The 57,671-nt window shown below is 66.9% G+C and carries 51 protein-coding genes and 2 tRNA genes (1 of these 53 cut by a window edge); 22 read left to right on the forward strand and 31 right to left on the reverse strand.

The features are described from left to right. From A4X17_RS02215 to pknB, 3 genes are all read left to right on the forward strand, one after another. Window positions 1-1,033 carry the 3' portion of a penicillin-binding protein 2 gene (locus tag A4X17_RS02215; RefSeq protein WP_064294022.1) on the forward strand. Its footprint begins 443 nt before the window's first position, so 1,033 of the gene's 1,476 nt are visible here — the last part of the coding sequence; the start codon falls outside the window, past its left edge; it ends in the stop codon at window positions 1,031-1,033. Beyond that, window positions 1,030-2,781, forward strand: a complete 1,752-nt coding sequence (locus A4X17_RS02220; RefSeq protein ID WP_064294023.1) for a serine/threonine-protein kinase — start codon at window positions 1,030-1,032, stop codon at window positions 2,779-2,781. Before A4X17_RS02215 ends, A4X17_RS02220 begins: the two co-directional genes overlap by 4 nt. 102 nt (window positions 2,782-2,883) lie before the next feature. After that, window positions 2,884-4,575 carry a Stk1 family PASTA domain-containing Ser/Thr kinase gene (gene pknB / locus A4X17_RS02225; RefSeq protein WP_064294024.1) on the forward strand — a complete coding sequence of 564 codons (1,692 nt, stop codon included), beginning with the start codon at window positions 2,884-2,886 and terminating at the stop codon, window positions 4,573-4,575. 48 nt (window positions 4,576-4,623) lie between these two features. Here pknB and A4X17_RS02230 read toward each other — a convergent pair whose 3' ends face one another. The 3 genes from A4X17_RS02230 to A4X17_RS02235 are packed head-to-tail and all read right to left on the reverse strand — an operon-like array spanning window position 4,624 to window position 6,226. Beyond that, window positions 4,624-5,259, reverse strand: coding sequence for an aminodeoxychorismate/anthranilate synthase component II (locus A4X17_RS02230; RefSeq protein ID WP_064294025.1), 636 nt, complete (start codon window positions 5,257-5,259; stop codon window positions 4,624-4,626). Next, the gene (locus tag A4X17_RS19380; protein WP_162852296.1) at window positions 5,256-5,417 is read right to left on the reverse strand and encodes a hypothetical protein; all 162 of its coding nucleotides are present in this window, start codon (window positions 5,415-5,417) and stop codon (window positions 5,256-5,258) included. The genes A4X17_RS02230 and A4X17_RS19380 overlap by 4 nt, the downstream gene beginning before the upstream one ends. Window positions 5,418-5,419: 2 nt before the next feature. Beyond that, window positions 5,420-6,226 carry a class E sortase gene (locus tag A4X17_RS02235; protein WP_139205471.1) on the reverse strand — a complete coding sequence of 269 codons (807 nt, stop codon included), beginning with the start codon at window positions 6,224-6,226 and terminating at the stop codon, window positions 5,420-5,422. A gap of 77 nt (window positions 6,227-6,303) precedes the next feature. On the opposite strand from A4X17_RS02235, the gene A4X17_RS02240 reads away from it, so the two are divergent. Further along, complete coding sequence (locus A4X17_RS02240; protein ID WP_064294026.1) at window positions 6,304-6,549, forward strand: cell division protein CrgA; 246 nt, start codon at window positions 6,304-6,306, stop codon at window positions 6,547-6,549. Window positions 6,550-6,929: 380 nt separating this feature from the next. Here A4X17_RS02240 and A4X17_RS02245 read toward each other — a convergent pair whose 3' ends face one another. Together A4X17_RS02245 and A4X17_RS02250 are read right to left on the reverse strand one after the other, a co-directional pair. Further along, window positions 6,930-7,622, reverse strand: coding sequence for a rhomboid family intramembrane serine protease (locus tag A4X17_RS02245; protein ID WP_231884268.1), 693 nt, complete (start codon window positions 7,620-7,622; stop codon window positions 6,930-6,932). A 165-nt stretch (window positions 7,623-7,787) separates the two neighbouring features. After that, window positions 7,788-8,345 carry a peptidylprolyl isomerase gene (locus tag A4X17_RS02250; RefSeq protein ID WP_064294028.1) on the reverse strand — a complete coding sequence of 186 codons (558 nt, stop codon included), beginning with the start codon at window positions 8,343-8,345 and terminating at the stop codon, window positions 7,788-7,790. Window positions 8,346-8,449: 104 nt separating this feature from the next. On the opposite strand from A4X17_RS02250, the gene A4X17_RS02255 reads away from it, so the two are divergent. After that, a complete protein-coding gene (locus A4X17_RS02255; protein WP_064294029.1) occupies window positions 8,450-8,974 on the forward strand; it encodes a hypothetical protein in 525 nt (174 codons plus the stop codon). A gap of 70 nt (window positions 8,975-9,044) precedes the next feature. Here A4X17_RS02255 and A4X17_RS02260 read toward each other — a convergent pair whose 3' ends face one another. From A4X17_RS02260 to dnaA, 13 genes are all read right to left on the reverse strand, one after another. Continuing rightward, complete coding sequence (locus tag A4X17_RS02260) at window positions 9,045-9,467, reverse strand: NUDIX hydrolase (RefSeq protein ID WP_064294030.1); 423 nt, start codon at window positions 9,465-9,467, stop codon at window positions 9,045-9,047. A gap of 182 nt (window positions 9,468-9,649) precedes the next feature. After that, window positions 9,650-10,285 carry a DUF4276 family protein gene (locus tag A4X17_RS02265; protein WP_064294031.1) on the reverse strand — a complete coding sequence of 212 codons (636 nt, stop codon included), beginning with the start codon at window positions 10,283-10,285 and terminating at the stop codon, window positions 9,650-9,652. A gap of 6 nt (window positions 10,286-10,291) precedes the next feature. Next, window positions 10,292-11,587: an AAA family ATPase gene (locus tag A4X17_RS02270; RefSeq protein ID WP_082915863.1), complete on the reverse strand. Its 1,296-nt coding sequence runs from the start codon at window positions 11,585-11,587 to the stop codon at window positions 10,292-10,294. A 675-nt stretch (window positions 11,588-12,262) separates the two neighbouring features. Beyond that, window positions 12,263-12,335: transfer RNA gene (locus A4X17_RS02275), tRNA-Ala, on the reverse strand. 55 nt (window positions 12,336-12,390) lie between these two features. Next, a tRNA-Ile gene (locus tag A4X17_RS02280) sits at window positions 12,391-12,464 on the reverse strand. 87 nt (window positions 12,465-12,551) lie between these two features. Further along, complete coding sequence (locus A4X17_RS02285; RefSeq protein ID WP_056010202.1) at window positions 12,552-12,959, reverse strand: DUF3566 domain-containing protein; 408 nt, start codon at window positions 12,957-12,959, stop codon at window positions 12,552-12,554. After that, on the reverse strand, window positions 12,949-15,573 hold the full coding sequence (gene gyrA / locus A4X17_RS02290; RefSeq protein ID WP_064294033.1) for a DNA gyrase subunit A: 2,625 nt from the start codon (window positions 15,571-15,573) through the stop codon (window positions 12,949-12,951). Before gyrA ends, A4X17_RS02285 begins: the two co-directional genes overlap by 11 nt. A gap of 107 nt (window positions 15,574-15,680) precedes the next feature. Further along, complete coding sequence (gene gyrB, locus A4X17_RS02295) at window positions 15,681-17,690, reverse strand: DNA topoisomerase (ATP-hydrolyzing) subunit B (protein WP_064294034.1); 2,010 nt, start codon at window positions 17,688-17,690, stop codon at window positions 15,681-15,683. 123 nt (window positions 17,691-17,813) lie between these two features. Beyond that, entirely contained in the window at window positions 17,814-18,338 is a 525-nt protein-coding gene (locus tag A4X17_RS02300; protein WP_064294035.1) for a DUF721 domain-containing protein, read from the reverse strand. Next, window positions 18,331-19,560, reverse strand: a complete 1,230-nt coding sequence (gene recF, locus A4X17_RS02305) for a DNA replication/repair protein RecF (RefSeq protein ID WP_064294135.1) — start codon at window positions 19,558-19,560, stop codon at window positions 18,331-18,333. The genes A4X17_RS02300 and recF overlap by 8 nt, the downstream gene beginning before the upstream one ends. 160 nt (window positions 19,561-19,720) lie before the next feature. Then, window positions 19,721-20,611, reverse strand: coding sequence for a phosphogluconate dehydrogenase (NAD(+)-dependent, decarboxylating) (gnd, locus tag A4X17_RS02310; protein WP_064294036.1), 891 nt, complete (start codon window positions 20,609-20,611; stop codon window positions 19,721-19,723). Window positions 20,612-20,628: 17 nt separating this feature from the next. Beyond that, complete coding sequence (gene dnaN, locus A4X17_RS02315; RefSeq protein WP_064294037.1) at window positions 20,629-21,780, reverse strand: DNA polymerase III subunit beta; 1,152 nt, start codon at window positions 21,778-21,780, stop codon at window positions 20,629-20,631. 468 nt (window positions 21,781-22,248) lie between these two features. Next, window positions 22,249-23,670 carry a chromosomal replication initiator protein DnaA gene (gene dnaA / locus A4X17_RS02320; RefSeq protein WP_064294038.1) on the reverse strand — a complete coding sequence of 474 codons (1,422 nt, stop codon included), beginning with the start codon at window positions 23,668-23,670 and terminating at the stop codon, window positions 22,249-22,251. Between the two features lie 327 nt (window positions 23,671-23,997). Here dnaA and rpmH point away from each other — a divergent pair, with 327 nt between their 5' ends. The 8 genes from rpmH (at window position 23,998) to A4X17_RS02355 (ending at window position 31,153) form a co-directional block, all read left to right on the forward strand. Next, window positions 23,998-24,135 (forward strand): 50S ribosomal protein L34, encoded by a 138-nt coding sequence (gene rpmH / locus A4X17_RS02325; RefSeq protein WP_056010217.1) that lies wholly within the window; start codon window positions 23,998-24,000, stop codon window positions 24,133-24,135. 7 nt (window positions 24,136-24,142) lie between these two features. Beyond that, the gene (gene rnpA, locus A4X17_RS02330) at window positions 24,143-24,505 is read left to right on the forward strand and encodes a ribonuclease P protein component (protein ID WP_064294039.1); all 363 of its coding nucleotides are present in this window, start codon (window positions 24,143-24,145) and stop codon (window positions 24,503-24,505) included. After that, window positions 24,502-24,813: a membrane protein insertion efficiency factor YidD gene (yidD, locus tag A4X17_RS18800; RefSeq protein ID WP_079003764.1), complete on the forward strand. Its 312-nt coding sequence runs from the start codon at window positions 24,502-24,504 to the stop codon at window positions 24,811-24,813. Before rnpA ends, yidD begins: the two co-directional genes overlap by 4 nt. A gap of 9 nt (window positions 24,814-24,822) precedes the next feature. Next, on the forward strand, window positions 24,823-25,806 hold the full coding sequence (gene yidC / locus A4X17_RS02335; protein ID WP_064294040.1) for a membrane protein insertase YidC: 984 nt from the start codon (window positions 24,823-24,825) through the stop codon (window positions 25,804-25,806). Between the two features lie 8 nt (window positions 25,807-25,814). Continuing rightward, entirely contained in the window at window positions 25,815-26,318 is a 504-nt protein-coding gene (locus A4X17_RS02340) for a R3H domain-containing nucleic acid-binding protein (RefSeq protein WP_064294041.1), read from the forward strand. A 30-nt stretch (window positions 26,319-26,348) separates the two neighbouring features. Next, window positions 26,349-26,990, forward strand: coding sequence for a 16S rRNA (guanine(527)-N(7))-methyltransferase RsmG (rsmG, locus tag A4X17_RS02345; protein ID WP_064294042.1), 642 nt, complete (start codon window positions 26,349-26,351; stop codon window positions 26,988-26,990). 2,202 nt (window positions 26,991-29,192) lie between these two features. Then, complete coding sequence (locus A4X17_RS02350; RefSeq protein ID WP_276207400.1) at window positions 29,193-30,095, forward strand: ParA family protein; 903 nt, start codon at window positions 29,193-29,195, stop codon at window positions 30,093-30,095. Continuing rightward, entirely contained in the window at window positions 30,095-31,153 is a 1,059-nt protein-coding gene (locus A4X17_RS02355) for a ParB/RepB/Spo0J family partition protein (protein WP_064294044.1), read from the forward strand. The genes A4X17_RS02350 and A4X17_RS02355 overlap by 1 nt, the downstream gene beginning before the upstream one ends. A gap of 269 nt (window positions 31,154-31,422) precedes the next feature. On the opposite strand, the gene trxA is transcribed toward A4X17_RS02355, so the two are convergent. From trxA to A4X17_RS02390, 7 genes are all read right to left on the reverse strand, one after another. Beyond that, complete coding sequence (gene trxA, locus A4X17_RS02360) at window positions 31,423-31,743, reverse strand: thioredoxin (protein WP_064294045.1); 321 nt, start codon at window positions 31,741-31,743, stop codon at window positions 31,423-31,425. A gap of 45 nt (window positions 31,744-31,788) precedes the next feature. Next, window positions 31,789-32,799, reverse strand: a complete 1,011-nt coding sequence (trxB, locus tag A4X17_RS02365) for a thioredoxin-disulfide reductase (RefSeq protein WP_064294046.1) — start codon at window positions 32,797-32,799, stop codon at window positions 31,789-31,791. A 151-nt stretch (window positions 32,800-32,950) separates the two neighbouring features. After that, on the reverse strand, window positions 32,951-34,567 hold the full coding sequence (gene murJ, locus A4X17_RS02370) for a murein biosynthesis integral membrane protein MurJ (protein WP_064294047.1): 1,617 nt from the start codon (window positions 34,565-34,567) through the stop codon (window positions 32,951-32,953). Continuing rightward, entirely contained in the window at window positions 34,560-36,899 is a 2,340-nt protein-coding gene (locus A4X17_RS02375; protein ID WP_064294048.1) for a DUF6049 family protein, read from the reverse strand. Before A4X17_RS02375 ends, murJ begins: the two co-directional genes overlap by 8 nt. Window positions 36,900-37,033: 134 nt before the next feature. Next, window positions 37,034-38,713 carry a DHA2 family efflux MFS transporter permease subunit gene (locus A4X17_RS02380; RefSeq protein ID WP_064294049.1) on the reverse strand — a complete coding sequence of 560 codons (1,680 nt, stop codon included), beginning with the start codon at window positions 38,711-38,713 and terminating at the stop codon, window positions 37,034-37,036. Between the two features lie 76 nt (window positions 38,714-38,789). Further along, window positions 38,790-39,515, reverse strand: coding sequence for an IclR family transcriptional regulator (locus tag A4X17_RS02385; RefSeq protein WP_064294050.1), 726 nt, complete (start codon window positions 39,513-39,515; stop codon window positions 38,790-38,792). Beyond that, the gene (locus A4X17_RS02390) at window positions 39,512-41,002 is read right to left on the reverse strand and encodes an APC family permease (protein ID WP_064294051.1); all 1,491 of its coding nucleotides are present in this window, start codon (window positions 41,000-41,002) and stop codon (window positions 39,512-39,514) included. The genes A4X17_RS02385 and A4X17_RS02390 overlap by 4 nt, the downstream gene beginning before the upstream one ends. Before the next feature lie 212 nt (window positions 41,003-41,214). On the opposite strand from A4X17_RS02390, the gene A4X17_RS02395 reads away from it, so the two are divergent. The 3 genes from A4X17_RS02395 to A4X17_RS19095 all read left to right on the forward strand — a co-directional run bounded on the left by A4X17_RS02395 (window position 41,215) and on the right by A4X17_RS19095 (window position 45,379). Beyond that, complete coding sequence (locus tag A4X17_RS02395) at window positions 41,215-42,693, forward strand: APC family permease (protein WP_064294052.1); 1,479 nt, start codon at window positions 41,215-41,217, stop codon at window positions 42,691-42,693. A gap of 61 nt (window positions 42,694-42,754) precedes the next feature. Beyond that, window positions 42,755-44,797: a primary-amine oxidase gene (locus A4X17_RS02400; protein WP_064294053.1), complete on the forward strand. Its 2,043-nt coding sequence runs from the start codon at window positions 42,755-42,757 to the stop codon at window positions 44,795-44,797. Between the two features lie 9 nt (window positions 44,798-44,806). Beyond that, window positions 44,807-45,379, forward strand: a complete 573-nt coding sequence (locus A4X17_RS19095; protein WP_064294054.1) for a hypothetical protein — start codon at window positions 44,807-44,809, stop codon at window positions 45,377-45,379. Window positions 45,380-45,398: 19 nt separating this feature from the next. On the opposite strand, the gene A4X17_RS02410 is transcribed toward A4X17_RS19095, so the two are convergent. Then, the gene (locus A4X17_RS02410) at window positions 45,399-45,779 is read right to left on the reverse strand and encodes a hypothetical protein (RefSeq protein WP_064294055.1); all 381 of its coding nucleotides are present in this window, start codon (window positions 45,777-45,779) and stop codon (window positions 45,399-45,401) included. A 256-nt stretch (window positions 45,780-46,035) separates the two neighbouring features. Here A4X17_RS02410 and A4X17_RS19615 point away from each other — a divergent pair, with 256 nt between their 5' ends. Together A4X17_RS19615 and A4X17_RS02420 are read left to right on the forward strand one after the other, a co-directional pair. Further along, on the forward strand, window positions 46,036-49,632 hold the full coding sequence (locus A4X17_RS19615; RefSeq protein ID WP_064294056.1) for an efflux RND transporter permease subunit: 3,597 nt from the start codon (window positions 46,036-46,038) through the stop codon (window positions 49,630-49,632). After that, a complete protein-coding gene (locus A4X17_RS02420) occupies window positions 49,595-51,220 on the forward strand; it encodes a methyltransferase (protein ID WP_082915866.1) in 1,626 nt (541 codons plus the stop codon). Before A4X17_RS19615 ends, A4X17_RS02420 begins: the two co-directional genes overlap by 38 nt. A 20-nt stretch (window positions 51,221-51,240) precedes the next feature. On the opposite strand, the gene A4X17_RS02425 is transcribed toward A4X17_RS02420, so the two are convergent. Continuing rightward, complete coding sequence (locus tag A4X17_RS02425) at window positions 51,241-51,498, reverse strand: Txe/YoeB family addiction module toxin (RefSeq protein WP_064294057.1); 258 nt, start codon at window positions 51,496-51,498, stop codon at window positions 51,241-51,243. A gap of 5 nt (window positions 51,499-51,503) precedes the next feature. Next, entirely contained in the window at window positions 51,504-51,755 is a 252-nt protein-coding gene (locus tag A4X17_RS02430) for a type II toxin-antitoxin system Phd/YefM family antitoxin (protein ID WP_064294058.1), read from the reverse strand. Window positions 51,756-51,905: 150 nt separating this feature from the next. On the opposite strand from A4X17_RS02430, the gene A4X17_RS02435 reads away from it, so the two are divergent. The 3 genes from A4X17_RS02435 (at window position 51,906) to A4X17_RS02445 (ending at window position 54,541) form a co-directional block, all read left to right on the forward strand. Then, on the forward strand, window positions 51,906-52,850 hold the full coding sequence (locus tag A4X17_RS02435) for a DnaJ domain-containing protein (protein WP_064294059.1): 945 nt from the start codon (window positions 51,906-51,908) through the stop codon (window positions 52,848-52,850). An 88-nt stretch (window positions 52,851-52,938) separates the two neighbouring features. Then, on the forward strand, window positions 52,939-53,880 hold the full coding sequence (locus A4X17_RS18810) for a G5 domain-containing protein (RefSeq protein WP_082915867.1): 942 nt from the start codon (window positions 52,939-52,941) through the stop codon (window positions 53,878-53,880). Window positions 53,881-53,989: 109 nt separating this feature from the next. Beyond that, a complete protein-coding gene (locus A4X17_RS02445; RefSeq protein ID WP_064294060.1) occupies window positions 53,990-54,541 on the forward strand; it encodes a type 1 glutamine amidotransferase domain-containing protein in 552 nt (183 codons plus the stop codon). 295 nt (window positions 54,542-54,836) lie between these two features. On the opposite strand, the gene A4X17_RS02450 is transcribed toward A4X17_RS02445, so the two are convergent. Both A4X17_RS02450 and A4X17_RS02455 read right to left on the reverse strand, forming a co-directional pair. Next, window positions 54,837-55,100 (reverse strand): GlsB/YeaQ/YmgE family stress response membrane protein, encoded by a 264-nt coding sequence (locus A4X17_RS02450; protein ID WP_064294061.1) that lies wholly within the window; start codon window positions 55,098-55,100, stop codon window positions 54,837-54,839. 96 nt (window positions 55,101-55,196) lie between these two features. Then, on the reverse strand, window positions 55,197-55,370 hold the full coding sequence (locus tag A4X17_RS02455) for a CsbD family protein (RefSeq protein WP_064294062.1): 174 nt from the start codon (window positions 55,368-55,370) through the stop codon (window positions 55,197-55,199). Between the two features lie 194 nt (window positions 55,371-55,564). Between A4X17_RS02455 and A4X17_RS02460 the strand changes: the two genes are divergently transcribed. Continuing rightward, a complete protein-coding gene (locus A4X17_RS02460; protein WP_197478997.1) occupies window positions 55,565-56,647 on the forward strand; it encodes an alpha/beta hydrolase in 1,083 nt (360 codons plus the stop codon). A gap of 10 nt (window positions 56,648-56,657) precedes the next feature. On the opposite strand, the gene A4X17_RS02465 is transcribed toward A4X17_RS02460, so the two are convergent. Continuing rightward, a complete protein-coding gene (locus tag A4X17_RS02465; protein WP_064294063.1) occupies window positions 56,658-57,578 on the reverse strand; it encodes a hypothetical protein in 921 nt (306 codons plus the stop codon). Window positions 57,579-57,671 lie beyond the last annotated feature (93 nt).

Genomic DNA, 57,671 nt, shown 5'->3' on the forward strand with positions numbered 1-57,671 from the left:
CGACGCGCTCGGCGACCAGGAGGGCGCGATCGTCGCCATCGAACCGAAGACGGGCAAGATCCTCGCCTCGGTGTCGAGCCCCGGCTACGATCCGAACGTCCTGGCCAGCCACGACAACGCGGCGGTGCTCGACGCCTACCGGACCCTCGACGACGACGACCGCCAGCCGCTCCTCAACAAGGGCGTCGACGGCGACCTCGATCCGCCCGGTTCCACGTTCAAGCTCGTCACGGCGGCCGCGGCGTTCGCGTCGGGCGATTACACGCCGGAGTCGGAGTTCCCCAACCCGTCCACCTACACGCTCCCCGGGACGAGCACCGTCATCCGCAACTCCGAAGGTGGAAGCTGCGGCGGCGGGGCGACGGTGTCCATCGCGACGGCCGTCGAGCTCAGCTGCAACATCCCGCTCGCGGAACTCGGCGTCGAGCTCGGCTACGAGAAGATCCGTGACATGGCGCAGAGCTTCGGCTTCAACATGGACGTCAACATCACCGGGACGGGACTCAACCCCATGCCGATGCAGCCGAGCACCTTCCCGAACGCGCTGAGCGACGACCAGACCGCGATGGCCGCCTTCGGGCAGTACACCGTGCGGGCCTCGGCACTCCAGATGGCCATGGTCTCGGCCGGCATCGCGAACGGTGGCATCGTCTGCAACCCGCAGCTGGTGAACCGCGTCGTGAACCCCGATCTGAGCGTCCTCAAGGAGTTCGAACCGGCGCAGCTGTCGCAGCCGATCTCGAGTTCGGTGGCCAAGGAGATCACGGACATCATGGTCCAGGGCGTCCAGAGCGGTGCTGCGACTAATGCAAGAATAGATGGGGTCGATGTGGCTGGAAAGACAGGCACTGCGCAGAACGGTTCCGACGATCCGTACACGCTGTGGTTCACCGGTTTCGCGCCTGCGGACGACCCGAAGGTCGCCGTGGCGGTCGTTGTTGAAGATGGCGGTGGACTCGGACAGGACGGTTACGGCAACCTCGTGGCCGCGCCGATCGCGAAGAAAGTACTAGAGGCGGTGCTGAACAAATGAGACCGACAGCCGGGCTGACCTTCGGAGGTCGCTACGAACTGCAATCTCGCATTGCGATCGGTGGCATGGGCGAGGTGTGGCAGGCCACTGACCTGGTCATCGGCCGGACCATCGCCATCAAGATCCTCAAGGACGAGTACATGGGGGACCCCGGGTTCCTCGAGCGGTTCCGTGCCGAAGCGCGGCACGCCGCACTCGTGAACCACGAGGGCATCGCCAACGTCTTCGACTACGGCGAGGAGGACGGCAGCGCGTTCCTCGTCATGGAACTCGTGCCCGGTGAGGCCCTGTCCACCGTGCTCGAGCGCGAGCGTGTCCTGCCCACCGACAAGGTGCTCGACATCGTCGCGCAGACCTCGTCGGCACTCCAGGCCGCACACGCCGCGGGCCTCGTCCACCGTGACATCAAGCCGGGCAACCTGCTCATCACGCCGGACGGCCGCGTCAAGATCACCGACTTCGGCATCGCCCGCATCGCCGACCAGGTGCCGCTCACGGCTACCGGTCAGGTCATGGGCACCGTGCAGTACCTCTCGCCCGAGCAGGCGAGCGGGCACCCCGCCTCACCGTCGACGGACATCTACTCGCTCGGCATCGTCGCGTACGAGTGCCTCGCCGGACGCCGTCCGTTCACGGGCGAGTCGCAGGTCGCCATCGCGATGGCGCAGATCAACGAGCAGCCGCCGGAGCTCCCCGTCACGATCGCCGAGCCGGTCCGCCGGTTCGTCATGTCGATGATCGCGAAGAACCCGGTCGACCGTCCGGCATCGTCCGCCCACGTCGCGCGCGCCGCCCAGGCGCTCCGTCGGGGCGATCTCAACGCCGCGGCCGCAGCCGTGCCGATGATCCTCGGTGGGGCCGGCGACGCCGCGACCACCGTGATGGACCAGACCCGCCGGATGCCCGCAGCCGACGACGCGACGACGCAGTTGCTGTCCGCCGCCGAGGCGGACCAGCTCGAGGACGACGTCGAGGGCGAGGGCGAGAAGAAGCAGCGCAGCAAGTGGACCTGGCCGCTCATCGGTCTCGTCGCCCTGCTCGTCATCGTGCTGGTCGGTTCGCTGATCGCCGTGTTCGCGAACCAGGGCAACGACGCAGGGGGCAAGACGCCGTCGGCGACATCGACCTCGGCCTCGCCGACCCCGTCGAAGACCCCGACCCCGACGCCCACGCCGGTGCCCACGGTGTTCCCGATCAACCTGAGCGATCTCCAGGGACGGTCCTTCGAAGAGCTCAACGCCATCTTCAGTGCGGCGCCGTACAACTTCAGCGTGTCGAAGAACGTCGGCAACCCAGCGACGTCGCCGGAGCAGGTCGACACGGTCTACGACGTCAACCCGACGGGTAACGTGAAGACGGGTTCAGCCATCACCCTCACCGTGTACGGCGAGATCGCCGTCATCGATCCACCCACGGAAGCGCCGAAGGTCGATCAGTCCAAGTTGAACGACGCCGGTCAGCTCGAGATCCCGAAGGACGCGACGTCGACGACCATCGCCGTCGACTGGGCTACCGTGCAGAACGCCTGTCCGACCGGCACGGACTTCCTCGGCTACACCGTGACGGTCGGCGGCGGTTTCTTCCAGAACAACGCATCGGGTCAGTTCGACGCCAACACGACGAGCGGCACGATCACGGTCGACGCCGCCGGTCAGCTGACCGTGTCCTACGCGGTCCGGTGCAGCACCGGCACGTCGGCGGCATCACCGGCATCGACGCCGATCGACGTGGTCAAGGCTACCGAGTAGTCACATCTCGTCGTGTGCTCTCAGGGGCATCCCTGAGAGCACACGAAGGGTGCCCGGGTAAGCTGTTAGTGTTTGTCCTCCAAGCGAATTCAGGGGTGGTACGTGGCTGACGATCAACGCCTGCTCGCAGGTCGATACGTCGTCGGCGACCTCATCGGTCGCGGGGGCATGTCCAACGTCTTCCGTGGCGTGGACACCAAGCTCGGTCGCACCGTCGCCATCAAGGTCCTCAAGTCCACACTCGCCACCGACCCCGCGTTCCGCTCCCGCTTCCGTCAGGAGGCACAGGCCGCCTCGCGGATGGCGCACCCGACGATCGTCCGCGTGTACGACGCCGGCGAGGAGCGGGTCAAGGACGGCTCCGGTCACGACCTCATCGAGCCCTTCATCGTCATGGAGTACGTCGAAGGGCGCATGCTCAAGGACCTCATCGCCGAGGGTCCCGTCGAGTCCGACGAGGCGGTGCGCATCGCGCACAGCATCCTCACCGCGCTGGAGTACTCCCACCGAGCCGGCGTCGTGCACCGCGACATCAAGCCGGGAAACGTCATGATCACCACGGCCGGCGACGTCAAAGTCACCGACTTCGGTATCGCGCGCGCCGTCTCGGATTCGTCCACGACAGTCGCCCAGACGACCGCCATCCTCGGCACCGCCGCATACTTCTCTCCCGAGCAGGCCAAGGGCGAGACGGTCGACGCACGGACCGACCTCTACTCGACCGGCGTCGTCCTCTTCGAGATGCTGACGGGCAAGGCGCCCTTCCGCGGCGACACCGCCGTCGCCGTCGCGTACCAGCACGTGAGCGAGCGCCCGGTGAAGCCGAGCTCGATCAACCCGAAGGTGTCGCCGGCACTCGATCAGGTCGTCCTCCGAGCCCTCGCGAAGGATCGCTTCGAGCGGTATCAGAGCGCCGTCGAGTTCCGTGAGGACCTCGACGAAGCCGGAGCCGGCCATGTGCCGGTCCGACGCGATGACCACGATTCACTGTTCGGCCCATCACCGACCGCGGCCTCCAGTACCGAGCAGGCGATCCGTCAGCTCACCTCGGACGACACCGTCACGCGTACCCAGCGCCGCCCGCCTGTCGTGTGGATCTGGGCTGCTATCGCCGGAATCGCCGTCATCCTCTTCTCCCTCGTGTTCTGGGTGGTCCAGCTCCCGCCCGCGACGAGTATCTCCACGGACTCCCGAGAAGTGCCGGATCTCGTCGATGCCACGTGGGAGAGCGCGAACAGCACGATCGAGCAGCTCGAACTCGTCCCGACCAAGTTCGACGAAGCGAGCAGCGACTACGATGCCGGGCACGTCATCCGAACGGATCCGCCAGGCGGAACCACGGTCACGAAGAACACACAGATCAAGGTCTACGTGTCGACCGGTCGAGCTCAGGTCGAGGTTCCCGACGTCATCAACCAGTCCTCCGAGGCCGCGTGGGCCGCGGTCGCCGCTGCCGGCCTCACACAAGGCTCCGTGACTCGCGAGAACTCACCGACTGTGCCGGCAGGTGTCGTGTTGCGGATGGATCCCGAGGCGGGTACCTCCGTCGACCAGGGGTCCACGGTGAACCTCGTCGTCTCCAGCGGGAACGTCACGCTGACGGACGTCGTCGGGCAGCCGCTCCTCGACGCGACGAACTACCTCCAGGACGCGACGAGGCAGTTCACCGTGCAGCCGCAGGCCGACGCGACGTGCAAGGCTGTCGCCGGCGACCCGGTCACGGCCATGTCGCCCGCACCAGGCGACATCCCGCAGAAGTCCGTCATCACACTCACCTACTGCACCGGTCCGTAGGCTGCACCGGTCCGCGGGCGGCGCTGGTCCCTGAGCCTGTCGAAGGGCCTACGGGGTCACGAGCGGACTGAGCCCCCGTGCCCGCTCATGCGCGCCGCTGAGCCCGGTCGTCTCAAGCCAGTTGGCCAGGAGCTGATAGCCGCCCTCGGAGAGCACCGACTCCGGATGGAACTGCACGCCGTGGATGGGGGCGTGACGGTGGCGGAGCCCCATGATGACGCCGCCGGTCGTCCGGCTCGTCACGACGAGCTCCTCGGGCACGGTGCCGTCGACGACGGCGAGCGAGTGATACCTCGTGGCGTTGAACAGCTGCGGGATGCCCCGGTAGAGGACACTGCCGTCGTGTTCCACGATCGAACTCCGCCCGTGCATCAGCTCGTCGGCGGTCTGCACGGTCGCTCCGAACGCCTCCGCGATCGCCTGGTGGCCGAGGCACACACCGAGGAGTGGTGTCCCGGTGCGGTACGCCGCGTTCACGGTGGCCAGCGAGATCCCGGCGTCAGAGGGTCGACCTGGTCCGGGTGAGACGAGTACGCCGTCGAACCCACGGATCCGCTGCTCGAGGTCGTCGAGTGCTACGCCGTCGTTCTGGACGACGACGGTCTCTGCACCCAGTTGTTCGACGTACCCGTTCAGCGTGTAGACGAAGCTGTCGTAGTTGTCGATGACCAGGACGCGGGTCATTCGTCGCCGACGGTCACATTCTGATCGACGATGAACGAGTCCACGTAGGGGAACACCCAGGTGAAGAGCGCGGCCACGACCGCCACGAAGAGGACGACGAGGATGATGATCCTCAGCCAGACGGGTCCGGGCAGGACCCTCCAGAGTGCGCCGTACATCGTCAGCCTCCAGCGGCCGCGACGGACGCGGCGATCTCGGCGGGCGGCCCGGCGGACAGCGGCTGCCAGGACTCGTACACCGCGTAAGCGATACTGCGTTCCGCCGTCGAATAGAGCGGGTTGCAGGTGGTCAGGGTGAGGATGCGCTGTGTCGGTGCGACGCCGTCCACCTGCGGGACGGGGTTGAGGACGTCCACCTGCGTGGGCAGCACGTAGGTGATGTTCCGGAACACGTAGGTGTAGTAGCCGTCCGCCGTCTGGACGTAGACCTTGTCGCCGATCTGCAGGTCGCTGATCAGGGTCATCGCGCCGCCGTAGGCCTTGCGGTGACCGGCGACCACGAAGTTGCCGACCTCTCCGGGCATCTGGGTGCTCGGGTAGTGACCGACGCCGAGGTCGAAACTGTTGAGGACGGTCGCGGTGTCGACACCCTCGGCGACCACCCGGCGGTAGTCGGCGCCGTATCGCGGCACGTAGAGCACCGCGAACGGGTCGCCCGGCGCGGGGCGAGCGGTCACGGGCGGTTCACCGTAGTTCGGCGTGCCGCTGGCGTCGACGGTCGGTTCGGGTGCGGGAGCGGTCTCGGCGTTCTTGATCCACTCCTGCGACTGGCTCGATGCCGCGTTCGCCTGGCTGCCGGCCATGATCATGTCGTTCCACCAGAGCTGCCAGGCGAGGAACAGCAGGACGACCATGCCAGCTGTGATGAGCAACTCGCCGGCGACCCCGAAGACGCTGATGCGGTGCTTCGACGGCGCTCTGCGCTCAGCGGCGCGTGCGCTCGCTCGCGAGGGTAGGTCGTCGGTCACGCATGGATTCTACCGAGAAGAGCTCCGGATCGGCTGATCCCAAGGCACCGATTGGGGTGAACAGGTAGAATGTCGGCATGGCACGCACGAAGTCACGAAGCAAACCGTCCCGCGAACCCGAGCAGACGAGCGGCGAGCCCGCACCGAACGCGGTCTGGTTCAAGCCGGTCATGTTCGGCTTCATGCTCCTCGGCCTCGCCTGGATCGTCGTCTACTACCTGAGCGGCACGCTGCTCCCGATTCAGTCGCTCGGCCCGTGGAACATCCTCGTCGGCTTCGGCATCGCCTTCATCGGCTTCCTCATGACCACCAGGTGGCGCTAGCCTCCCTCACTTCACGCGTGCACAGCGGGTCGTCCTCTCGGACGGCCCGCTGTTTCGTTGTACTCGGGATCCAGTGACGCGAGTTCTCCACAGGAATGTGGAGAACTTCCGAGTTATCCACATACCGGTGTGGAGAACATCAGAGACTCCCGGAAACACGGGGAACAACACCGGTGTAATTATCCCCAGTGTTCATAACTCTGTGGATAACTCGCGCAACCTTCAACGTCTGCTGCACGGTTGTGGCTCGCCGCCGGGCGCCGACTGGTCGACGCTGGTCACCCGGCGGTACCCGGTCACTGAGCCGACCCCGGTCACCGGGGCCACACCCGGTCTCTGAGCCGAACCCGGTCACTGAGCCTGTCGGAGTGCGGTCCCGTTCAGAGCAGGGCGGGCAGCAGGCTGGCTCCCACGAGGACGACGCTCAAGGCGCCGATCAGAACCGCCTGGAGCGGCTGCTGGGAGCGCTTACGGGTGTTGACGAGGATGAGGCCGACGAGGGCTCCGCCGACGAGCCCGCCCAGGTGGGCCTGCCAGGCGATGTTCACGCCGGGGATGAAACCGATGACGAGGTTGATGCCCAGGAGCACCAGCAGCCCGCGGGTGTCGGCACCCATGCGTCGTTGGATGACGAGGAACGCGCCGAGCAGACCGAAGATCGCGCCCGAGGCGCCGACCACGGCCGTCGTCGGGTCGGCGAGGAACAGGACACCGACCGAACCGGCGAACCCGGCGACCAGGTAGAGGGCGAGGAACCGCCAGTGACCGAGCATGGTCTCGAGGATCCGGCCGAAGATCCAGAGCGTGTACATGTTCAGCAGGATGTGGAAGATGAAGCCCTGCGAGTGCACGAACACGGCGGTCAGCATCCGCCAGGGCTGGAAGGCACCGTACGACGGATCGGAGTACACGCCGGCATAGAGCAGCGCGTTCGTGACGCCGAGCCCGGGTATCCACTGCAGCAGGAACACGAATGCCGTCACGGCGATGATCGCGTACGTGACGATGGGGGAGGAGTTGCTGATCCTCGCGCCGAGGCGGTTGCGAGGGGCGCTCTGTCGTTGCGCCTTCATGTCCTCCGGACAGATGAAACCGACTGCCCCGGGCGTCTGGCACTCTCCACAGATCGTCCGGCCGCAACGCTGGCAGAGCACGAAGCTCTGTCGGTCGGGGTGGCGATAGCAGAAGTTGGCCGACGGATCCCGGGGCAGGGTCACGGTCTGTCCTCCGAGCGGGGTCTAGGCCTCGGAGATGGTGACGCTCTCGAGGACGACGGGCTCGATCGGCTTGTCGCCGGCACCGGTCGGGACGGCCTGGATCGCATCGACGACCGCGCGGGACTCGGCGTCGGCGACCTCACCGAAGATGGTGTGCTTGCCCTGGAGCCACTGAGTGGGAACAGTGGTGATGAAGAACTGCGAGCCGTTCGTGCCCTCGACGGCGCCCGTGATGGCGTTGCGGCGCTTGCCGGCGTTCGCCATGGCGAGGATGTAGGGCTCGTCGAAGTTGAGCTCCGGGTGGATCTCGTCGTCGAAGTTGTAACCCGGACCACCGGTGCCGGTTCCGAGCGGGTCGCCGCCCTGGATCATGAACGCGGGGATGATGCGGTGGAAGATGAGGTCGCTGTACAGCGCGTCGTTCCGCGTCTGGCCCGTCTTCGAGTCCGTCCACTCGCGCCCGCCGGTCGCCAGGTCGGTGAAGTTCTTGACCGTCTTGGGAGCGTGGTCCCCGAAGAGGTTGACCTTGATCTCACCGTGGTTGGTGTGCAACGTGGCGACTGCGGTGTGCTTTGACATACTCCCAATTCTTGCACAAGGGTTCGGGACTCTCGGATGGTATCCAGGGGTCTAAGTGGCAAGATGGAGGTTACGTTGTTGCCGCGATCATTGGAGATGACCACATGAGCCTGTCACGCAAGCGCCGGAAAGAGCTCAAGAAGCTCAAGGGTTCCGCTGCCGACCTCTGGGACTCCCAGCAGGATGTCCTGAACCACGCCAACGAAGTCGCTCGTGAGGTGAGCCGCCAGCTCGGGAACTTCTCGAAGGAGCAGGTGGTCCCCGTCGTGCGCGACACCTATGAGCACCGCGTCGTCCCGACGGTCGACCGGGGGATCAAGGTCTCCCGCAACGCCGTCGACGGCGTGAAGAAGGGCATCTCGGATGGCGTCGTCCCCGCAGTCGGTGGCGTCGTCGGCACGGTGCTGAGCATCGGCGACATCGCCAAGGACACCCGCGTGCAGGCAGCCCTCCGCCGCCTTCACGTCCCCGAGCAGGTGCTGCCCGCCAAGAAGGGCGCGAGCGCCGGTACCGTCATCGCGATCGGCCTCGGCGTCCTCGCCGCTGCCGGTGTCGCCTACGCCGTCTGGCAGACGTTCCGCGCAGACGACGAGCTGTGGGTCTCCGACGAGGAGCCTGCCGCTTCCTGATCCCGCATCGCACGACGCAGCCCCTCGCCGGTTCCGACCGGGGAGGGGCTTCGTGTTGTGACGGCTGTGCTCAGATGAGGCCGGCGAAGCGTCGTCCGACGTCGACCAGGCTGACACGGTCGAGTGAGCCGACCTCCTCGAGCGGGTACCACGCGGCGTAGTCGGTGCTGCCGTCGGCCTCGTAGGTCAGGGTGCCGCCGGTGAGGTGCGCCCGGTAGACGATGCGCAGCGTGTGGAGCGGGCCGGTGGCCGTCGTGCTGAGCCGGCGCTCCGCCGGCACGACCTGCGAGTCGACGCCGATCAGGTCGTCGAGCTCGGCGTGGTAGCCGGTTTCCTCGAACACCTCGCGGACCGCCGCGTCGGCCGGGTCCTCGCCGGGGTCGATCCCGCCGCCCGGGAGCGTCCATCCGCTGTGTCCGCTCTCGTTCCAGTGGGAGAGCAGCATGCCCCGTTCGTCGACGATGATGGCATATGCAGCGACGCGGATATCCATGACGCCAGCCTAACCGCCGGTCCGCGAGAACTGGGAAATGCCCCAGAGCCCCATCATCTCCCACCACCCGTCAGCGCATCCAGCTGAGAACTCTCTGCCACTCGACGTCATCGGAACTGGAAGACCATGTCGGGGACGCCGCTCATCCGACATCGACAGTAGGTTGCGGGCCGTGCGAACCGTTACGTGGACGACGCCGCGGTAGCCCGCCTGCATTGGTCCAGGTAGTCGACGTGTCCAAGAATATGGAGCAGATGCCGAAAGCTCCGGCTATTGCGCGCCGTGGCCAATGGGTCAATCCGCGTTGCGATTTTCTTGCCGTCATCAATCTTGTCGTACTGCCTGCCCTTAGCTGCCCTCTTTAGTAGATCGAGGGCCTTGACACTGTCTGCCTTATCCGGCTCAACGCGCCTGATCAATGCGTCAGAGACATCGTAGCGAGCCGGCTGTCTCCTGAGGGCGTCGAGGTCAGCGATGAGCCAGTTCTCAAAGGTTCGATCTTTGTAGACAACTTCGATCCGAAAGGACCCAGGAGAGACACGATCGAGTTCGGTCTTCAGCGTGGCGGCCAGCTCGCCCGGCTTCGTTGTTTGCTGCTCGCGGTCAATAACGAGAACGAACAGGTCAACCTTCCTCGCATAAGCCTGCCGTAGTAAAGGTTCGCATGCCTTGGCTATACCCTTAACCGCGCCATCAGGCTGACATGTCACATGCACAACCGTGGGCGTCAAGGCTCCCGCAATTGTTGGCAGGGACCTCAGAACAGTTTTGAACGCAGAGAATTCGCCCATCCCTTCTGTCGCGATCATCGTGTTCATAACGGCTTACTCGAGTCCGCGCGGCAGCGCCTCAGCGACCGCCCCACTGTCGAGAAGCTCGAAGACCGTGATCTCGCCATCGAGCACTTGCTTCGCGATCTCGGGGTCCATAGCCGCAACCTGGGAGATGCGGCTTCGCCCTTGCTCCATCCACATAAGGTTCACTGACTCGGGAGGCACAGCAGTCAGCAGGACCGGCGAATGGCTCGTCAGCAGGATCTGCCTAGGTGAGTCCTGACATAGCTGTAGGAGCTGACGGAGTATCCAAGGATGCAGCGCGTTCTCGAGCTCCTCGATCACTAGCATTGTCGCCCTTGGATCAAAGATCGCCACGAGCAATGCGAAGGCCTGAATGGTGCCGTCAGAGACCTCCGAGGAGTTCCACGGTCGACCAACTCCTCGCTCCCGAAACTGTACCGCTAGTCGCCTGTCTTCCGTGTAGGCAATCGAAATCTCCTCAAGCGTAGGGATGATGGTGCGCATGGCAGACTCAACGCTCGCCCAAGCACGCGCATCATTACGACGAAGGAAGTCGGCTGCCCCGGGAAGATTGTCGCCATGCAGTTCCAATTGAGCCCGCGGGGAGGCTACGCCAGGGAGTCTTGAGGTGTGGGGTGATAGTTGGAAAACTCTGATAGACGAGAGAAATCGCGATACCTGCCAGAACACATCAATATAGAACGCGCGTCCGAAGATCAGGTCACTTGGGGCAGGCTTGATATCAGTCAGGAAATCGGCTCGCTCATAGGCGTAGAGGAGGTCATCGAGAAACTCAGACTGATCCTCTTCACCGGATGCCCGATTGACGCTAACACCGCCGCCCTTTTGCCGCACAATCGTCGCCAGCACGACTCCACTCAGAGTGGTGATCGAGATCGACTCCTGAGTGACTTCAAAATCGGCGGTCAACTTCTGGGAAACCGCACGGAACGCGAAGTCGTGCCGAATGACCACACTTGGAACTTGCTGCCGCTTCTTTCCCTTCTCGCGCTCCCTGCCACGGATCCCGGCGTACCTCAAACCCTCCGTTACCTCTTTTTTCTGGAGCTCAACCTCCACAGTGAGCCGGATTGGTCGTCGGGCACGCCGCGTGCGACGGTGAGCGAGGTTTTCATACCCGCCTCCGTGGCTCACGGCTAGTTCGAGTCCATGCAAATAGGCATTGCTAATGAAGACCAGGCCGTCAACTAGGTTGCTCTTCCCCGAACCGTTGGCTCCCGTGATGACAGTTAGATCGGCAAGATCTGCCGTGAAGTCATATAGCGACTTGAACGCCTCAAAATGAACTGATCTAATTCTCATAGGCCGACCTCATTAGCGAATCCACTGTTGGCTCAAGCGTCTTCGCGAGAACCGGCACCGCATCGGTCGCCACCCCCAGACTATCTGGAGCCCAACGGATGACGGTGAAATCAACGCTGGTGATTCCAAGAATCGTCCCTCAACCACCGCAGCGTGCGCCCAGTTGAGGCGGGTCCGCCGGGCGCTGCGTTTCCTGCGCCACATGTGGAGTCCGCGCAAGACGGTGATGAGACGTCATCGGACAGGGAACTCTCGACTCTGCGGCGCCCGGCGCGTTCATACGCGGCTCTCTATGCCACGACTGTCGCGGATCGAGTGTTCTGGTTGGTCTACAAGATGGTTGCACCGTCGTAAACCCAACGACGCCCCTCCCATCGCATAGGTTCTGCATCCAGGTGAAGCCTGCATTGGAGCGCCTGCCCGCAGTCCGGATGAACCTCTTCGTTGGTTACGACCACGGGAGCGTGCTAGTCCTAGTGGCCCAACCCGATGTGGGCTGGTCAAGTGACTGCGCGCGGCGAGCGTGGGCGCCACAGCTTTCGCTCGACATCGTCCATCGCAACGGTTTCGCCGCGAACGCGGAGGAGGTTCCAAAGGAAGTTCCCCCGACGCAGCGTTGTCAGTCGATCTGAGGGCTTGGTATCTAGGGCCGAGTCATCGGCTACTTCCGAACTGTGGAGCCTGGGAGAATCGAACTCCCGACATCCTGCTTGCAAAGCAGGCGCTCTACCAACTGAGCTAAGGCCCCGGATGGAGCAGATCCGGAGATCCGATCCAATCGGTGTGTTGCTGGTCGTGCAGGGTGGGGCTACCAGGACTTGAACCTGGGACCTCTTCGTTATCAGCGAAGCGCTCTAACCGCCTGAGCTATAGCCCCGTTTTGAACCTTGTTGAGACTACCCGATTCCCGTCGCAACTCATAATCGAGCGGCGCCGCACGGCGCGGCGCCGACCCGACCGAGCGTCAGTTGTTGGTGAACCCGACGAGCAGGCCACCCGTGATCTTCACGCTGAGGTTGTAGAGCCCCGCGAGGAGGGCGCCCATCAGCGTGATGACGATGAGGTTGAGCAGCGCCACGATGCCCGCGAAGGCCATGACCTGCGGCAGGTTGACGTACTGCAGGATGTTGTTCCCCGGGCCGGCGATGTCGGTGAACAGGCCACCGACCTTCGTGAAGACACCGGTGGTGTTCAGCACGGTGTAGACGAGGAAGAAGAACACCACGATGACCACGGCGACCGCGATCGCCGCCAGGAACGACAGCTTCACCGCCGACCAGAAGTCGATGTACACCAGCTTCAGGCGCACCTGCTTGGTGCTGGTGCGTTTGGTCGACTTCTTGGCCAACTTCTCTGCGACGCTACTGCTCATCTACTTCTTCCTTCATCGCCGGAGTCTCTTCCGGCACGGATGCCTCGGGTTCTGCACCCTCCGGGGCGGCTGCGTCTGCAACCGTCTCCGGAACATCCTGGGTCTCAAGGTTTCGGTCACTGTTCTTGGCCAGCGCGATGATTCGGTCGCTCTCCGCGAAACGCGCGAAGACGACGCCCATCGTGTCGCGCCCCTTCGCTGGAACTTCGGCCACGGCAGACCTTACCACCTTGCCACTGGCAAGAACCACAAGGACCTCGTCGCTCTCATCGACGATCAAGGCGCCCGCGAGGGTGCCTCGATCGTCGTTCAGCTTGGCCACCTTGATGCCCAGACCGCCGCGGTTCTGGCCGCGATACTGGTCGATGTTGGTGCGCTTCGCGTAGCCGCCCTCGGTCACGACGAAGACGAACGCCTCGCGTTCCTCACCCTCGACGGACGGCAGCACCGACGCCGAGAGCAGCTTGTCGTCGTCGCGGAAGTGCATGCCGATGACGCCGCTCGTCGCACGTCCCATCGGCCGCAGGGTCTCATCGCTCGCCGTGAAGCGGATCGACATGCCCTTGCGCGACACGAGCAGGACGTCGCTGTCGTTCTCCACGAGCAGCGCGGAGGTGAGCTCGTCGCCCTCGCGCAGGTTGATCGCGATGATGCCGCCCGAACGGTTGGTGTCGTACTCCGAGAGCGCCGTCTTCTTGACGAGGCCGTCGTGCGTCGCGAGGACCAGGTACGTCGCGGCCTCGTAGTCGCGGATGTCGAGGATCTCGGCGATCTCCTCATCGGGCTGCATGGCGAGCAGGTTTGCCACGTGCTGGCCCTTGGCGTCGCGGCCGGCCTCCTGCAGTTCGTAAGCCTTCGCGCGGTACACGCGGCCCTTCGTGGTGAAGAAGAGGAGCCAGTGGTGCGTCGTCGTCACGAAGAAGTGGTCGACCACGTCGTCCGCGCGCAGCTGGGCACCCTTGACGCCCTTGCCACCGCGGTGCTGCTGACGGTAGTTGTCGCTGCGCGTGCGCTTGATGTACCCGCCGCGGGTGACGGTGATGACCATCTCCTCTTCGGGGATCAGGTCTTCCATGTTCATGTCGCCGTCGAAACCGAACATGATCTCGGTGCGACGGTCGTCGCCGTACTTGTCGACGATCGCGGTCAGTTCCTCACTGACGATCTCGCGCTGGCGGACCGGCTTCGCGAGGATGTCCTTGAGGTCGGCGATCTGCGCTTCGATCTCGGCGGCCTCGTCGATGATCTTCTGACGCTCGAGGGCGGCGAGACGACGCAGCTGCATGTCGAGGATCGCGCTGGCCTGGAGCTCGTCGATCTCGAGGAGGTCCATGAGGCCCGTGCGCGCCTCGTCGGCGGACGGCGAACGACGGATGAGCGCGATGACCTCGTCGAGGGCGTCGAGCGCCTTCAGGTAGCCGCGGAGGATGTGTGCGCGCTCCTCCTTCTTGCGGAGTCGGAACACGGTGCGGCGGACGATGACCTCGACCTGGTGCGTCACCCAGTTGGTGATGAACCCGTCGAGCGGCAGCGTCCGCGGGATGCCGTCGACGATCGCGAGCATGTTCGCGCCGAAGTTGTCCTGCAGCTGCGTGTGCTTGTAGAGGTTGTTGAGGACGACCTTCGCGACCGCATCGCGCTTCAGCACGATGACGAGCCGCTGGCCGGTGCGACCGGAGGTCTCGTCGCGGATGTCGGCGACGCCGCCGAGACGACCCTCCTTGACGAGGTCGGCGATCTTCAGCGCGAGGTTGTCGGGGTTCACCTGGTACGGGAGCTCGGTGACGACGAGGCAGGTCCGACCCTGGATCTCCTCGACGTTCACGACGGCCCGCATCGTGATGGAACCGCGACCCGTGCGGTAGGCGTCCTGGATGCCCTTGACACCGAGGATCTGCGCGCCGGTCGGGAAGTCCGGCCCCTTGATGCGCTGCATGAGCGCCTCGAGGAGCTCTTCCCGGCTGGCCTCGGGGTTCGCCAGGTGCCAGAGGGCACCGTCGGCGACCTCGCGGAGGTTGTGCGGCGGGATGTTCGTCGCCATGCCGACCGCGATGCCGACGGACCCGTTGACGAGGAGGTTCGGGAAGCGCGCCGGCAGGACGACCGGCTCCTGGGACTCGCCGTCGTAGTTGGGCTGGAAGTCGACGGTCTCCTCGTCGATGTCGCGCACCATCTCCATGGCGAGCGGGGCCATCTTCGTCTCGGTGTATCGAGGGGCTGCCGCGCCGTCGTTGCCCGGTGAGCCGAAGTTGCCCTGGCCGAGCGCCAACGGGTACCGCATGCTCCACGGCTGGACGAGGCGCACGAGCGCGTCGTAGATGGCGGTGTCACCGTGCGGGTGGAACTGACCCATGACGTCGCCGACGACGCGCGCGCACTTGGAGAACGAGCGGTCGGGGCGGTAGCCGCCGTCGTACATCGCGTAGATCACGCGGCGGTGGACGGGCTTCAGGCCGTCGCGGACGTCGGGCAGGGCACGGCCGACGATGACACTCATCGCGTAGTCGAGGTAACTGCGCTGCATCTCGAGCTGCAGGTCGACCTGGTCGATCCGTCCGTGCACGCCGTGGTCCTCGTCCGGGACCGTGATCTCGTCGTTGGTTTCGTCTGCCATGTTCTCTTACTTCTCCTGGTCCCTGAGCTTGTCGAAGGGCCTGTTTGGTGCGAGGTGGATCACTTCGACAAGCTCAGTGACCGGTGGATGAGGGTGGTTCGTGCCACTCAGATGTCGAGGAAGCGGACGTCTTTCGCGTTCTTCTGGATGAAGGTCCGGCGGGACTCCACGTCTTCGCCCATGAGCGTGGAGAAGATCTCATCGGCAGCCGCGGCGTCGTCGAGGGTGACCTGGAGGAGCGTCCGCGTCTGCGGGTCCATCGTGGTCTCCCACAGCTCCTTGTAGTTCATCTCGCCGAGACCCTTGTAGCGCTGGATCCCGTTCTCCTTCGGGATGCGCTTGCCCGAGGCGACACCGTCGGTGAGGAGGGCGTCGCGTTCGCGGTCGCTGTACACGTACTGGTGGTCGGCGTTCGACCACTTCAGGCGGTAGAGCGGCGGCTGCGCGAGGTACACGTATCCGAGGTCGACGAGCGGGCGCATGTAGCGGAACAGGAGGGTCAGCAGCAGCGTCGTGATGTGCTGGCCGTCGACGTCGGCGTCGGCCATCAGCACGATCTTGTGGTACCGCACTTTGTCGGGGTTGAAGTCCTCACCGATGCCGGCACCGAAGGCCGTGATCATGGCCTGGACCTCGTTGTTCGCGAGGGCGCGGTCGAGGCGTGCCTTCTCGACGTTGAGGATCTTGCCACGGAGCGGGAGGATCGCCTGGGTCTCCGGGTTGCGACCCTGCACGGCGGAGCCGCCTGCGGAGTCACCCTCGACGATGAAGATCTCGGACAGCGACGGGTCCTTCGACTGGCAGTCCTTGAGCTTGCCGGGCATGCCGCCACCCTCGAGGAGGCCCTTGCGGCGGGCCGTCTCGCGCGCCTTGCGGGCGGCGAGTCGAGCGGTCGCGGCCTGCAGCGCCTTCCGGATGATCTCCTTGGCCTGGTTGGGGTTGCGGTCGAACCAGTCGTTGAGCTGCTCGCTGACGACCTTCTGCACGAACGCCTTCGCCTCGGTGTTGCCGAGCTTGGTCTTCGTCTGGCCCTCGAACTGCGGCTCGGAGAGCTTGACGGAGATGACGGCCGTGAGGCCCTCGCGGACGTCGTCGCCGGAGAGGTTGTCGTCCTTCTCCTTGAGGATGCCCTTCTCACGTGCGTAACGGTTCACGAGCGTGGTGAGCGCGGCACGGAACCCTTCTTCGTGGGTGCCGCCCTCGTGCGTGTTGATCGTGTTCGCGTAGGTGTGGACGCTCTCGTTGTACGCCGTGGTCCACTGCATCGCGACCTCGAGCGCGATCTTGCGCTCGGTGTTCTCCGACTCGAAGGAGATGATCTCGTCGTGGACGAGCTCGGCGCGCTTGGCCTTGTTCAGGTACTCGACGTAGTCCTCGAGACCGCGCTCGTAGAAGAAGACGTCCTTGCGCTGCGAGTGGGCCGCCGAGTTGTCGTCGACGTCGTCGGCCTCGATGGCGTCGCGCAACGGGCGCTCGTCGGCGAGCTCGATACGGAGGCCCTTGTTGAGGAACGCCATCTGCTGGAAGCGGGTCCGCAGCGTCTCGTAGTCGAACTCCGTCGTCTCGAACGTCTCGGCGCTCGGCCAGAAGGTGATCGTGGTGCCCGTCTCGGAGGACGGCTCGTCCTCGTGGAGCGGGGCGTCGGGGACACCGTGCTGGAAGCTCTGGCGCCAGACCGAACCCTGACGACGGACCTCGACGGAGAGGCGCGTGGACAGTGCGTTGACGACGGACGAACCGACGCCGTGGAGCCCACCGGAGACCGCGTACCCGCCGCCGCCGAACTTGCCGCCGGCGTGCAGGATGGTCAGGACGACCTCGACGGTCGACTTCTTCTCCACCGGGTGGATGTCGACCGGGATGCCTCGACCGTTGTCGATGACGCGGACGCCGCCGTCCTCCAGGATGGTCACGAGGATCGTGTCGCAGTAGCCGGCGAGGGCCTCGTCCACGGAGTTGTCGACGATCTCGTAGACCAGGTGGTGCAGACCACGTGGACCGGTGGACCCGATGTACATACCGGGCCGCTTCCGGACGGCTTCGAGACCTTCGAGAACCTGGATGGCACTTGCGCCGTAATCAGAGTCTTGGGCGTGCGTGTTGGGTTCTGATGTCATAGGAAAAGAGGGCTCCAAACCGTCGAGATTCGACCGTTCCATCCTACCAAACAGACCCCGTGAAGCCGCGAGAAAACGCCCGTTTGAGGCGCTTTTCCATGCCCGGAGGCCGTATTTGCCTCCCTAGCCGTAAGTATCGCGTGGACCACGCCCTGGGATCGACCTGGGGCCTCTTTTCCAGGAGGGTGCTCCGGGGCCCTGGAAACGGATCGTGTCGACGCCGGCGTCGGGATAGCGTTCGGCGATGCGGACGAGGATCTCGTGGCGCATGTGTCGCAACTGTGTCGCCCAGGCCGTCGACTGGCATTGGACGAGCAGGACGCCGTCCGCGATCGACACCGGTTCGGAGTACCTGGCGGTGTCCTCGCCGCACAACTCCGCCCAGTTCCCGAGGACCTCGTGTTGGGCGAGTGGCGAGTTCCACCCGAGTCCGGCGGTCAGCGAATCGATGACCGTCCCGAGGCCCTTGGGGTCGCGTCCGACTCCGTACGGCACCGAGTCCTGCGGCCCCTCGGCCGAGCGTTCCCGGCGCTTGCGATCACGGGAGACCCGTTCGCCGCCGAAGATCTCCTTGAACCGGAGGTACACCGTGGCGGACAGTTCCCCCGCAGGGTCGGCGTCCCGTCCGAGTCGCCGCGGCTCAGTCATGCGTCGACTCCGTGGTGAGCGGCTCGTTCACTGGGCCGGCCGCCTCGTCCGGACCGTCCACGATCCGTCCGGCTTCGATGCGCACGACGTGCGCGGTGAACCGTTCGGGGACGTCGTCGAACACGGCCGCGGTGATGATGACCTGGTCGTACTCCGCGACCGCGGCCGCGAGGCGTTCCCGGCGACGTGCATCGAGCTCGGCGAAGACGTCGTCGAGGATGAGCACCGGATCGCCGAGGGACGAGTCGGCCCGGAGGAGTTCGGCAGAGGCGAGTTTTGCGGCGAGCGCGAACGACCACGATTCACCGTGGCTCGCGTAGCCCTTGACCGGCAGCCCGTTGAGACCGAAGAACACGTCGTCGCGATGCGGTCCGACGAGCGTCAGGCCGCGCTCGAGTTCGGCCGACCGACGCTGCGCGAGCGCCGCACGGAACCGTTCCGCGATGCGCGCAAGATCGACGGGTGCGCCAGGTTCGACACCCTCCGTCGGATCAGCCGCTGCCGACTCGTCCTCGGCGTCGGTGCCGGCGATACTGAGCACGGGCAGGAGGACCGGTCGGTGATCGTCGCCGGCCACGGCCTCGTACGCGGCACGCAGTGGCCCACCGAGCATGGCCAGGAGCTGCAGACGTTCGGCGATGATCTCCGTGCCGTACTGCACGAGTCGGTCGTCCCAGAGGTCGAGCGTCGCCAGGGGACCGGATTTCAGCCCACGCGCCCTCGCCGACTTGAGGAGGGAGTTCCGCTGCTTCAGGGAGCGGTCGTAGTCGGCCATCACGCCGGCCAGGCGAGGGATCCGCTGCACGAGGAGCTGGTCGATGAACCGCCGGCGCGCCGACGGGTCGCCTCGGACGATCAGGAGGTCCTCCGGGGCGAACAGCACGGTGGACACGTACCGCGGCAGTTCGCGCGGCTTGATCTGGGACCGGTTCACCTGGGCGCGGTTGGCCGAACCCCGGTTGAGCTGCACCTCGGCGAGCAGCTCACGACCGTCGTGCACGATGCGCGCCCTGATGATCGCCGCGTCTGCACCGTGTCGGATGAGTGCCTGTTCGGAGGAGACCCGATGGGACCCGAGGCTGCTGAGGTATCCGATCGCCTCGACGAGGTTGGTCTTGCCCTGGCCGTTGCGACCCACGAACAGGTTGGGTCCGGGTTCGAGCGCCACGTCGACCACCGCGTAGTTGCGGTAGTCGGTGAGATTCAAGTGCCGCACGATCACCACGTCACCCTACCGCCTCGCCCTGACGCCGAACGGGTCGGGGCGCCGTCGGACGTCCGAGCGCGCCCGTCACGACGACGCAGGGTGAACGAAATCGACCCTCCAGCGAAGCGGAATGCTCCGGGAGGGTCGATTTCGTTCGTCAGGAGACGTCGTGTCGTCAGTCGTCGGCCTTCTTGACCGCGTGTCCGCCGAACTGGTTGCGGAGTGCGGCGACCGCCTTCATGGCCGGCGAGTCCTCCTGGCGCGACACGAAGCGCGCGAAGATCGAGGCCGAGATGGTCGGGACGGGCACCGCGTTCGCGATGGCCTCCTCGATCGTCCAGCGACCTTCACCCGAATCCTCGACGTAGCCCTCGATCTGCTCGAAGTCCGGGTCTTCCTCGAGGGCGCGGACGAGGAGCTCGAGCAGCCAGGACCGCACGACGGTGCCGCGCTGCCAGGCCTTGAACGTGCCGGGGACGTCCTTGATGATGTCCTCGCGCTTGTCGAGGAGCTCGAAGCCCTCGGCGTACGCCTGCATGAGCGCGTACTCGATGCCGTTGTGCACCATCTTCGCGTAGTGGCCGGCGCCGACCTCTCCGACGTGGACGAAGCCCTCATCGCGCGGGCCCTCGGGGCGCAGGGCGTCGAAGACGGGCATGACCCGCTCCACCTGCTCCTTGGAACCGCCGACCATGAGGCCGTAGCCGTTGTCGACACCCCAGACACCGCCGGAGACGCCGGCATCGATGTAGTCGATGCCCTTCGCCGACAGCAGTTCAGCGTGCTTGAAGTCGTCCGTGAAGCGGCTGTTGCCGCCGTCGATGATCAGGTCGCCGGCCTCGAGCAGGCCGTTCAGCTCCTCGACGACGGAGTCGGTGATGGCCCCGGCGGGGACCATGACCCAGACCGTGCGAGGTGCCGGGAGCGCAGCGACGAGGTCGCTGATCGTCGCGACGTCGGTGACATCGGGGTTCCGGTCGAAACCGGTGACCTCGATGCCGTTCGCACGCAGACGCGTGCGCATGTTGTTGCCCATCTTGCCGAGACCGACGAGACCGATGTGCATGGAGGATCCTTTGCGTGTCAGCGCAGCAGCAGGTTCGGCTGCAGCAGGTACTTGTAACTGTCGGCACCCGGCTGATCCTTGGAGGATTGGCTCGTGATGAGCATGGGTCCCGGCTTGTTCGTGTTCTCCGTCTTCGTGAACGAGAACCGCACGTACTCGCTCCGGACCGCGGTCAGACCGTCGATCAGGAACTGCGGCTTGAGGGAGAGCACGATGTCGTCGCCGGTGAGGAGGGCGTCGATGCCCTCGGATGCCTGCGCCTGCTCGGATCCGACGGCCTCGAGCGTGAGGCCGTCGATGGTGAAGGTGAAGCGGAGGGCCGCTTCGCGCTCGAGGACGAGCGACATACGCCTGGTCGCCTCGATGAGTTCCGCCGTGTTGATGATCGCGTAGTTGTCGGTCGTCTCGGGGAAGAGCCGCTTGACCGGCGGGAAGTTGCCCTTGATCAGCAGCGAGGTGACCGTCTTGCGGTCTGCCCGGAACGCGATGAGCTCGCGGTCGTCGCGATTCGTGATCGCGACGTTGATGTTGCCGCTGTGGCCGAAGGTCTTGCCGACCTCCTGGAGGGTGCGGGCCGGCACCAGGGCCGTGATCGTCTCGCTGGAACCGTCGCCCTGGCCCGAGTCCCAGTCGATCTCGCGGACCGCGACGCGGTAGCGGTCGGTCGCGACGAGGCTGAGGCTCGTCTTGGAGACCTCGAGTTGCACGCCGGTGATGACGGGGGTCACATCGTCGCGGCTTGCGGCGACAGCGACCTGGCTCACTGCGGTGGCGAACTCGTCGGCGGGCACGAGGCCGAAGTCGGCGTCGACCTGCGGGATCGTCGGGTACTCCTCGACGGGCATCGATCCGAGCGTGAACCGGGCAGAGCCACAGGTGACCTCGATGCGGTTCTCGACCTTGCTGAACCGGACAGGCGCGTTCGGAAGGCGGCTGGCGATCTCCGAGAGCAGTCGGCCGTTGACGAGTGCCGTGCCGGCCTCCTCGACCTCGGCCGCGATGCCGGTCTGGCTGGAGACCTCGTAGTCGAAGGAGGACAGGATGAGTCCGTCGTCACCGGCTTCGATGAGGATGCCGTTCAGGATCGGCAGCGTCGGGCGCTGCGGGAGCAGCTTCACTGCGAACGAGACGGCTTCGCTGAATACATCCCGGTTGACGCTGAATCGCACGACAAGTCCCCTGTCTCTGGCTCTCGATGACGTCACCAATGCTAGTGGGTCTGCTTCCGGGGTCGAGTGGGACGAGGTGCTGTGGAGAAGCGAGCCTGGGGAAAGGTTGTTTGGCGGAGAGATCATTGAATTAACGGTTAACAGTCTTAACCGGTGTGGAAACTGTGGATAAGTCCGCCGAACCCGCTCGAACACAGGGAACTACATGTGTGTAACTTGGTGGTGGCCTGTGGAGAGAACGACACGAGGGTGTGGGACGCGAAGGTCGGTGAATGATGTTCACTCACAAGCCCGCCCGGAGCTTCCACATCTCTCCACAGGTTATCCACAGGGCTGCGACGGCGGAATGTGGAGAGATCGGTCGCGCATCCTGTCGTCGAATGAGCGCTCGTCGTCGCCTGATAAACGAAATCGGCCCCTCGAGCGCACCGAGTGCGTCGAGGGGCCGGAAACGTTCACCAGGACGCGTCAGGCGCCGTAGCGGAGGTTCTGCTTGATGCGGCTCGTGAGCTCGGTCACCTGGTTGTAGATCGAGCGCTTCTCCTGCATGAGGTCGGTGATCTTCCGGTTGGCGTACATGACCGTCGTGTGGTCCCGGTTGCCGAACAGCTGACCGATCTTCGGGAGTGAGAGGTTCGTGAGCTCGCGACAGAGGTACATCGCGATCTGACGCGCCGTCGCCACGGCCTGCGACCGGCTTGAGCCGTACAGGTCGTCGACAGAGAGCTTGAAGTAGTCGGCCGTCGTGTTGATGATGTCGATCGGCGAGATGACGTTGTCGTCGTCGAGGCTGATGACGTCCTTCAGCACCGTCTGGGCCAAGGTCATGTCGACAGCGGTCCGGTTCAGGCTCGCGAACGCGACGACCCGGATGAGCGTGCCCTCCAGCTCACGGATGTTGCTCGACACCTTGGTGGCGATGAACTCCAGGACCTCGTCCGGGATGTGCAGCTTCTCGTTCTGCGCCTTCTTGCGCAGGATCGCGATGCGCGTCTCGAGGTCGGGAGCCTGGACGTCGGTGATGAGTCCCCACTCGAAGCGGGAACGCATCCGCTCTTCGAAGCCCGTGAGGGCCTTCGGCGGCAGGTCGCTGGTGATGACCACCTGCTTGTTGTGATCGTGCAGGGTGTTGAAGGTGTGGAAGAACGCCTCCTGCGTCTCCGCCTTGCCCTGGAGGAACTGGATGTCGTCGATCAGCAGGATGTCGATGTCGCGGTACCGCGACTGGAAGAACGAGCCGCGGTTGTTGGCGATCGAGTTGATGAAGTCGTTCGTGAACTCCTCGCTCGACACGTACCGGACGCGGATCCCCGCGTAGAGGTTCATCGCGTAGTGGCCGATGGCGTGGAGGAGGTGGGTCTTGCCGAGCCCGGAGTCGCCGTACACGAACAGCGGGTTGTAGGCCTTGGCCGGCGCTTCGGCCACGGCGACCGCGGCCGCGTGCGCGAACCGGTTGGACTGACCGATGACGAAGTTGTCGAAGCTGTACTTCGGGTTGAGTCGGGTGTCGTTCTCGCGAGCCGGAAGCGTGGGCGTCGGGGTCAGCTGCGGCTGCGGTGACTCGAGCGGTGCCGGGTCGATGTGCTGGAAGCCGGTCTGCTCGTACCGTTCCTCGACGATGTCGGGGTTGACGACGATCGCGTAATTGCCGACGGGACCGCCGTCGACGATGGAAGCGAGTGCAGCGAGGATCGGTGCCCGCATGCGCTGGTTGAGCATGCCCATCGTGAACTCGTTGGGCACCTCCAGGTAGAAGGTGCCGCCCATGATGCCCTTGGGGACGATGAGGTTGAGGAACCCGCGGAGCGGCGGGGTGATGCGGTCGTCGACGGAGAGGATCTCGAGCACCGATTGCCAGGTCTCAGCGATCGCATCGTCGGCGTCCGACATAGTTCTCCCCACACATACTCACAGGTTCATCCACAGGCTCTCCCCTGAGTATTCGGGGCTGAGCGCGGTGCTATCCACACGCTGTGCATAACCCGAGGGCTTACGCTAACAAGACGTCGCCCCAGTCCCAAATCACTGTACGGCCGCCCTGCGTGTCACTGCTACAATTTCTGAGAATCCTGTGGATAATCATTCGTTTGGGCGCCGCTGGTTTGACCTTCGCGCGAGTAGACCGTAGGTTTAATCAGTTGACTTCTGCCCACGGGCACCCTTCCGTACCCTGCTGCCACCTGTGCAGTGGTGGGTCATGATCCGGAGATCGTAATTATGAGCAAGAGAACCTTCCAGCCGAACAACCGTCGTCGCGCCAAGAAGCACGGCTTCCGTCTGCGCATGCGCACGCGTGCCGGCCGCGGCATCCTGTCGGCTCGTCGCGCCAAGGGCCGCACCGAACTCTCCGCGTAGAGCCGTCGTGCTCGAGCGTGCGAGCCGGATCACGTCCGGCGACGACTACCGAGGGGTAGTTCGTCGCGGGTCCCGGTTCGTCGGCGAGCATACGGTCACGTACGTACGCATGAACCCGAAGGGCGGACAGCCGCGCTTCGGGTTCATCGTTGCGAAAACGGTCGGAAACGCAGTGACCCGCAATCTCGTCAGACGTCGCTTGAAGGCCATCTGCCACGACAGCGTCGTTCACGCTGCCCGCGGCGCTGACGTGGTCATCCGTGCGCTGCCGACTGCAGCGACGGCGCCGTTCGCCTCGCTCCATGCCGAGGTCGATCGAGCCTTCGCCAAACGCGGTGTGACCGCCGAGACTGCGGACACGCACCGATGAACGGCGTCCTCGCTGCCACCTGCCTCGCGCCCCGCAATGCTGCGGTGCTGGCGCTTCGCGGGTATCGCGCCGCGATCTCCCCGTTGTACGGCGACGTCTGCCGGTATTACCCCAGCTGTTCCGCGTACGCTCTGGGAGCGGTGCAGCAACACGGTGTCGTCGTCGGTTCGGCGATGGCAGCGGCCCGCATCGCGAGATGCCACCCCTGGGCAGCACCTCGTTTCGACGAGGTACCACCCAAGAAGAACTTCCGGTACAGCGTCACTTCTCACGGATTTGTCGTGCAACCGAGCCACGGAAAGGGCTGACCCGCACCTATGGACATCATCGGCACAATTCTCTGGCCGCTCAAGTGGGCGGTCGAGCTGCTCCTCGTGGGCTGGCACCTGCTGTGGACGGCCATCGGACTCGACCCCGCGGCCGGTCTCACCTGGGTCCTCTCGATCGTCGGGCTCGTCCTCGTCGTCCGTGCCGCCCTCATCCCGCTGTTCATCAAACAGATCAAGAGCCAGCGCAAGATGCTCGAGATCGCGCCGCAGATGAAGAAGGTGCAGGAGAAGTACAAGGGCAAGCGCGACCAGGCCAGTCGCGAGGCGATGTCCCGCGAGACGATGGAGCTGTACAAGAAGCACGGCACCTCCCCCGTCAGCGGATGTCTGCCGCTGCTCGTCCAGATGCCGATCTTCTTCGCCCTGTTCTCCGTGCTCAACGACGCCCAGAAGAGCAAGGCCGGGGTCGGCCCCCTGAACGAGACCCTCGCCGTGCAGTTCGGTGACGCGAACCTGTTCGGGATCGCTCCGCTGCACACGAGCATGCAGGCGGCACTCGCCGGTAACCCGGTCAACTGGGCGGTCGTCATCATCGCCGCCGTCATGGTCATCCTCATGTGCGCCTCGCAGTTCATCACGCAGCTGCAGATCGTGTCGAAGAACATGTCGGCCGAGACGAAGGCCAGCCCGCAGTTCAAGCAGCAGCGGATCCTCCTGTACATCCTGCCGTTCGTGTTCCTCTTCTCCGGCTTCGCCTTCCCGCTCGGCGTCATGTTCTACTGGCTGACGTCCAACGCATGGACGATGGTGCAGCAGTTCCTCGTCATCCGGAACATGCCCACCCCTGGTTCCGACGCTGCGAAGGCTCGTGAGGAGCGTCTCGCACGGAAGGGCAAGCTCATGACGCCGAACGGCGACGTCATCTCGATCTCCGAGGCGCCGGTACCCGAGAAGAAGACCCCGACGCAGCGCCAGCAGCCCATGGGCAAGGCGCGTGCGAAGAAGCAGCAGACCGACGGACGAGACAAGTAGGAGTATCGGTGACTGACCAGGAACTGGCCCCGGCCCAGGACGAAGCACCCACCATCACGCAGCTCGAAGAAGAGGGCGACGTCGCAGCGGACTACATCGAGGAGTTCCTCGACATCTGCGACATCGATGGCGACATCGACATCGATGCCCGCAATGGTCGTGCGTACGTGTCGATCGACTCCCCCACGGAGAGTAACCTGCGTCTCCTGTCGCGTCCCGACACGGTCAACGCGCTGCAGGAGCTGACCCGCCTGGCTGTTCAGAACCGTACCGGTGGCTTCTCCCGGCTCATCCTCGACATCGGCGGATCTCGCGAAGCGCGTCAGCAGGAGCTCGGCGCCCTCGTGGAGCGAGCGGTCGAGCGCATCGAGGCCGGTTCCACCGAGGCGGCACTCCCCCCGATGTCGAGCTACGAGCGCAAGCTCGTCCACGACATCGTGTCGGCTCGCGGCTTCGTGTCCGAGTCGCACGGCGAAGGCCGGGACCGTCACACCGTCATCACGCGCGGCTGACGCGGCCTGATCGTTTCACGTGAAACTGCGATGACTGACGTGCCTGCAGGACTCGAACCGGAACCGGCGGAAGCAGCGGAGTTGTTCGGCGACCGGATCGATGTCGGTCGTGCCTTCGCCGCGAACCTGGCGGAGTTCGGTGAGCCTCTCGGGCTGATCGGGCCCCTGGAACTTCCGCGTCTGTGGACGCGCCACATCCTCAACAGCGTGATCGTGGCACCGCTCCTTCGTGCCGGGCGAGTCGGCGACGTCGGCACAGGCGCGGGGCTGCCTGGACTGGTGCTCGCGATTGCGCGGCCAGATGTCGAGTTCGTCCTCATCGAACCGATGGAACGTCGGGTCGCCTGGCTCAACGACCAGGTCCGCGTCCTCGGGCTCGAGAACGTCACCGTCGTGCGAGCGCGCGCTGAGGAGGTTCGCCTCGATGAGCCCCTCGACCAGGTGACCGCGCGCGCGGTCAGTGCGCTGCGCAAGTTGCTCCCCCTCACCGCTCCCCTGCTTCGGGATGGCGGAGAGCTGGTCCTCATGAAGGGCGCCGGCGCGCAGGCGGAGGTCGACGCGTCGACCAAGGAGCTTCGCAAGTACCGGGTCTCCGGCGTCGAGGTTCGAACGCTTGGTGAGGGTGTTCTCGCGGAGCCGACCCGAGTCATCGTGGGAACCGTTCGCGCCTGAGGTCGGTCGGGAGCGCCCGGGCCTCCGTGAGGGGCGCCGCAGACGGTATCGGTCGGCTTGTGAGCCCTCGGGAGAATGGCTCCTGACGAACCGGCCCGGAATATGCGGCCAGTTTAACGGTCCTGAGTTCGTCAGGAACGATTCTCCGGTCCATTCGGACACGAATCCGGCGCGCTGGGCGGGCTGGATTCGAGTGTTTTCTGACGTTTGTCAGCCCTGGGGTCTCTGGTATCTCATATATTTCCTTCTTTGGCCGGTCATCCCCTTCCTGTGACGCGGGGTCGGCACGGCCACTGGCGGGCGGCGATGCTCTACGCTCCGCCGATCGTCCCACCCAGACGTCGATACTTGACGCGGTGGCTGACCGTCCGACCGCCCCTTCGGAGATGACGGCCGAGTGTGGGTGGCAATTGTTAACCTCCCAGGTTGGTGATCCGGGCGTGCTGGTCAGGGATCTGCGGCCTTCGTTCGAAGTCCGGGTAGGCCCGCGAGTTCGTCCTTGGTTGCAGGGAAGATGCGTCGCCCCATCCCGCACGTTTGACTGACTCGCGGTGGTTCATCGCGTGGCGGATGGTGCCGTCGGGCCCCTGCGGCGAGGTGCGCATTCCGCCAGTTCCTCAGGTGCTTGCGGGCTGACTGGTGCCCGGCCGCCGGCAGACTCACGTCCGCCGGCGGGTTGGTGTTGGCTGAAGTGCTGGGAGAACCGCCGCACGGGAGGTCGGGGATGGTTGGGCTGGTGCTATCGCCTGCGTCGGAGGCGCCCCGCTCTCGGAGGTTCTGGCGTCGAGCGACGCGGTCAGATCCGAGCAACCTGCTGCTCCCCCCGGTGCTGTACTTGGCCGGGCGGTGACGTGCGCTGCGCAGAGGCCAGTCGGCGTGACGACGTGTCGAGGTGCGCCGGCACTTCGGAGGTCGTGCTCGTGACTCCTTTCGGCCTGGACGGAGTAGGCGTGCTACCGATTGACGATGCATCACTTTGCGCGCCGAGCCGGCTTCGGTAGAGGGTGCTCAGTGCCTGAAGGTTGAGATTGCACGACGTTTCACGTGGAACGTGGAAGGATCCCACTCGCTGGGGCTCCTCGTTCTCAGAAGTGGTTCGTATCGGACAGGAAGTCGTGTACTCAGTTCTCTCAGTAGGTACGCTCCCGAGGGAGGCGGTCGTGGTTGGATCGGCTCCGTGTTCGATGTTTCACGTGGAACATGAGTCACAAGCGTTTCCCGCGTTGCTGTAGCGCGGTGGTGGTCATCAGTGGAGTTCGACGAGCACCACGCGCGGTCGCCGGCTGGCTCGCGCTCAAGGTCACACTCATCCGTTGCGTTGATCCTGTCGAGAGTGTTTCACGTGAAACAGCGGTCGAGTGCGGCGTTTCGAGTGCGGGGCTGGAAAACGGTTGTGTAATGTCGCGCCGCTATCGCTCCCCCTCGTGTCGTGTCAAGCCGGTGAGGCGAGTGGCGGGCTGTGGCCAGAGGCCGTAGGGGTGCCAACCGATGCGAGCCGTTGGGTGGCTCGGCGTGCGCCACACCTTGGTTTCACGTGAAACGCTGGCGCGGACTCGTGCCAGTCGCACGGTGGTCCCCCGTGCAGCGTGTGGGGATGACGCCTGTGGATAACTCTGTGGACAGTTCTCGAGCGCAACCGCAGAAATTGGTGGTCTCTCGGAAAGACGCGGGCTCCAATCCGTACACCACCACCCTGTGGCCAACGCGCGCTGGGGCAGGAGCCCAGACCTGCCGGAGCCGGAGTGCGGCGTTCGGGTCCGAACTTCCGCGGAAAGACGCGGATCTCTGCCCGATCGCGGAGGGATCTCCCCCATGGTTGTCAACACACGTCCGCTGGGCTCGTCTCGGGTCGATCGGACCAGCATCGACCTCCACGCGCGAAGCGCACGCGGTTGCGCGGGATCGCGCGTACCGTTGCCCTGTGGATAACCCTGTGGGAGATGGAGGGCGGGGTGTCCCTGCTGGGCACCATTCGAGGCGTTCGATGAGATGCGGGTGTCGCGAAACGGCGCTCTGAGGCTGGCATGCGTACGCACTTCCCCCGAGCACGCTCGGAGATCGCTCCCCCGGCGTCAGCCCACGCTGGTACGGTTGAACTACACGTTTCGAGCGAGAAGGTTTCACGTGAAACAACCCGAACCAACGCATTCCGCGGCTCCCGAGCGCGACTCCGTTGGTAGCGCCTTCGACGCGTCCACGCCGTTGGCTCGCGAGCTCCATCATCTGACTGAGAGGCGTAAGGCCTTGGCTCACGCAACCCTGCCGACGCCCGACCACACTCGGGTCTTCACGGTCTCCAACCAGAAGGGTGGGGTCGGCAAGACGACGACCACTGTCAACATCGGCGCCGCCCTCGCCCGTTCGGGCGCTCGTGTCCTCGTGATCGATCTGGATCCCCAGGGGAACGCGTCCACCGCACTCGGCGTTGAGCACCACTCCGACGTCCCGAGTGTCTACGACGTCCTGATCGACGACTTCCCCCTGGCCGATGTCGTCCAGCAGAGCCCCGAGTTCCCCACGCTGTTCTGCGCTCCCTCGACGATCCATCTCGCCGGTGCGGAGATCGAGCTCGTTTCACAGGTAGCCCGCGAGCATCGACTCCGGACGGCCCTCGAACAGTTCATCCAGGATGCCGATGAGCCGTTCCACTACGTCTTGATCGATTGCCCACCGTCCCTCGGACTCCTCACGATCAATGCCTTCGTTGCGGCCAAGGAGGTGCTCATCCCCATCCAGTGCGAGTACTACGCGCTCGAGGGATTGAGTCAGCTCCTCAGCAGCATCCAGCTGATCCAGCGGCACCTGAACCCAGGGCTCGCCGTCAGCACCATCCTCCTGACGATGTACGACGGGCGCACCAACCTTGCGCAGCAGGTGGCTCAGGACGTCCGAGACCATTTCACCGGGCAGGTCCTCGAGTCCGTCATCCCACGAGCGGTGCGTATCTCCGAGGCGCCCAGCTTCGGACAGAGCGTCATCAGCTACGACCCCACGTCGCTCGGCGCGGTGTCCTATCTCGAAGCAGCGGCGGAGATCGCCAACCGATGGGCCGCAGGCTCCTCCGATACACCCGATACGAACCACCCTGAGGGAGTCAGTCACTGATGGCAACGAAACGAACTGGACTCGGTCGCGGGATCGGTGCACTCATTCCGACGACGAGTTCAGACTCGCAGGCGAACCGTCCCGTCGATGTCTTCTTCCCCGACAACCAGGGCACTGCCCGCAAGGCGGCGAAGGATGCTGCGACTGCAGCCGCGGACGCCGCCGCAGCAGAGGCCGCGGCAGCCGACGCCCCCACTGGCCCGGACGCCGCTGCTACGACGGCAGATGGACCGCAGCTCGTGGCCGTTCCCGGTGCCCGTCTGGCGTACCTCTCCCCCGAACTCATCGTGCCGAACGCCAACCAGCCGCGCACGGTCTTCGATGAAGACCACCTCGCGGAACTGGTCACGAGCATCCGTGAGGTCGGCGTCCTGCAGCCGATCGTTGTCCGTCCGATCCCTGGCGACGACGAACGATACGAACTCATCATGGGTGAGCGGCGTCTTCGAGCCTCGAAGGAGGTAGGTCTCGACCGCATCCCCGCGATCATCAAGGACACCGCCGACGAGGAGATGCTGCGCGACGCGCTGCTCGAGAACCTCCACCGCTCAGAACTGAATCCGCTCGAGGAGGCTTCTGCCTACCAGCAGCTCCTGGCCGACTTCGGAATCACCCAGGACGAGCTTGCCAACCGCATCGGGCGGTCCCGCCCGCAGATCAGCAACACCATCCGCCTGCTCAAGCTGCCGGCGGCCGTGCAGCAGCGCGTTGCTGCCGGTGTGCTGAGCGCTGGACACGCCCGAGCCATCCTGTCGCTGACCGATCCTGAGGCACAGCAGCGCCTGGCCGACAAGATCGTGAACGAGGACCTGTCCGTCCGCGCGGCCGAGGCTGCTGCGGCTCAGGGTGTTCAGGCGAAGAAGCCGCGTCCGATCGCCGGATCGCGACGCGGCCAACTCGATGAGATCGCAGACCGTCTCGGCGACCGTTTGAACACCCGCGTGAAGGTGACCCTCGGTGCGAAGAAGGGCCAGATGGTCGTGGAGTTCGCCACCATCGCCGATCTCAACCGGATCCTGAGCGAGCTTGGCGAGTCGGGCTTCGGGCAGTCCTCCTGAGGTTGTTTCACGTGAAACATGGGTTGCTCGGCGCTGAGTTCCCCGCACCCTTTGACAAGCTCAGGGACCGAGATGGTGGGTTTTCAAGCTTGACAGGCGGTCGCCCCATCGCGGTCGTTGAGCTTGTCGAAGTACCACAGACACGCTCTGTGTGATTTGGGAATCCCTGGTCAGGAGGCAATTCACTGTGTTTCACGTGAAACACCGCGATAACGAAGAACCGCCCGACTCGGATGAGCCGGGCGGTTCGGTGGTTTAGAAAAACCTGATCAGGCGAGGAAAGCTGCGAGATCCTTCTCGAGTGCGGCCTTCGGCTTCGCGCCGATGACGGTCTGCACGACTTCGCCGCCCTTGAAGACCTTCATCGCGGGGATGGAGGTGATCTGGTACTTCATGGCGAGGTTCGGGTTCTCGTCGACGTTCAGCTTGAGAACGGTGATCTTGTCGCTGTTCTCGGAGCCGATCGTGTCGAGGATCGGGCCGACCGCGCGACACGGACCGCACCAGGCGGCCCAGAAGTCGACGAGGACGGGCTTGTCGCTGTTGATGACCAGTTCGTCGAACGTGGCCTCGGTGACTGCATCTGACATGAGTGTTCTCCTTCGTGGTGGCCAGGCCGACAGCCTGGCCGTCGATCAAACGGTGGTGGTGAGCACGGGGTCGGCCGGCTGCGGACGACCGGCCGTCTGTGCTTCGCCGATGGCGGACGCTTCCCCAGCAGCCTGCTCGAGGTCTGCGAGATAGTGCTCCGCGTCGAGGGCGGCGATGGTGCCGCTGCCGGCGGCGGTGATGGCCTGTCGGTACGTGGGGTCGATGACGTCGCCCGCGGCGAAGACGCCGGGCAGGTTGGTCTTCGACGAGCGGCCCTTGACGGCGATCGTGCCCTCGGGGGCCAGCTCCAGTTGGCCGTGGATGAGGTGCGTCCGCGGGTCGTTGCCGATCGCGATGAACAGGCCACCGAGCGGCAGGTGGGTCTCCGTGCCGTCGGTCGTCGAGCGCAGCGTCACGCCGTCGACCGCGTCGGCACCGGTGATGCCGACGACTTCGCTGTTCCAGATGAACTCGATCTTCTCGTTCGCGAAGGCTCGGTCCTGCATGATCTTCGACGCGCGGAGGGTGTCCTTGCGGTGGATGACGTAGACCTTCGACGCGAACCGCGTGAGGAAGGTGGCCTCCTCCATGGCGCTGTCGCCGCCACCGATGACAGCGATCGTCTTCTCCTTGAAGAAGAAGCCGTCGCAGGTGGCGCACCAGGACACACCGTGGCCGGAGAGTCGCTCTTCGTCGTGCAGACCGAGCTTGCGGTAGGCGGAGCCGGTGGCGAAGATCACGGTGTGTGCCTCGTGAACCTGTCCGTTGCCCAGGGTGACCGTCTTGACGTCGCCGTCGAGCTTGAGCTCGGTGACGTCGTCGTAGAGGACCTCGGTGCCGAACCGCTCCGCCTGCTCCTGGAGCTTCATCATGAGCTCGGGGCCCTGGATGCCCTCGGGGAAGCCGGGGAAGTTCTCGATCTCGGTGGTGTTCATGAGCTCGCCGCCGGCCTCGACCGATGACGCGACGAGCAGCGGCTGCAGCGAGGCGCGGGCAGCGTAGATCGCCGCCGTGTAGCCGGCGGGTCCTGATCCGATGATGATGACCTGACGCACGATGCTCCTCAGTGGTTCGTGGGCTCCCGGACCAGGTGGGTTCCGGGGTTCCGAGTGGTGTAACACATCCTAACCGGCCGCTATTCCGCTCCCCCAGGGCCCTCGGGCAGCTCTCAGTCGGGGTGCGTGGGGTGGTGCCGACGCGTGCGCGTCAGCGCCCGAATCGGGCGAGGACGGGCGCCAAGGCAGCCTTGAGCTCCGGCGTGCGCAGGAGGGCGAGCACCGCGAGGTACACGGCGGCCATCACCGCCCCGACGACGGCCATGGTGACGATAGCGCCGGGGATCGTGGCGGTCGGGAACCCCTCTTCGCTGACACCGCCGAGCAGCAGCAGCACGACGACGCCGACCACGGCCGCAGGCACGGCGGCGGCGATGAACCGCACCAGGCTCAGGACGATGCGTCGGCCGTCGAGACCCCCGAGCCGGCGCCGGAGCAGCAGTGCGGCGACCACGGTCTGTGCGACGCACGCGATCGTGATGGCGAGCGCGACGCCGGCACCCACCAGATGCGGTGGGAGGACCAGGAGCACGATCAGCGCCAGGAGGACGAACAGGAGGGTCTGGAACAGGGTGAAGAAGAAGGGCGTCTTCGTGTCTCCGAGGGCGTAGAAGGCGCGCTGGAGGACGAAGAGGATGCAGAAGGGGACGAGTCCGATCACAAAGGCGATGATGATGCCACCCATCGCCTGCGCCTGCTCGAACGTCTCGGCGAAGACGCTCCCGAATGGCACGGCGACCACCATGATGACGGCCACTGCGAGCACGATGAGGACGCTCACGACGCGGATGGCCCCGGAGATGTCGGCCTGCAGTCGCTGGATGTCCCGTCCGCGCTCGCGTGTGCCCTGCGCGTGCTCGCTCATCCGCGTGAAATAGGCCGTCGCGATCGAGACGGTGATGATCGAGTGCGGGAGCATGAAGATCAGCCAGGCGTAGTTGAGGATCGCGACCGAGGGCCCCTGATCGCTCACGGAGGCGACGATCTGGGTCTCGACGATCCCGGCACCGGTCGTCAGGAGCAGCATGCCGAAGGTCCAGCTCGCGATTCGTCCGGTGGCCCGGAGGCCGACGCCTCGCCATTGGAAGTCCGGTCGGAAACGCAGTCCGGCCCGACGCCAGAACAGCATGAGGAAGGCGGCCTGGACGACGACGCCGAGGGTGGCGGACCCTGCGAGGAGCACCGTTCGACCGTCGGTCCACTCGCTGACCGCGAGGTCGCCGCTGCCGTACAGCGTGATGAAGGCGATCAGCCCGGCGATCGCGATGACGTTGTTGAGCACCGGTGCCCAGGTGAACGGTCCGAACATCTTGCGTGCGTTCAGGACCTCCCCGAGGACGGTGTAGAGCGCGTAGAACAGGATCTGCGGGAGACACCAGTAGGCGAACGCCGTCGCGAGCGCGAATTGATCAGGCGACAGCGTCGCGGCGACGATGAACACGAATACGGGTGCGAGCAGGGTGATGAGCGCGGTGGCCCCGCCGATGAAGACGAGGGTGATGGTGACGAGCTTGTTGATGTACGCGTTGCCACCGTCGGCATGGATCCCCGCACGGACGATCTGCGGCACGAGCACGGCGCTGAGCACGCCGCCACCGATGATGACGTAGATCGTGTTCGGGAGCTGGTTGGCGATCGCGAAGGTGTCACCGATGACCAGGACGCCGATGGCCTGAGCCACGAGGATCGCTTTGACGAAGCCGAGCAGTCGGGAGACGAGGGTTCCCGAGGCGAGGAGCGCGCTCGCCCTGCCGATGCCGTCAGCCATTCGTCTCCTGTCGTCCGGGTGACGACTCTACCGGGGGCTCATCGCCCGGGGGCTGACCGCTGTCCGGAGCAGCTGCGGGGGCGGCGGAGGAGGCACCCGAGCCGCGTCGCTTGGCTCGTCGGCTCAGCACCATGCGGACCACGCCGCTGACGAACAGCAGGGTGACGAGCAGGGCGAGGACGACGGCACCGATGCCCTCCCAGTCGGCGCGGACGTTCACGCCCACGAAGGACTGGTCACCGATCGCCTGCCCGCTGGTGCTGAAGAGTTGCAGCCGGAGGGTGACGTCGCCGTTACCGATCTGCGACTGCACGGGGATGAGCACGGTGGCTCGCGAGTCCGCGGCGATCTCCTGTGTCACGGAACCGGAGATGCTCAACCGACCGTTGCTCGGTGAGGCCTCCATGACCACGGTGACGGGATAGGGCAGGTCGTTGCGAACGGCGAACGGCAGGGACACCTCGCCGCCGACCATGTTGATGCGACTGCTGTCGGTGACGCGTACCGATGCGAGGACCGTGTCCGTCCGTTCCTGCTGCGCGGTGACCGCCGATCCCCAGGCGTCCTCCGCACGCAGCCAGCCGGCCGCGAGGCTGGAGAGCAGGGTGGCGCGTTCCCGTCCGGTCAGCAGCTCGGGTTCGTCGAGCACCGAGGAGAAGGCGGTGACGTCCTGTTCCTCGTCGAGGAGGACCTGCGCGTCGGACACGCGTTCGCTGTCGGGTGTCATCGCCCCGAGCGTCGCCACCGACGGGGGTTCGGCGAGCGTCGCCGCCAGGGAGGTCTGCGCCGTGGCCGGCAGGGAGCGGAGCGCGTTCACGGTCTCACCGAGGGCTGGGAGGGTCGCGTCCACTCCCCGAGGCAGCACGGCGACGACCGTTCCGCCCGACGAACCCTCCGTGCCGATGGCGGCCGCCCGGGCGTTCACGTCGGCGATGGCGCTCTCGAACGCGGCGTCCGTCGTGGCGGCGGCGGCGTCCCCCAGCGACTCGGCGAGGCCGTGGTCGGCGAGCAGCGTCTGCGACGCGCCGATCGTCGCCGAGGCGCGCACGGTCTGTCCGGTGTCGGTCGTGTTCGCGGAGTCGAGCATCGTGACCGTTCCGCCCGACGCGGCGAAGACGGCGAGATCCGCATCGGTCACCGCGCCTCCCGCCCACACGATGCTGGGGAGCGAGTAACTCCAGTTGAGGAGCTCGTCCATCGTCGGGACGGTCGGCACCGCCTGGCCGGGCGTCTCGGAGGGGCTCGGTGTGGGTGTCGGTTCCTCCGAGGGAGTGGCTGCCGCCGATGGGTCGGAGGACGTGGCCGTCGAGGAGCCGGCCTGCGGAGTCGGCTGGACGTCGTCGGGCCCGGTGGTCGGCGACCCGGTCGGGGTGGGCGTCTCGGTCGGCTGCACGACGGGGAAGTCGGCGACGTTCAAGGCGAAGGAGAACGAGCTCGGGGTCAGCAGTCGATCGAGGCCGGCCTCGGCCTGCACGGCGGGTTCGGCGTCGCCGTACTGGAGCGCGAAGGTCTCGTTGGGTGCGGCCTTGAGGCGGGCGAGCCAGGCGACGGCGCTCTCCGGAGCGCGCGTGCCGAGCGCGCGGACGGACGCGATGATGCGAGGGTCGATCCCGAGCGCGATCTGCTCGCCGAAGAGTGCGTCGAGCTGCGTCGTGAGCGCACCGTCGTCGGCCGTGAGCTCGGTGAGTTCGTCCGCATCGAGGAGTCCGCCGTAGCTGAGCGGCACGGTGAGCGGGGCCACGAGCGCGACGGTGGCGGACGTGGGCTGGCCCTGCGCCCGCCAGACGAGCGCCGTCCGACCTCCGGCCGCCGTGTCGCCCGCGACGTAGCCGGCTGAGACGCCGTAGGAGCCCCACGCGTCGGTGTCGTCGAAGCCCAGCGCCGGAGGAGTGAAGTCGAGCCCGCTGACGACGTACTGCTGTCCGGCGATGAGCTCGGGGATGTCGATCGTCCGCACCACGGTGGTGCCGGCGGGGGTCGCGGCCGCGTCCGCCCCGGTCGTGTCGAGCCACGCGTCGAGCGCCGCCGTGCCGGTGATCCTCGCAGTGGTGACCGCCACGGACACGGAGCCGGCGGGGAGATCGGCGTCGGTGCCGTTCGTGAGCGTGATGCCGAACGAGGTGAGGGACGAGGGTTCGACCGCTCCCCCGTCGCTCGGGCTCACCTCGACGGACACGAGGCCGTCGGGAGTCGATGCCGTGTTCGCGCTCAGCTCGGGCGAGGCGATCGCGCTGGAACCCGTGGACCAACCGCCGGCGGACACCACGGCGAACGACAGCGCGGCTGCTGCGAGGGCGCTGAGGAGGCGTGGGCGGTGGCGGTGGCGTGTCATGGGCGGTGGGGACGGTCCGCTCGGGCGGAGCCGTCCGGTGACGATTGTACGGGGGCCTCCCAGTCGAACCTGGGTGCTGGTGTCCTGGGAGACGCCGTTGCGCCGCCGGCGGAGGTGTGAGGTGGCCTCGTGCCCTACGCCCGCGGGGCCGGGTCGGACGTCTCGGACGAGTCCGTCCCACCCGGTCCCGCTCCGGCTTCGTCCTGCCGGTCCTCTCGGCGCCCGGACCCGAGCGACAGGGTGGCGAGGAAGCCGACCGCCAGGAATCCTGCGGCGGCGAACGCCGCGGAGCGGGTGCCGTCCGACAGGGCGATCCTGGCGTCTTCGGCCACCGTCGCGGTCGCCGGGTTCGCGTCGAGACCGGCGATGGCGGCGCCCGAGCTGTCGACGACGCTCGTCACGAGGGCGTCGCGCTGTTCGGTCGGTACACCGGCGTCCTCGAGTCGTCCGTCGAGGACCGACGCCGTGCTGACGAAGAGGATGGTCCCGAGGACGGCGATACCGAGTGCCGAGCCGATCTGTCTCGCCGTGCTCTGCGTCCCGGAGCCCTGGCCGCTCTGCTCGACGGGTACGTCCTTCAGGACGACGCCCGTCAGCTGTGCGGTGGCGAGACCGACGCCGAAGCCGTAGACGAACAGGAACGGCACGATCGCGAACCATTCGGTCGCCGGCCCGACGACCAGCCCGATGCCCGCGACACCGATGATCTCCGCGACGAGGCCGACGCGGACGATCAGGACGGGCGCGACCCGGTTGCCGAACGCGCCGGCGAACCCGCTCGCGGCGAAGGAACCGATCGCGAGGGCCAGGAGGATCAGACCGGTCTGCAGTGCGCTGTAGCCGAGGACGAACTGGAGCCAGATCGGCAGCGAGAGGATGATGCCGAACTCCCCCAGCGAGACGATGAGGGCGGCGATGTTGCCGTTCCGGAACGATGGCAGCGAGAACAGGGAGAACGCGATGATCGTGCTGCGCCCCTGGCGCATCCGATGGCGTCCCCAGAGGACGAACGCGACACCTGCGACGACCGCGACCATGAGGGCCACAGGTACCGGGGAAAGGGTGAACGGCCAAGTCCAGTCCCCGATGACGAGTGGATCGTCCGTGAGCCACCATCCGAGACTCCGGCCCTCGATGAGTCCGTAGACGAGGGACGCGCTCGTCAGGATCGACAGCACTGCGCCGACGACGTCGATGCGGTCGGTCGCGGGTTCCCGCGACTCCCCCACGAACAGGAGGAGTCCGACGATGATGAGGACGCCGAGGGGCACGTTGATCCCGAACGCCCAGCGCCAGGAGAAGTCGGTGGTGAGCCAGCCGCCGAGGAGCGGACCGACCGCCACCATGCCCCCGATCGTGGAGCCCCACACCGCGAAGGCGATCGCGCGGTCGCGGCCTCGGAAGGTCGCGTTGATGATCGAGAGGGTCGTCGGCAGGATCATCGCGCCGCCGACGCCCTGGATCACCCGGGACAGGATCAGGAGGTCGCCCGTCGGCGCGAGGGCGGCGAAGACGGAGGCTCCGCCGAAGACGACGACGCCGACGAGCAGCATCCGACGACGGCCGAAGCGGTCGGCGAGCGTGCCGAAGACGATGAGCAGCGCGGCGAAGACGAGCGTGTAGGACTCCTGGACCCACTGCACCTGGGTCGAGGAGATCCCGAGATCGTCGACGATCGACGGGATCGCCACGTTGACGATCGTCGAGTCGACGATGATGAGGGCGACGGCGATGCTGATGACGACGAGACCGAACCATTTACGACGGTCCGACGGCGAGCGCTCAGGCTTCGCGGAAGGCGTGGACTCCGTCATGCGCGGAAACGATCAGCTGGCTGCATATTCTGATTATGCGCCTTCTCGAGGCTGATGTCACACGGACGTCCGGCGGTCAGACCAGGAGCGGCTGCAGCTGGCGCGAGCCGTCGATCAAGAGGTCGAGGAGTGCGGCGGGGCGCTCGATCCGCTCACTCGGTGCCGAGAGCGACAGCCCCGCGACGAGACCGCCGCGGTCGTCCCGGATCGGGACCACGAGGCAACCGTGACCTGGCGTCACCTCACCCACCTGTCGTGCGTACCCGAGTCGTTCGACGTCGTGGATCAAGGGCTCGGCGTCCCGGAACGGCCGCTGGACGAGTCCTGACCAGTCGTATCCACCGTGAGCGAGCTCGTGCAGGAGCAGACGCCCGATAGCGGAGGTGTCGAGGCGCCTGACGATCCGCTGCTCGTCACTCAACGGGAAGTCGGGATCCGCATCCGCGATCCTGATCCGATCGCGCTCGTACCGTACGAGGTGGACGCCGCCTCGCACGCTCGACCGCAATCGTCCGATCACCTCGCGCGCAGCGAGCGGGGGTGGTGCTGGAGCGACGAGGTGGGCGAGCTCGACGACCTTCCGCCCGAGTGCGAATCCGCGCAGGTCGGGCATGCGGACGAGGTACTCGTCCTGGACGAGGAGGTTGAGGAGTCGGTACGTGGTCGCCCTCGGCATGTCGAGTCCGGCCGAGACCTCCTGCGCCGTCACACCTGCACCGCATCGCGCGACCTCTTCAAGCACCGTGAGCGCGCTGTGCACGGCCTTCGGTTGTCGGGCGCGGAGCTCGCCCGCGCCGCTCACCGGTGCTCCGCGGACGGTCCGCCGAGCACGTCGGCGCTCACCGTCTCGTCGTAGACCCCCACGGTCGAACTCAGCCACGGACGGCGTCGATGCCGGATCGCCCAGATCGAGATGCCGAGCGCCATCGTGACGAGGAACACCCAGACGCCGACGCCCCGCTCGCCGGCGCTCTCGACGACCAGATAGACGACGAGCGCGACGGACAGCAACACCCCGGCCACCACCGCTCGCAGGAGCGGCCAGAGCGTCAGTTCCCCGATCCGCCAGAGGAAGGACGGGGCTGCGATGCAGACGAGGACGTAGGCGGTGATGTACCCGGCCGCGGCCACGACGATGAGGACCTGCATCGCCGCCCAGGCCCCTCCGGTCAGCACGAGCGCGAGCACCGAGACGGGCGTGACGATCGCCAGAGCCGCGATGATCGCCACATGGGGCGTACGGAACCGGCCGTGCGTGGTCCCGAGGCGCGACGGGAGGACGCCCTCTCGACCCATCGAGAACACGACCCGCGAGAACGCCGTGATGGAGGCGATCGCACAGGCGAGGAACGACGCCGCGACGGACAGGTCGAGCAGCAGCCCCATCCATTCGACGCCGAAGGCCAGCGCCAGATCGTTGATGGGCGTCCGCGTCGCGGTGATGTCCTCCCCCAACGCCGCGAAGCCCGCCAGCTGACTGTATGAGGTGACGAGGAAGAGGAGACCCGCACCGACGACGGTCCAGACCAGGGACCGGGGGATGCTTGCGAACGGCCGACGGGCTTCGACGCCGAGCGTCGAGGAGCTCTCGAATCCGACGAAGGCGGTGACGGCGAGGACCGATCCGACCGCGAGGTGCTCCGGGGAGGCGTCCAGCCCGAGCACGGCCCAATCGGGCGTCGGTCCGAGCTGCGACAGGAGCACGCCCACGAGGATGAGGATGGTCGCGACCGAGGCGCTCTCCACGATCAGGGTCACCCGGGTGGACAGGTGGATCCCGCGGACGAGCACGACGAGGCAGACGACGGCCATGCACACGAGGAGTGTGGACACGACACCCGTCGAACTCGGCATGCCGGGCCAGAACCGGTGCAGCAGGATCGACAGGTAGTACCCGGCACCGGCCAGGGCGAACATGGCGATGAAGCCGTACCCGATGAGCAGCGCGACGCCCGTGACGAAGGCCGCACCCGTTCCGAGCCCCTTGGACACGAAGGTGTACAGCGAGCCGGTCGCGGCGATGCGCTTCGCGAACACGTTCACGGTGGTGGCGACGAGCAACGACAGCAGCATCGCGATGGCGAGCGACCACATGGTCGCCCCGCCCGCGGTCACGGTGACGATCAACGGGATCGTCGTCGCAGCGGCGGACGGCGCCACCGCCGAGACGGACTGGGCGAACACGTCGATGAACCCGACACTGCGCCGCTGGAGGCCGTCGACCGGTGACCGGGACTCGAGACCACGGACGCTCGGAGGATTGCTGATCGCGCGTTCCAGAGCCGTCACGTCCCTCACCTCCTCCTCGTCGTTCAGGCTAGGCGCGTCCCGTTGCACCGGCGTGGCGGGCGTGTTTCGGCTTCATGACCGTCAAATGAGACAGCGGTGTCGACCGGTCTCATTCGGTGCCGAGCAGGTGTTACGGCGACGAGACGAGGCGGCAACAGGAGACCGGGATGCTGGCCTCGTCCCGATACCGCCGCATTGCTCGAGGAGTGTCCATGACCGTCACGAAAGGTCCGGCCACCGATGCCGGACAGCCCACCCGGTCCCTGAAGGGATCGCTCGGCGTCACCGCCATCGTCTTCATGGTCGTCGCCGCGGCGTCGCCGTTGACGGTCGTCGGTGGAGCCGCACCGCTCGGCATCCTGCTCGGTAACGGGGTCGGCTTCCCGAGCATGTACGTCGTGTCCGCCGTGATCCTCCTGCTGTTCGCCGTCGGACTCTCGGCCATGACCCGGCATGTGCCCAAGCCGGGTGCCTTCTTCACCTTCGTCGGATACGGGCTCGGCAAACCGGCCGGTCTCGCGTCGGCGTTCCTCGCCCTCCTGACCTACACGACCATCCAGGTGTCGGTGTACGGCTACATCGGCTACCTGTTGAGCGTGACCTTCGCCGGTCTCGGCGCCCCGGAGATCCCCTGGTACCTCTACTCGCTCGCGTCGATCGCCGTGGTCGGTCTGCTCGGCTACCGCCACATCGACCTCAGCTCGAAGGTCCTCGGCGTCCTGCTCGTGGCGGAGGTCGGGATCGTCCTCGTCCTCGCCGGGGCGGTCATCGTGACCGGCGGTGCCGACGGGCTGTCGGCGGAGCCGTTCGTGCCAGAGCAGGTGTTCTCCGGGTCGCCCGGTGTCGGACTGATGTTCGCGATCGCGGCGTTCATCGGGTTCGAGGCGACCGCGATCTTCCGCGACGAGGCGAAGGACCCGTCCCGCACGATCCCACGGGCGACCTACATCGCGGTCATCGGGATCGGCCTGTTCTACACCCTCGCCTCCTGGGCGCTCGTCATGGCCTGGGGCCCGGACGACGTCCTCGCCGTGGCCGGTGAGGATCCCGGCGCGATGATCCTCCGCACCACCCTGCTCTACCTCGGCCCGGTGGGAGAGCTCGTCATCAACGTCCTCCTCATCACGAGCATGTTCGCCTGCGTCCTCTCCTTCCACAACGTCATCACCCGGTACCAGCACACGATGTCGAACGCCGGCGTCCTGCCGGGCCGGCTCGGCGGCGTCCACCCCAGGCACCTCTCGCCGCACACCTCGTCGCTCGTCCAGAGCGCCACCGCGGCGATCCTGATCGTCGTCTTCGCCGTGCTCGGTCTCGACCCCGTCCTGCAGGTGTTCACGTGGTTCGCCGGCGTCGCGACCCTCGCGATCGCGATCCTGATGGCGGTCACGAGCCTCGCGGTGATCGTGTACTTCGCTCGCACGAAGCAGGATCGACGGGTGTGGAACACGGTCGTCGCACCCGGCCTCGGGTTCATCGGACTCGTCGGTTCGGCCGTCGTGATCGTCGTCTATTTCCCGATGCTCGTCGGAGACGTGGATGCGGGCGGCAACCCCGTGTTCGGAACCGTGAGCGCCGTCCTCCTCGCCCTCATCGTGGTCTGCCCGGTCATCGGCCTCGTGCAGGCCGCGTACCTGCGTCGTCGTCGCCCGGCCGCCTACGCCGACGTCATGGACGCCATCGGCGGTTGACCATCCGACCCTTCCCCTCGCCTTCCGAGACCAGCCGCATCACCGAACCAGGAGCCTCACGATGACCATCACCGACCCCACCACCCTGCGCAGCACCGACGGCGACACGCCCGTCCAGCACCCGCTCGCCAGCCTGTCCGCGCCGGAGTTCGACCGCATCCGCGACATCGTCACCGGCTTCGACGACTTCACCGAGACGACCCGGTTCGCCTACGTCGGCCTCGAGGAGCCCCACAAGCGGGCGGTGCTCGCCTGGCAGGCCGGCGACGGTCCCCTGCCGGAACGCCTCGCCCGCGTGATGCTGCTCGACATGGCCACGGGTCGATCGACGGACAACGTGGTGTCCATCGACAGCGGGTCCCTGCTCAGCACGGTCGTCCTGGACGGTTCCCGCGGCCAGCTGCCGATCCTCATCGAGGAGTTCGACGCCATCGCGGAGATCGTGGCGGAGGACGAGGGGTGGGTCGCCGCCCTCGCCGCCCGTGGCTGCACGGTCGACGAGGTGAAGGTCGTCCCGCTGTCGGCTGGCTTCTACGACTATCCCGAGGAGGTCGGGCGTCGGATCGTCCGGGTCCTCGCGTTCCGCCAGGACTACCCGGCCGACCACCCGTGGGCCCACCCCGTCGACGGACTGAGCGCCTATGTCGACACCGCGGCACGACGGATCACCCGCCTGATCGACGCGACAGCCCTGGCGATTCCGGCGGAGCCCGGGAACTTCGACGACCCGGCGGTCCAGGGTGCTCCGCTCTCCTCGCTCAAGCCGATCGTCATCACCCAGCCGGAGGGTCCGAGCTTCCGGGTCGACGGCGAGTTCGTCGAGTGGGGCAATTGGCGGTTCCAGGTCGGGTTCGACGTCCGTGAGGGCCTCGTCCTCCGTCAGCTCTCGTTCGACGATGCCGGCGAGGAACGACCGATCATCTACCGGGCGTCGATCAACGAGATGCTGGTCCCCTACGGTGACCCCTCCCCCGTGCGCTTCTGGCAGAACTACTTCGACACCGGCGAGTACCTGTTCGGCCGGTTCACGAACTCCTTGGCGCTCGGGTGCGACTGCGTGGGCGAGATCAAGTACTTCGACGCGGTGCTCGCCGATGAACTCGGCAACCCGTTCACGATCGAGAACGGGATCTGCATGCACGAAGAGGACTTCGGAACCCTCTGGAAGCACTCAGACCTGTACACCGGCTCCAACGAGGTCCGGCGGTCGCGTCGGCTGGTCATCCCCTTCTTCACGACCGTCGGCAACTACGACTACGGGTTCTACTGGTACCTGTACCTCGACGGCACCATCGAGTGCGAGTCGAAGCTGACGGGCATCCTCTTCACCTCCGCGTACCCCGGGCTCGACGCGGAGGGCGCCGACTACCCGTACGCCTCGGAGGTCGCGCCCGGGCTCGGTGGGCCGTACCACCAGCACCTCTTCTCGGCCCGTCTGGACATGATGGTCGACGGTCTGTCGAACGCGGTCGAGGAGGTGGACGCGGTCCGGGTGCCGATCGGGCCGGGGAACGAGCACGGCAACGCGTTCACGAAGCGGGTCACGCGGCTCAGCACGGAAGCGGGGTCCGGACGCATGGCGGACGGCTCGGCCGCTCGAGCCTGGCACATCGTCAACACGGAGAAGACGAACCGGATGGGACGCCCGACGGGGTACGTGCTGTACCCGCAGGAGTCGCCGACGCTCATGGCCGACGCGTCGTCGTCGATCGCCAAGCGGGCGGAGTTCGCGACGAAGCACCTCTTCGTGACGAAGTACGACCCGGCTGAACGATACGCGGCGGGCGACTTCGTCCACCAGAACCCGGGTGGCGACGGGATCACGCGGTTCATCGAGGGCGACGAGTCGATCGACGGCGAGGACATCGTGCTCTGGCACACCTTCGGACCGACGCACTTCCCCCGTCCGGAGGACTGGCCGGTCATGCCGGTGGACTACGCCCGGTTCACGCTCAAGCCCTACGGCTTCTTCGGCAAGAACCCGACCCTGAACGTCCCGCCGAACGAAGCGGTCGGGCACTGTTCGCACGACACCGGCGCCGCGCACGTGGGACACGGCGGTCACGACCAGGGTGCCGAGGAGCACTGTGGCCACGGGCACTAGGTCGCGGCGATGAGCGAGGTCCTCCACCTCGGGGCGCTCGTCCCGGCCGCCGTCGGCGCCTGTTGCACCGTCGGCGGCCGACGCGGACCCCTCGACCTCGTGGCCGCGATCGTCATGCTCGCGGCGATGCTCGACCTGGCGACCGGTGCCGGGATGCTGCATCCGTTGCTCTGGGTCGTCGTCCTGATCGTCCTCGCCGTCGCCTCGGCGGTCCGGCTTCGGTCCATCGCCGGGCTGCCGGCTCCGGTCGACGACGCGGTGGCGCTCGCCGTCACACACCACCGTGCAGCGATGACCGTGCACACCTCAGGCGGTCTCCTGATCATGGCGGCGCTCGTGTGCACCATGGCGGGTCATGCCGCCGGGAGTATATATGCCGGATCGGGTATACATCCGGCAGGACATCAGAACGGAATGGGCGTCCTCCCCGCCGTACTCCTCGCGGCCGGCATGGCGATGTTCACGGCCCTGTCCATGCGGCTCGCGGTCGAGGCGGCTCGCCGGCGTGAGCGGGTCGTGGTCGTCGAGGTGGTGAGCATGACGGTCTCCGTCGTCGCCATGGGGCTCGCCGCGGCGCTGTGAACCGGGCGGCGGCGTCGATCTACTCGGCGTCGTCGCCCTCCCACGGCGGCCGGGCGACCTTGCCGGACATCCGCCATACCGCTCGGGTCAACTCGGGGTGCACGCGGGCGATCTCACGGAGTACCTCGTACTCCAAGTGGTCCGCGTTGTCGCGATGGTCCTGGGCGTCGTCGAGCGACGAGTACCCGGCGAGCCGCGCCATCGCGTGCTGGGCGGCCAGACCCCGGGCGTGCAGCGCGTCGTCCCGGAGGACGGCGACGACGAGCTCGTCGACTGTCGGCATCGAGGGCAGGAAGTCCCAGGGGTCCTCACCGTCGCGAGCGCGGTGCTCGATGATCACCTCGCGCTCGAGCTGCGCGTCGCGGCGCAACCTGGGGAGGTCGACGGCCTGCAGATCCACGTACCCTCCTCGCTCCGGCGCACCCCGCGGCGCGCACTCGGGTATCAAGGGTACGCCCGGTATCGGAGGACCGTGCCGTCAAGGCGCAGCTTCCTCGCGGTCGAGGCTGGTACCGCGGGACCACCGATGTCGTCCGATCGGCGGATACCGGTGCCGTTTCAGGTCCATCCTCGTGCGGATGTGATCAGGGGCGCCGCTCCATAGCGTGGAGTGGGGCGGATGGCGCCCACTCCGCGACCGAGAGGCCCGTCCTTCCATGTCATTCCTCACGAGGCTCAGCCTCGCCAATCGACTGATCGTCGGCCTCATCACTGCGGCGATCGTGGCCTTCGGACTCTTCGCGGTCGGTTCCCTGAAGCAGGAGCTGCTGCCGTCCGTGCAGCAGCCGGGTGCCGTCGTTGCCGCGACCTACCCCGGCGCCTCGCCGTCGTCGGTGGAGCGCGAGGTCACGAAGCCCGTCGAGCAGGCGGTGCAGGGGGTCAAGGGCGTCACCGGCGTCACCTCGACGTCGGTCAGCGGTTCCACGTCCGTGCAGGTGAGCTGGGACTTCGGGCAGGACGACGAGAAGATCGTCGGTGACATCCGCAGCGCCCTCGCCGGCTTGAAGAGCACGCTTCCGAACGACACGACCACCGAGGTCTACGCCGGCGGGAGCGACGACATCCCCGTGCTGCAGCTCGCGGTCGCGTCCGAGGACGAGTCCGGTGAGTTCGCGGGCAGGGTCGAGACCACCGTGCTCCCCGCGCTCCGCGGCATCGCCGGCGTGCGCCAGGTCGATCTCGCGGGCGAGAACGCCACGCAGCTTGTCATCACGATGCGTCCGGCCGACCTCGCGGCCAAGAAGGTGACCGCGGAGGAGGTCATGGCGGCCGTCCAGGCGAGCGGCGTCATCACGGCTGCCGGGACGAGTGTCGACGCCGGCAAGGAGCTCTCGATCGAGGTCGGCTCGGCCGTCGGCTCGCTGGCCGAAGTGCAGGCGCTCCCCATCCAGCACGAGGACGGGCCCTTCGCGCTCTCCGCCGTCGCGGACGTGGAGCTCGTGCCCGCAGCCGAGACCTCCATCGCCCGGGCGGACGGTCTCCCGTCGCTGTCGCTCACGATCCTCAAGGACCCGTCGGCCAACGCCGTCCAACTCGCCCACACCATCCGTGACGCCCTCCCCGGCCTAGAGCAGGAGCTCGGCTCGGGTGCGGCCTTCACCGTCGTCTTCGACCAGTCGCCGATGGTCGAGCAGTCCATCCACGACCTCTCCGTCGAGGGCGGGCTCGGGCTGTTGTTCGCGATCATCGTGATCCTGGTGTTCCTGCTGTCGATCCGGTCCACGATCATCACGGCCGTGTCGATCCCGCTCTCGCTCCTCATCGCGATGATCGGTCTGTGGATCGGCGACTACTCGCTCAACATCTTCACGCTCGCGGCGCTGACCGTCGCCGTGGGGCGGGTGGTCGACGACTCGATCGTGGTGATCGAGAACATCAAGCGTCGGCACACCGGGCGGGCGATGACGACCACGAGCGTCGTCGAGGCGGTCCGCGAGGTCGCCGGGGCCGTGACCGCGTCGACGATCACGACCGTGGCCGTGTTCCTCCCGGTCGCCTTCGTCGGCGGGACGGTCGGCGAGCTGTTCCGACCGTTCGCCGTCACCGTGTCGGTCGCGCTCATCGCATCCCTCGTGGTCTCGCTCACGATCGTGCCGGTGCTCGCCTACTGGTTCATGCGAGGCTCCTCCGCCCCGGCTGTCGGCAAGGCAACCGACGATGCGGCCACCGAAGCGGCGTCCGTCGTCGAGGACGAGTCCGAGGCGTACTCGAAGCTCCAGCGCGCCTACCTGCCGGTCCTGCGCACCGCCCTGAAGCGTCCGGTCGTGACCCTGCTCGTGGCGGCGGTCGTGTTCGCGGGGACGATCGTCTCGGCCGGGTTCCTGAAGACCGACTACCTCGGCGACATCGGGGGCGAGAACACCGTCACGGTCACGCAGGAACTCCCGGAGGGGACGAGCCTCGACGTGACCAGCGACGCGGCCGCGGCCGTGGAAGCGGTCCTCGCGAAGACCGCCGGCGTCTCCGGATACCTGACCACCGTCGGTGGGAACGGTTCGAGCAACACGGCACAGATCAGCGTGACCGTCGGTGAGGAGAGCTCGCGCGAGGGCGTCGCCGACACCATCCGGGACGCCGTGGCGAAGCTCGACGACGTCGGCGAGGTCACCGTCGGCGACGCCGGGGGCGGATTCACCGGTGGCGGAGGCGGCATGGAGGTCACACTGCAGGGTGAGGACCCAGCGGCGCTCGCCACGGCGGCGGCCGCGGTACAGGACATGCTCGGCGGTACGGACGGCCTCCGCGATGCGACGAGCGACCTCGCCGACGAGCAGGGCCTGCTCAAGGTGAACGTCGACCGCGCCGCCGCCGCCCGGTACGGCTTCACGCAGGAACAGATCGGCCAGGCCATCGCCAGCGCGCTCCGCGGCACGCCGATGGGTTCGGTCATCCTCGAGGGAGCGTCTCGCGACATCATCGTCCGCTCGCAGCGGGTCGGCACGACGCCGGCCGAGATCGCCGCACTCCCCCTTCCCGTCAGTGCCTTGCAGCAGGCCGCGGCTCAGAAGGCCGCGACCGACGCCCTCACGGCCGAGCAGGACGAGGCCACCCAGCGCGCGAAGGACGAGGCGGCATCCCAGGCCGCGACCCAGCGCTCGGAACTCCAGGACGCCCGCTCGACCGCGGCCTCGCAGCTCGACGCCCTGCGGGCTCAGCTGAGTGCGTTGCAAGCGGCTCCCGTCGAGGTGCCGCCGGTCACGCCCACGACACCGGAGGAGGAGGCGGCACGACAGGCCTATGAGGCACGCGCCGCCCAACTCGCCGGACTGAGCGACGCCATCTCCCAGCTCCAAGGCTCGATCACGACCATCGACGAGCAGCTGGAAGCGATGCGGGACGCCGAGAGCGAGGCCGCCGAACAGCAGGCGGAGGCGGACCGCCTCACCCAGGCGCAGAAGGACCTCGCCAACGTCAGCGCCGTCCCGATCCCGGTCAGCGCCGTCGCGCAGGTGGGCGAGGAACGTGCCGCAGCGGCGATCACGCGTATCGACGGCGTCCGGACCGTGACCGTGTCGGCGACGCCGACGGGTGACGACCTCAGCGCGACGACGCTCGCCGTCCGGGAGGGCCTCGACGGCCTGGACCTGCCGAGCGGGGTCACCGCCTCGGTCGGTGGTGTCGCCCAGGAGCAGGAGGAGTCGTTCGCGCAGCTCGGCCTCGCGATGCTCATCGCGATCGTGCTCGTCTTCATCGTCATGGTGGCGACGTTCCGGAGCCTCCTGCAGCCGCTCATCCTGCTGGTCTCCGTGCCCTTCGCGGCGACCGGCGCGATCGCGGCCCTGCTCATCACGGGGACCCCGCTCGGCATCCCGTCGATGATCGGCCTCCTCATGCTCATCGGCATCGTCGTCACGAACGCGATCGTCCTCATCGACCTGGTCAACTCGTACCGGGCTCGGGGCGACGGCATCGACGACGCGGTCCTGCACGGAGCTCGACTCCGCTTGCGGCCGATCATCATGACCGCCTGCGCGACCATCTTCGCGCTCGTGCCCATGTCGCTCGGACTCACCGGCGGTGGGGTGTTCATCTCGCAGTCGCTCGCGATCGTCGTGATCGGTGGCCTGGTGTCGTCGACGCTCCTGACGCTCATCCTCGTGCCCGTGCTGTACCTGCTCCTGGAGCGCCGGACCGAGCGCCGTCTGGAGAAGCGTGAGCGGAAGCGCACGGCGAAGGCCGCGCAGCGCGAGGTCGAGGAGCACGACGAGCAGACCGATGAGGACCTCGACGCGATCCTCACCACGGATCGCTGACGGCGGCTGCAGGGTGGGCGATCCGGCCCACCCCGCAGCTGGCACACTGGTGGGCGTGGACCAGCGACTGATCGACCTCCTCCGTTCCGACCTCGACGCGGCCGGGTACACGGTGGAACGGGTGCGCGGTCTCTGGGGTGAGACGGCCGAGGCCGCCCTGCACCGCTCGAACCGGGTCGTGGCGATCCGTTCGCTCGACGAACGCCGCCGGACGGCCGGCACTGAACCGATCGCGACGCTGGCGACGCTGTTCGTGCTCGGCGTCGCCGTGGGGGCCGATGACGCGGCGCGTGCACTGCCGTCGCTCGGCCTCGACGGCGCGGTGGCGCTCGGTCTCGTCGGCCTGAGTCACGACGGATCGGTCGCCCCGGCCATCGATCTGCGTCCGTACGCCTGGGTCGACGCCAACGGGAGCGGTGCGTGGTGGATCGCCTCCGACCTCGGCGAGCTCGCGCTGGGTCACGAGCTCGGCGAAGAGCACGTCCTCGGGGTCGGCGGCGCGTCGATGACCCTGAGCGGCATCATCCTCCCCGAGCGGAGCGGAACGGCACTCGACCTCGGGACCGGGTGCGGCATCCAGGCGCTCCACCTGTCGCGGATCGCGGATCACGTGGTCGCGACGGACATCTCCGAGCGAGCACTCGAGCTCGCCGCACTCAACGCGCGCCTGAACGGCATCGACTCGATCGAATTCCGCCACGGCAGCATGTTCGAACCCGTCGCCGGCGAACGGTTCGACCGCATCGTCTCCAACCCGCCGTTCGTCATCACCCCGCGCGCCGAGGGCGTGCCGAGCTACGAATACCGCGACGGCGGTCTGGTCGGCGATGCGCTCGTGGAGTCGGTGTTCCTCGAGGCCGCCCGGCATCTGACGCCCGGCGGGGTCGCGCAGTTCCTCGGGAACTGGGAGTACCGAGACGGTGCCGACGGGCTCGACCGCGTGGCCGGATGGGTGGAGCGCAGTCCGGAACCGGTCGACGCCTGGGTCATCGAGCGCGAGGTGCAGGATCCGGCCGAATACGCGGAGACGTGGATCCGGGACGGTGGCACCCGCCTCGGGACGCCGGAGTTCGAGCGCCTCGCGGGAGCCTGGCTCGACGACTTCGCGGCTCGGGCTGTGACCGGCGTCGGCTTCGGTTATGTCCTGCTCCGTCGATCGGACCCGTCCACGCCGCTGCGCCGTTTCGAGCGGCTGCACGGGCAGGCGGGTTCGAACGCTGCCGGGCTCGGTGCGCACCTCGCCGTGTGTCTCCTCGCACACGACTGGCAGGTCGCGCTCGACGACGAGCAGCTGCTCGGCGAACGCGTCATCCTCGCGGGCGACGTCACCGAGGAACGCCACTACTGGCCCGGTGACGAGGATCCGACGGCGATGACCCTGCGGCAGGGTGGCGGCCTGGCCCGCTCGGTGGGAATCGACACGGGCCTGGCGGGGCTCGTCGGCGCCTGCGACGGCGAGTTGACCCTGGGAGCCATCATCGACGCGATCGCCCAGCTCGTCGAGGTCGATGCGGCGGAACTCCGCGCCGAACTCCTCCCCCGGGTCCGCGCACTGCTGGACGACGGCATCCTCCTACCGAGCTCCTGAGCCGTTCCGGGTCCCCGGCCCTACTCGTAGTGGAAGCGCGCCTGGGCGATGAGGACGCCGTCGTCCGTGAGGCGGTAGACCAGCCGATGCTCGTCGGTGATCCGTCGTGACCAGAATCCCTGGAAGCCGTGCTTGAGCGCCTCAGGTTTGCCGATGCCCTCGTTGCCGTTCCGGATGATGTCCTTCAGGAGGAGATTGATCCGTTTGACGATGCGCCGATCCTGTTGCTGCCAGTGGCAGTAGTCCTCCCAGGCGGCGTCGGACCAGATGAGCCGCACGCCGACTACTCGACCAGGTCGTGCTCGGTGCCCGCGCCGGCCTCGAGGTCGTCGATGGCCTGGAGGAGCCGACGTGCGTTCGACGGCGTCCGCAGCAGATACGCCGATTCCTTCAAGGACTCGTAGTCGTCGAGCGCGACGATCACGACCGGGTCGCGCCCCGCTCTGGTGATGATCACCTCCTCGCGGTCGTCGAGGACCGAATCGAGGGTGGCCGCGTAGTTCGCGCGGGATTCCGAATAACTGAGGGTACGCATCAACATCCTCCAAGTACAACAAACTGTACGTTGGCTCGCTGGAGTAGTCCACAGCGCCGACCGGGCGCCGGTTCGGGCGGTCTTCCAGGTGATGGCGATAGTCTGCCGTGTCGGACCGACCGACGCCGCCGACGAAAGCGACCACCCTCCATGCCGGAGAGCCCACTCTCAGCCAGCCCGTACGAGGTGCTCGGTGTGAGCACGACGGCGACGCAGGACGAGCTCCGGAGGGCCTACCGACGGCTCATGCGCGAGACCCACCCCGACCTCGGCGGGAGCGCGCGCCAGTTCAACGCCGTCCAGCTCGCCTGGGAGCGCGTCGGAACCGAACAGGACCGGGCTGCCTACGACCGCGGGCGCAACACGCCGTCCTCCGACGCGGGCGACGACGACGCTCCGACCTGGTCGGCGTCGAGCACGGGTCGGTCGGGTACGCAGTGCGCCGACTCGCGACCCCGCGCTCGCGCCTACGGGCACCCCGGCGGAGACTCGCGCGAGGCCTACCTCGGGCTCATCCGGGAGTGGGTCGGCCGTGGTGTCCCGCTCGACGACCCCTACGACCCGAAGCTCGTCCGCTCGGCTCCGCGCGAGATCCGGCACCAGTTGGCCAACGCGCTCGCCGAGGAGCAGACGGCGCGCACCGTGGCGACGCTCGGCATCGGATACACGGTCTGGCACGACGTCCTGGCGCCGGGCGAAGCGAAGCTCGACCATGTCGTCCTCGGCCCGACCGGCCTGTTCGCGGTCAAGTCGGAGGACTGGGGTGGGCCGGTCCGGGTGCACCGCGGCGAGGTCGTCGGGGAGACGCTCGATCCTCGCGAGGAGCCCGTCCGGTCGATCGTGCGCTCGGCCCGGACCGTCGCGAAGGCGGCCCGGGTGAAGTTCACGGCTTCCGTCATCGTCGTGCCGGACGGCGCCACCCCGGAGTCGGTGGAGTTCATCGGTCGCAAGCATCCGGTGACGGTGCTCGTCGAGCGCTCCCGCCTGGCCGACCTCCTCCGCACCGGTCTCCCGGGCGTCGACCGCATGGGTGGCAACCAGCTGTTCGACATCCGCACGCGCCTGCAGCAGACCATCCGCTTCGTCGGACTCTGACGAGCGGCCCGACACGGCGGGGGAGGAATCCCCTCTCGCCCCACTCGGGGACCTTGTGCCGTCCTGCTCCAGGCCCCAGCATCAGGGCATGACTTCTCCCGCAGGCTGGTATCCCGATCCCGAGCAGGCCGGCCAGCAACGATGGTGGACCGGAGTCGGCTGGGGTGGACAACGCGTGCCGGCGGCCGTGCCCGCTCCCCCGGCCACCGTCCCTCCTGCTGCTGGGGCGACCCGGACGCGCCACCTCGGTCCGCTCCACATCGTCCTGCTCAGCCTGGTCGGAGTACTGTTGCTCGTCAGCGCCGTCGGTGGCGCGTTCTGGGCGATGCTCGCACTCGTCGCCCTGGTGGCCATGGTGATCGGTGCGGTCGCGCTCGTCCGTGGTCGCGTCTCCTCCCTCGGGATCCGCAACCGCGGGATGGCGGCCGCGGTGATCGGTGCCGCCCTGTGCCTAGTCGTCGTGGGTGGTGGCGCCAACGCGGCCATCCACCCGGTCGCGCCCCGGCCGGCGGCGCTGTTGTCGGCTCCGGAGGGGACGTCCGCCGCCGAACCGAGTGCCACGCCGACCCCCACCCCGACCGAGGTCGTCACCGAGGTGACCGAGGTGGTGGAGATCCCGTTCGCGGTGACCGAGGTCCAGGACCCGGACATCGACGTCGGTCAGGTCGTCGTGACGACGGCGGGCGTCCCCGGGCAGCAGACGAACACCTACCGCGTCACCACGCGAGCCGGGGTCGAGATCGCTCGAGAGCTCGTCGCGCAGCTCGTGTCGGTCCAACCGATCGCGCAGGTGACGTCCGTCGGGACGCGGCAACCCGCTCCGCCGCCGCCTCCTGCGCCCGTCGCCGAGCCCGCCGGTGGAGGATGCGACCCGAACTACGAGGGGCAGTGCGTTCCGATCGCCAGCGACGTCGACTGCGCCGGCGGGAGCGGCAACGGCCCGGCGTACACGCCCGGCCCCGTGTACGTCGTCGGAAGCGATGTCTACGACCTCGATCGGGACGGTGACGGCATCGCCTGCGACGCCTGAGCAACCCCGTTCGCGTTCGGCGGAAGCCCGGGTCCGAGCGGTGGAGCCGAGCGTATCGTCGCTGGCGAGGCGCCGGACGGTGTCTCGACGCTGACGGATTGGAGCGACGATGAGCGCAGAACTCAACGGCAAGCAGGTGGCCTTCCTGCTCACGGACGGCTACGAGGACAGTGAACTGACGAGTCCCTGGGAGGCGGTCACCGGAGCCGGAGCGACCGCCCGACTGGTGTCGCCCGCCACCCAGGACGTGACCGGGAAGAACGGACACGTCCAGCCCGTCGACGTCGCGGTCGCCGAGGCCTCCTCCGACGACTACCACGCACTGGTGCTGCCCGGCGGTGTCGTCAATGCGGACGACCTCCGCGTGGACGAGACCTCGGTCGCCTTCGCGAAGGCCTTCTTCGAGCAGGGCAAGCCGGTCGGGGTGATCTGCCACGGCGCCTGGATCCTCATCGAGGCGGACGTCGTCCGCGGTCGCGAACTCACGAGCTACCCGAGCCTCAAGACGGATCTGCGCAACGCGGGTGCATCCTGGGTGGACGAGGAGGTCGTGGTCGACCAGGGACTCGTGTCGAGCCGCACGCCCGATGACCTCCCGGCCTTCAACGCGAAGCTCGTCGAGGAGATCGGCGAGGGCGAGCACGAGGGCCAGCACGCCTGACTCCGGTCGCAGCGTGACGCACGAACGCCCGGTCCTGGTAGACCGGGCGTTCGTGCGTGCGGGTCAGAGCCAGCCGCAGATCGCGCGCAGCAGCTCGAGCAGCTTCCGGTAGAAGTCCATGAGACCCCCTCCTCTCATATCAGATGCTGATATCGGACATCAGACATTCTGACAGGACCCGGGACGCTACACAGTCCCCGAAACGGCGGACACCGTGCTGTCGGCGACGACCTCGACACGCACGAACGCCCGGCCCCCTGGTGGGGCCGGGCGTTCGAGTGCTGTGTGGAGGCGCTTACGCCTTCTTGTTGCGGGTCAGTGCGCCGTAGATGAGCAGCACGACGATGGATCCGCCGATGGCGAGGAGCCACGTCTGCAGGGAAAAGAACTCCTGCAGGTTCGCGCCGAACAGGATGCCACCGAGCCAGCCGCCGAGCAGTGCTCCCACGACGCCGAGCAGCAGCGTGATCAACCAGCCGCCGCCCTGACGGCCCGGAAGGATTGCCTTTGCGAGGGCGCCGGCGATGAGGCCGAGCAGCAGGAAGCCGAGAAAACTCATGATGTCTCCAAATGTGATTGCTGGATCGAACGGGGTGCCGGTCGACCGTGTTACCGCCCCCGCCGGTGAGCGGGGGCAGCCACTGTATCGCGAGGACTAGTGCTTGAACGCGTCCTTGACATTCTCGCCGGCCTTCTTGGCGTCGGCCTTCGTCTGGTCGGCCTTGCCCTCTGCGACCTTGCTGTCGTCGCCGGTGACCTTGCCCAGGGCCTCCTTCGCCTTGCCCGCGAGGTCCTCAGCGGCGTTCTGGATCTTGTCCGATGCACTCATGGCGTTCTCCTTCGTCTGCGTTGGAAACCGGTGATGATGTCCGGTCATCGGGTAAGACGCAGCTCAGTGGGCATTCGTCACGAAATCCGTCGAAAAACTTCCGGGGCGCAGTGGGTGTCCGATCGAATGCGAGACTGGACGTTCGTGTTCCGCCAGGCAGCGCCGCCGTCCAGACCCGCCAGGAGGTGAATCGCTTGAGGACAGCACCCCCTCGCTCGGGCTTCGCGCGCTTCCTCCGTGTCGTCCGCAACACGATGTTCTGGATCATCGGCGTGATCCTCGCCATCGCGCTGGTGATCTTCGTCTGGTTGCAGCTGACCCCGTGGCCCGGCTCGATGGTCATCCGCATGGCCTTCGACGAGCGGGCGAAGGTCGTGCAATCGGACCTCGTGAAGTACGTCCCCGACGGTGTCGACGTCCGACTGGACATCCCGTACCGCTCCGGCGACGCGGACGCGCTGCTCGACGTCTACACGCCCGATGGCGTCCGCGGGAGTGGCGCGGCCCTCCCGACGATCGTGTGGGTGCATGGCGGAGCCTGGATCTCCGGCAGCAAGGAACTCATCTCCAACTACATGCGCGTGCTGGCCGGAGAGGGGTACACGGCGGTCGCGGTCGAGTACACGATCGCGCCGGAGGGCCAGTACCCGTTGCCCATCGAGCAGGTCGCCGACTCGCTCGGCTACCTCGACGCCAACGCACGCGCGCTCAACGTGGATTCGTCCAAGCTCATCCTCGCCGGCGACTCCGCCGGTGCCCAGATCGCCGCTCAGGTCGCGAACGTGGTCACGAGCTCCGAGTACGCCAGCTCCATCAAGGTCGAATCGCCGATCGAACCGGAGCAGCTCGCCGGGGTGGTCCTCGCGTGCGGGGCCTACGACCTCAGCCTGGTCAACGCCGAGGGCAGCTTCGGGTGGTTTCTCGACACGGTGCTCTGGTCGTACTTCGGAGCGCGCGACTACAAGACCCGACCGGAGGTGGCGTCCGCGTCCGTCGTCGATTATCTGACGGCGAAGTATCCACCGACGTACATCACGGTCGGCAACTGGGATCCGCTCTACCCGCAGTCGGTCGAGTTCAAGGCGAAGCTCCAAGGCCTCGGTGTCGACGTGCAATCGATGATCTTCAACCCGGACTTCCGACCGGGGCTCGAGCACGAGTACCAGTTCCTGCTCAACGACCAGGGCCGGTTCAACCTCCAGCGCATGGACGCCTTCATCGACGGCGTCACCGACACGAGTCTGCCGTTCGGCCAGCAGGGTCCGCCCGTCCGCTGAACGACCGGCGTCAGGGGAGGCGGATGCGGTCGCCGTCCTCGACGAGACGGCCGTGGAGCACCGCCTGGGCGAGCGTGAGGTCCAGCCAGCGTCGAGCGGTCTCACCGAGGCGACCGTAGCCGAGCACGGACGCCGCCTGCATCGGCAGCTGCTCGCGGTCGACCTCGTGCTCGGGGCTCGCGGTGATCACGAGCTCCATGGCGTTGCAGATCTCCGCGGGACTGATGTCGGTGACCGCGCGGTGATCGCGATGCACGACCCGGCGGACGCCTCGCCACGTGACGACGTCGAGTCCGGTGGGCCAGGCGAAACCGTTCTGGACGACGAACGCCTCCGTCACCAGCGCTGACAGCTCGGTGCGGGACTCCTCGGACGGTCGGTCGACGCCGAAGCGCCGGGCGACGATGGTCACGAGTCGCGGGACGGCGATCGGGCCCTCGGTCGTGAGGATCGCCGATGCGACCCGGGTCACGGCGGCCTTCGTGAGCTCGAGGTTGTCGAGGACGGACGCCGGGCCGATGACGGAGTCGTCGGCGAGCTCGAAATCGGTGATGGCGACGCTCAGGGGGACGACCGGGGCCGACGCGGTGACGGGGAGGGCGACCGGGTCGACCAGGCCGGTCGTGGACCGGTCATGGGCTGGTGCTACCTCGCCGACGTCCGGGCCGGCGACCGGCGTCCGGGGTGCGTGCGCGTCGCGGTCGTCCAGTGGCGCCGAGTCGTCGGGCTGCTGAGCCGGGGGTGTCGGCGTCGCCCGAGATGTGGGATCCGGCGTGCGCCGTGTCGAGTGGTCCGCTGCGGACTCGGCGTCGTTCGTGTCCGGTGTGGCCGCTGTCGAGGGGTCCTCCGAGAGCGCACGTTCAGCGCGTTCGCGCCAGGACTTCGGGAGCCACGCCGACTTCGCGACGAAGCCGTTCCACCCGCGGCTCACGGCGCCACGCTCCGCTCGGGGCGCGGGCTGGCGGAGCGACGATGCCCTGCGGGGTGGGTCGACGAGGTCAGAGGTGGCACCTCCACAGGATAG

The sequence above is a fragment of the Plantibacter sp. H53 genome (genome assembly GCF_001650455.1).
GTDB classification, from domain to species: Bacteria; Actinomycetota; Actinomycetes; order Actinomycetales; family Microbacteriaceae; genus Plantibacter; species Plantibacter flavus_A.

Bases quoted from the DNA above. Each gene is read 5' to 3' on its own strand.
- A4X17_RS02245 (WP_231884268.1), bottom strand. From the start codon at position 7,622: ATGAAGGCGCAACGACAGAGCGCCCCTCGCAACCGCCTCGGCGCGAGG.
- yidC (WP_064294040.1), top strand. From the start codon at position 24,823: ATGGACATCATCGGCACAATTCTCTGGCCGCTCAAGTGGGCGGTCGAG.
- A4X17_RS02395 (WP_064294052.1), top strand. From the start codon at position 41,215: ATGACCGTCACGAAAGGTCCGGCCACCGATGCCGGACAGCCCACCCGG.
- A4X17_RS02260 (WP_064294030.1), bottom strand. From the start codon at position 9,467: ATGGATATCCGCGTCGCTGCATATGCCATCATCGTCGACGAACGGGGC.
- A4X17_RS02230 (WP_064294025.1), bottom strand. From the start codon at position 5,259: ATGACCCGCGTCCTGGTCATCGACAACTACGACAGCTTCGTCTACACG.
- A4X17_RS02255 (WP_064294029.1), top strand. From the start codon at position 8,450: ATGAGCCTGTCACGCAAGCGCCGGAAAGAGCTCAAGAAGCTCAAGGGT.
- A4X17_RS02250 (WP_064294028.1), bottom strand. From the start codon at position 8,345: ATGTCAAAGCACACCGCAGTCGCCACGTTGCACACCAACCACGGTGAG.
- A4X17_RS02380 (WP_064294049.1), bottom strand. From the start codon at position 38,713: ATGACGGAGTCCACGCCTTCCGCGAAGCCTGAGCGCTCGCCGTCGGAC.
- A4X17_RS02265 (WP_064294031.1), bottom strand. From the start codon at position 10,285: ATGAACACGATGATCGCGACAGAAGGGATGGGCGAATTCTCTGCGTTC.
- A4X17_RS02300 (WP_064294035.1), bottom strand. From the start codon at position 18,338: ATGACTGAGCCGCGGCGACTCGGACGGGACGCCGACCCTGCGGGGGAA.
- A4X17_RS02285 (WP_056010202.1), bottom strand. From the start codon at position 12,959: ATGAGCAGTAGCGTCGCAGAGAAGTTGGCCAAGAAGTCGACCAAACGC.
- A4X17_RS02430 (WP_064294058.1), bottom strand. From the start codon at position 51,755: ATGCGTACCCTCAGTTATTCGGAATCCCGCGCGAACTACGCGGCCACC.
- murJ (WP_064294047.1), bottom strand. From the start codon at position 34,567: ATGGCTGACGGCATCGGCAGGGCGAGCGCGCTCCTCGCCTCGGGAACC.
- rsmG (WP_064294042.1), top strand. From the start codon at position 26,349: ATGACTGACGTGCCTGCAGGACTCGAACCGGAACCGGCGGAAGCAGCG.
- gyrB (WP_064294034.1), bottom strand. From the start codon at position 17,690: ATGACATCAGAACCCAACACGCACGCCCAAGACTCTGATTACGGCGCA.
- rpmH (WP_056010217.1), top strand. From the start codon at position 23,998: ATGAGCAAGAGAACCTTCCAGCCGAACAACCGTCGTCGCGCCAAGAAG.
- A4X17_RS02375 (WP_064294048.1), bottom strand. From the start codon at position 36,899: ATGACACGCCACCGCCACCGCCCACGCCTCCTCAGCGCCCTCGCAGCA.
- dnaA (WP_064294038.1), bottom strand. From the start codon at position 23,670: ATGTCGGACGCCGACGATGCGATCGCTGAGACCTGGCAATCGGTGCTC.
- A4X17_RS02270 (WP_082915863.1), bottom strand. From the start codon at position 11,587: ATGAGAATTAGATCAGTTCATTTTGAGGCGTTCAAGTCGCTATATGAC.
- yidD (WP_079003764.1), top strand. From the start codon at position 24,502: ATGAACGGCGTCCTCGCTGCCACCTGCCTCGCGCCCCGCAATGCTGCG.
- A4X17_RS02455 (WP_064294062.1), bottom strand. From the start codon at position 55,370: ATGAGTGCATCGGACAAGATCCAGAACGCCGCTGAGGACCTCGCGGGC.
- A4X17_RS02445 (WP_064294060.1), top strand. From the start codon at position 53,990: ATGAGCGCAGAACTCAACGGCAAGCAGGTGGCCTTCCTGCTCACGGAC.
- A4X17_RS02400 (WP_064294053.1), top strand. From the start codon at position 42,755: ATGACCATCACCGACCCCACCACCCTGCGCAGCACCGACGGCGACACG.
- A4X17_RS02435 (WP_064294059.1), top strand. From the start codon at position 51,906: ATGCCGGAGAGCCCACTCTCAGCCAGCCCGTACGAGGTGCTCGGTGTG.
- gyrA (WP_064294033.1), bottom strand. From the start codon at position 15,573: ATGGCAGACGAAACCAACGACGAGATCACGGTCCCGGACGAGGACCAC.
- A4X17_RS02420 (WP_082915866.1), top strand. From the start codon at position 49,595: ATGAGGACCTCGACGCGATCCTCACCACGGATCGCTGACGGCGGCTGC.
- A4X17_RS19095 (WP_064294054.1), top strand. From the start codon at position 44,807: ATGAGCGAGGTCCTCCACCTCGGGGCGCTCGTCCCGGCCGCCGTCGGC.
- A4X17_RS19615 (WP_064294056.1), top strand. From the start codon at position 46,036: ATGTCATTCCTCACGAGGCTCAGCCTCGCCAATCGACTGATCGTCGGC.
- gnd (WP_064294036.1), bottom strand. From the start codon at position 20,611: ATGCACATCGGTCTCGTCGGTCTCGGCAAGATGGGCAACAACATGCGC.
- A4X17_RS18810 (WP_082915867.1), top strand. From the start codon at position 52,939: ATGACTTCTCCCGCAGGCTGGTATCCCGATCCCGAGCAGGCCGGCCAG.
- A4X17_RS02240 (WP_064294026.1), top strand. From the start codon at position 6,304: ATGGCACGCACGAAGTCACGAAGCAAACCGTCCCGCGAACCCGAGCAG.
- trxA (WP_064294045.1), bottom strand. From the start codon at position 31,743: ATGTCAGATGCAGTCACCGAGGCCACGTTCGACGAACTGGTCATCAAC.
- A4X17_RS19380 (WP_162852296.1), bottom strand. From the start codon at position 5,417: ATGTACGGCGCACTCTGGAGGGTCCTGCCCGGACCCGTCTGGCTGAGG.
- A4X17_RS02355 (WP_064294044.1), top strand. From the start codon at position 30,095: ATGGCAACGAAACGAACTGGACTCGGTCGCGGGATCGGTGCACTCATT.
- A4X17_RS02450 (WP_064294061.1), bottom strand. From the start codon at position 55,100: ATGAGTTTTCTCGGCTTCCTGCTGCTCGGCCTCATCGCCGGCGCCCTC.
- A4X17_RS02220 (WP_064294023.1), top strand. From the start codon at position 1,030: ATGAGACCGACAGCCGGGCTGACCTTCGGAGGTCGCTACGAACTGCAA.